Here is a 57,671-nt window from a genome sequence, read left to right as displayed (position 1 = left end):
TTTTCCTGCCTTTATAACATCAAGATTTCCTTATATTGCATTTAGCGAATGTTTTGCAATTATTGTCGAATCAGTTATAATTTATAAATTACTTAAAATAGATTTTAAAAAGGCACTTTTAGCTTCTTTAGTCTGTAATGCAATCTCATTTTCAATAGGACTGCTTATTAATTGGAATAGTGTTTATGATATTATTCTGAACTTTATATACTCCTAAATCAATCCTTAACTAAGATTTTTTTTAAGATAATGAAAATAAAACTTGTATTAAATTCCCGAATAATTCATATCATTTTTGGTGTTCTACTACTAACAATATTTAGTAATTGTAGTAAAGAAAATAATGATGATGTCATGAAACAGTTTGAAAATGACTTTAATGATTCGATAACAAAATACAAAGCCGAAAAGTTTGAATATAAATTCGAAGCACTTGTACAGCAGACCTCTTATATATTTGACTCTAAAATAAAGCTTTTAAAATATTCCCACGAACCTGAAAATGGTTTCATTCAATCATTAGTTTTCTTCGATTCTTCGACTGATTCCATTCAAAAAATTATTAGACGTGAAATAACCCCTGAATGGAAAAACAACAGCTTTAAATTAGAAGATTCGTGCGATACTACTTATGTACTTTTTTACAGTCCTAAAAGAAAAGTATTAAAATACTTTGATAATAAAGTAATCGATTCTTCATCTAATGAAGCTTTATTAAAGAAAGACATAAACTACATTAAAAAAATGAAAGTAGATACGGAGAAAAAATACAACTATAAGTAATCTATCTTATTCTAAATATTTACTCTTGTTTTCCAAAGTTGAGAATCAAAACCTTCAAATAAAAAACCTATTTTTAATATTCCAAATCAAAACCAAAAACCTATGAAAATTACGATTCCCCTATCGGCATTATTCTTATTATTTACGGCAAATGTATTCAGCCAGACTCTTACAGATTTAAAACTAAAAGCTAAAGAAATTCCAAAAGGCTACGCTCCTAACGACGGTCAGATTTGTGTTACTCCTCAAGCTTGTAATTTTTATACTGATATTGAAACCTACAGCAACATTGTTGGAACCGTAAAAAGCAAACAAATTCAGAGTTTTAAAAACAGAGCAGACAGCGGTTCTATTATGTATTTTGAATTTGATCACGTTTTTAAAGGCGACAGATTTTTACAGGGATTATTATGGGGAAAAGACGGTCAGCCAACAGATGAACATCCGGAAGAATATCTGGCAAAAGGAAAATTTCTAATCATCTGGAGTTTTCATCCTGACAGCCCAATCAAAGAAAAATCTGAGGCTAAAATAGAAGCGATTTTAAATAAATAACAATCTTTATTGATCTCCAAAAAAAGAAGTAAATGAAAAACCATAAATTTTCTAAAATTATTCTTTTCATCTTTTTACTACTCACGTTTATAAGCTGTGAGCATGCTGTAGACTGTATAAAGGAAAGAAAGCCTAATTTGATTTCTAAAGAATTAAAAACGGGATCTGTTTTTGTAATGTACAATGATAATGTAACTTACGAAATGTTAAACACACGTACAGATGAATATCGAATTGATTCTGCATCAATTGAGGGAAATCTTCCTCCCGGGCTTAATTACAGTATTAACAATCACAATGTAACTCTTAGCGGCATACCTAAAAAAAATGGTACTTATGAGTTTACTGTTTCAATAACCGTTACTCCGCTTAATGATAATGATGAAACTGATAGTTTGTGCGAAAGCAGTACTTCCAAAAAATACAAAATAACAATTCAATAAATACTAACAGCGACAATAATACAACTATGAAAAACACTGTAGAAATTGCCAATCGTTTTAGAGAAACTATTTTAAACGGAACCTGGATTGCGAATACCAATTACAAACACCAGCTCGAAAATCTAGACTGGAAAGTTGCTGTAACTCCCGTAAAAAATCTCAATACCATTTCAATTTTGGCGCAGCACATTCATTATTATATCAATGGAATAAATAATGTTTTTAAAGGCGGTCCGTTGGATATAAAAGACAAATTTAGTTTTGACTTCCCTCCTATTACTTCGCAGGAAGACTGGCAGACTTTTTTAGATAAATTCTGGAATGCTGCCGAAGAATTTGCTTCTTTTATGGAACAAATGTCCGACGAAAAATTAGATCAGGTTTTTGTAGATGAAAAATACGGAACGTACAAAAGAAATATCGAAGCCATGATTGAACATAGTTATTATCATTTAGGACAGATTGTTTTGATCAGGAAATTATTGACAAAATAAAATTAAAAAACATAAAAAATGAAAACAAAACTACTAGTCTTAATAACCATTCTTTGTTTGGTAAGTTGTAAAGAATCGAAAAAAATTGAAAGAGAAAATGAACCAACAATTTATGGTGTAGAAAGTGAAGATAAAGAAATGAATGCTGCAATTGAAAAAGCCAATCAAACCTTAAATGATTTCAATACTGGATTATCAAATCCTAAAGCAGAAAGTCTGGCTTTAAAAGTTGAGTTTGCAAATTCAAACGGAATCGAACATATGTAGGTTGGTAATATTGAGTTTAAAGACGGTAGATATTCAGGAATTTTAAACAACGATCCTGAATACGTTAAAGAATACAAAGCAGGTGATAAAATAGATATTGATCCTTCAAAAATTAGTGATTGGATGTATATCGAAAACGGAAAACTATTTGGTGGTTATACCATAAAAGTTTTACGAAATAGAATGACCGAAGAAGAACGCAAACAATTTGATGCCGAAAGTGGTATGCAAATCGATTAAATATTGAAGTGAGCCTTTGAATTATCAATTAAAATACTTTGCTTCATTTCTTATGAAAAATTAATGTTCTGGCTTAGCCCCGATAGAGCCGATATCCTCGTAATGAAATGGAGAGATAAAGGCGAAAGCGGGACTAAAAGTCCTTCTAGAAAATGAAATTCCCTGCTTCTAAAAAATTTAAAAAAGGCATAGTTGTTCAAAGTTAAAAAAGATATATTTACACCTTCAAAATGAATATCATGCAAAAAATTACTTTTTTATTTTCTATATTATTTTTAGCCTTTTCTTCATGCGGCGTTAAAACAACCCAAGCTTTAATAAGTGACGGTAATTACGACGGCGCAATTGATCGCGCTGTAGAAGCTTTGAGAACCAATAAAGATTCTAAAGGAAAACAAGATTATGTCTTTTTGCTTGAAGAAGCGTATGCAAAGGCAAAAGACAGAGATTTGCGTGATCTTGATATGATGTCAAAAGAAGCCAATCCTGCAAATGCAGAACGTATTTACAATACTTATTTGCAGCTAAATAACCGTCAGGAAAAAATTCGTCCTTTATTGCCTCTTCGTTTATTGAAACAAGGAAAAAATGCGAGTTTTCCGTTTGATAATTATTCAGATCAAATTGTGAGCAGCAGAAATGCACTTTCGAAATATTTATATGAAAATGCTTCGGCACTTTTAAAATCAAAAAACAAACTGGATTTTAGAAAAGCGTATGATGATTTTTTCTATTTGGAAAGCATAAACCCAAATTACAAAAACACCAAAAAACTGATGGACGACGCTCAGTTTAAAGGAACTGATTTTGTGGATGTTTATGCTAAAAACGAAACCAATATGGTGATTCCGAAACTGCTTCAGGACGATTTATTGGATTTTAAAACGTACGGACTGAACGATAAATGGACAGTTTATCACAATGCGAGACAAAAAAATATAAATTATGATTATAGTTTAATCATCAGTTTTAAGGAGATTTTTATTTCGCCAGAGCAGATTAAAGAGAAGGAATTCATTAAAGAAAGACAAATTAAGGATGGTGTAAAAACACTTCTTGACAGTCGCGGAAGACCTGTAAAAGACAGTTTAGGAAAAGAAATAAAAGTAGACAATTACAGAACACTTCGTGCCAATATTTACGAGTTCAGACAATTTAAATCTTGTCAGGTAACGGCAAAAGTAGATTATGTTGATTTAAGAACGAATCAGTTACTGCAGACTTTTCCTGTAAGCAGTGAGTTTATTTTTGAAAATATTTATTCGACTTATAAAGGTGATCGAAATGCCTGCGACGATAACTACGTTTCGTATTTTAATAAACGTGCCGTTCCGTTTCCGAATAACGAACAAATGGTTTATGATACTGGCGAAGATCTAAAAGCAAGACTAAAAGATATTATTGTTCGAAATAAATTTAGAGGATAATTTAACACTACACAAAAGGCGCATTTCATGCGTCTTTTTTCTTTTATAAACTTCTCACATTAAAAAAATTGCAAAAAAATAATTGCGCAACCAAAAAGTTGCTTATATTTGCAACTGATTAGTTGCGTAAATTATATTTAAAATGAAACGAGATATATTTCAGGCCATTGCCGATCCTACCCGAAGAGCAATTTTAGTTTTGGTTTCTGCCAATGCATTAACTCCAAATGCGATTGCCGATCAATTTAATACCACAAGACAAGCCGTTTCGAAACATATTAAAATTTTAAACGAATGTGAGTTACTCGACGAAAAAAAAATAGGGCGGGAAATTTATTATCAGCTAAAAATTGAAAAAATGAAAGAAGTTGACCAATGGCTCGAACAATTCAAGAAGATCTGGGAAAGCCGTTTTAGCCAGCTGGATCAAGTATTAATTAATCTAAAATCTAAAGAAAATGAAATCTAATCTATTAATGAATTTTACTGTAGACAAAGAAAATAAGACTGTAAATATAAAACGTGAGTTTGACGCATCGTTATCAAACGTTTGGTCGGCTTGGACAGAATCTGAAATTTTAGACCAATGGTGGGCACCTGCTCCGTTTAAATCTAAAACAACAGTTATGGAATTTAAAGAAGGTGGAAAAAGATTATATGCCATGGTTGGGCCGGAAGGTGATGAACGCTGGAGCGTTTTTGAATATACTTCGATTTCTCCAAAAACAAACTTTAAACATTCTACTACTTTTTGCGATGCCGAAGGAAACCCAAATTCAATTTTTGGAAGTTCGTATTGGGATTTAACCTTTTCTGAGCAAGGTGATTTGACAGTTGTTGATATTGCAATAAGACGAGACAGCTTTGAAGAATTAGAAAAAATAATCGAGATGGGTTTCAAAGAAGGAATTACAGCAACTATGCAAAGTCTGGATAAAATCTTTGAAGCACGAAAATAAAATAATAATCATTTAAAATCTTAAGAATATGAAATCAAATCTTTTAATGGATTTTACTGTAGACAAAGAAAATAGTACCGTAAATGTAAAACGTGAGTTTGACGCTTCATTAGCAAACGTTTGGTCTGCATGGACAGAACCTGAAATTTTAGATCAATGGTGGGCTCCGGCTCCGTGGAAATCCAGAACAAAAAGCATGGATTTTAAAGAAGGCGGACGCAGAATATATGCTATGGTTGGCCCTCAAGGTGAGGAACATTGGGCAATTGCCGATTTTACTTCGATTAGTCCGAAAACTAATTTTAAATATCTGGATGCTTTTAGCGACAGCGAAGGAAACTTAAATACTGATTTTCCGAGATCAAACTGGAATGTGAATTTTTCTGAGCAAGGAAATTCTACTATTGTTGATATTGCTATCAAACATGAAAATTTATCTGATTTGGAGAAAATCATTGAAATGGGTTTCAAAGAAGGGTTTACAATTGCAATGGAAGGTTTAGACGAAATTTTTGCCGGAAAAGCAAAATAAATGTGTTCAAATGATAGGAAAGACGAAAGCTGCAAAAAATAAAAATTGTAACTTTCGTCTTTTTACAAATCATTTTTACTTCTATAATGAACCAATTTTTTACCCTCACTTTTTTATTTCTTTCCGCAAATCTAATTTTCAGCCAAAACAGCAAATCTAAAACCGTTGAAACGACTAAACCTTTTGTTTTAGGTGTTATAGATGAAATTCAATCTAAGGAATTAGGCGAAAATAGAATTTTAAACATTTATCTTCCTGAAGGTTATAATCCTAAAGATCAGGAAAAATATCCCGTAATTTATTTATTAGATGGTTCTGCCGATGAAGACTTTATTCATATTTCGGGTTTAGTTCAGTTTAATAGTTTTGAATGGATCAATCAGGTTCCAAAATCGATTGTTGTAGGTATTGCAACGGTCGACAGAAGAAGAGATTTTACTTTCCCTACAACTGTTGAAAAGGATAAAAACCGATTTCCAACAACCGGACATTCAGATAAATTTATTTCTTTTATCGAAAAAGAATTACAGCCTTTTATTGATAAAAAATACAAAACCAACAATTCTAAAACGATTATCGGTCAATCTTTAGGCGGATTATTGGAAACCGAAATCTTATTCAAAAAACCGTCTCTTTTTAATAAATATGTAATTGTAAGCCCAAGTTTATGGTGGGATAATGGTTCTATTTTAAATCTGGATTCTGAAATTTTTCAGGAGAATTTCAAACAAAATGTTGAGATTTACATTGCTGTAGGCAAAGAAGGACTTGCACCAACCCAAATGCCGAGAGTTATGGAAGTCGATGCTAATTTATTGGCCGAAAAAATAAAGGCATCAAAAAGCAAAAACATCAAAAGCTATTTTGACTATTTCCCTGCAGAAAACCACGGTACTATTTTACATCCGGCGGTTTCGAATTCTTTTAAATTCTTTTATCCACAAAACAAAGAATAAAATGAAAATAACAGAAGAAAATAAATTAGATAATCCCGTTTGGAATTCACTATCTGAAAGCCACGATAAATTTGCTATTGACTATAACGGAACCAAATTTTATAATCCTGATTATTGTCCGTTTGGAGGATTTTTAGACCTTGAAAGTACTTTAGAATCAGCAGAAAAATATGCTTCATTATGTGAAAATTTCTTTATTGTTGGCGAAAAACCCAAAATCGCTGACACTTTGAAAATTGTAAAAGAACTAGTTTGTCTACAAATGATTATTCATAAAAAAATTCAAATAACATTTGATAATGAAATCATTAAACTGAATGAAGAACATGCAGCAGAATTATTCGATTTAGTAAATTTAGTTCAGCCTGGATATTTTAAAACCAAAACATCTTTGTTAGGTAATTATTACGGAATTTTCAATGATGGAAAATTAGCTGCAATTGCAGGCGAACGCATGAAAATGAACAATTTTACAGAAGTCAGCGCTATTATTACGCATCCGGATCACACCGGAAAAGGTTACGCTAAACAGCTGACTTCGCACGTTGCAAACAATATTTTTGATGAAGGTAAAATTCCGTTTTTGCATGTCGTTGAAAGTAATATAGGAGCTGTCAAACTCTATGAAAAATTAGGTTTTGTTACCCGAAGAAAGATGAGTTTCTGGAATATTTCTAAAAAAATCTAAAATTTACTTTTCATTAAAGAACTAATTCAAGGTTCAAAAAATAATAAGAAATTTCACTTGAAAAAATGCAGCAGATTATTAAAAAACTCTATATTTAACCAAAATTAAACATTACCAAAAACCACAATTTTGAAACAAATGAAACTACTTAAATTTCTATTTCTAGCATTGTTTATTACTTCTTGTTCTAATGATGATGCACCTGTAAATAATTCAGATAATGAATCTTTACTTAAAGAAATAAACCCAGATTTATTTTACTCTGACTTTGTACCTGTTAATCCGGGAGTAATGAAATTTACTTTAGAATATGATTCAAACCAAAAACTAACGAAAAAAAATGGTGGTTTTTTTGCTGTTGCAGGTTCAACTGGTTACAACAGAGTGTACACAAAAGATGTTTATACTTCTTTCGTTTATTCAAACAATACAGTAACCATTGAAGATTTTTCGACCTCTCCAGATTTTCAAGTAGGGAAAAACACCAAACTAATTACTTTAAATTCTGCAAATCAAATTATTGCAAAAGAAATCCCAAATACATCCAGTCCGTATTTGGCTAAAAAACAGATTTTTACATATAGCGAAAATAAGCTTATAAAAATAACTACAACTTATCCAAATGTTCCTTATGACGCTTCAGATCCAAATGATTATGTTAGATCTTATGCGGAGAATTTTTATTACGATGCAAATGGTAATTTGACAAAAACCGAATATCTGGAATTGCATAATGGAGTAAGTAAAGGTGAAAAAATCATCAGAACTTTTGAAGATTATGATAACTCAACAAATCCTTTCAAAAAATTACAATTATTAGAGGAATGTTTCTATCGTTCTCTTTCAAAAAATAATTACAGAAAATATACAGAAATTAAGTACTATGATGCTGCTTTGAGCTATGAAAGCAGCAGAACCTGGGTTTTTACTTATGAATCAAACGGACAAATAATTATCAAATAAAATGATTAAAAAATTGCTGCCTTTTGAAGAATTATTTTACCGTTCAAAACTAACAAAAGAAGATCTTTTATTGCATTTACAAAACGAAATTGAAGCTGAAAAATCTTTTGGTTTTGGCGCCAATAACTTTTCATATTCTAAGCCTTATGTTGGTAAAATTTTTAATAATAGTTTTGAAATCAAAAGAGCTATAAACTATAGAAATTCGTTTTTGCCTATCATAAAAGGAGAAATTAAAGAGGATATAAATGGCTCTAAAATAATTGTAAAAATGAGTTTGGTTGAACTTGTAAAAGTTTTTATGATTATTTGGCTTGGCGGTGTTTCTATCGCATGTATAGCCGTAACATACAATATTTTATTCAACAACGGACTTAATTCTGAAGCTGGATTTTTTATGTTTATTCCTTATCTAATGCTTATATTCGGAATTGCAATGGTTGGATTTGGTTTTAAAATTGAAAGTAAAAAAAGTGCTCAGGATTTAGAAACAATTCTTCAGGCAAAAATAATAGAACGATAAAACAGTAATTAACTTTATTTCTTTCTTATTATGACACCAAATAAACAAACCGTAAACGAATACATGGCCGCTTTTAGAGTAAGCGATCATGACAGAGTTCTTGCTTGTCTTACAGATGATGTAATTTGGGAAATGCCCGGAATTTATCAGCATGTGGGAAAAGAAGCATTTGATAAAGAAATTGAAAATGAGAACTTTGTAGGCAGTCCAACGATACAGATTATAAAATTAATTGAAGAGAATGATATCTTAATTGCCGAAGGCGCTGTTCAGGGAAACATGAAAAACGGAAATAAACTCGATGCCGTTTTTTGCGATGTTTTTGAAATGGAAAATGGAAAAATTAAAAAGCTTACCTCCTACTTAATGTCAAAAAATGCCAATTTAAAATTTGAATAACTTGATATTCAAATCTTAAAAAATATTTTTTTTATATCTTTGCAAAACTAAATAAACCGCACAATCTCTATGTGAATAAAAATTTCTTTCGGACAATTTTAAGGTAAGCCATAAAACGGCTTGCTCATTTGTTTATTCCTTAAAGAAAGAAATTATGGTTATTTTACAGAATATCTCATACCTACATTCAAACAAAGATTTGTTGTTTGATAAAATTACTTTTACAGTTAATCATCACGAAAAAATTGCTTTAATTGGCAATAACGGCGTTGGAAAATCAACATTATTAAAAATTATTGCAGGTGAATTACAGCCTGCTGACGGCTTATTAAAAACAGATTCGAAACCCTATTATCTGCCGCAGATATTTGGGCAGTTTAATCATCTTACAATTGCTGAGGCTTTGCATGTTGAAGACAAACTAAATGCATTGCACGAAATCCTTAACGGAAATGTTTCTGAAGAAAACCTCAACATTTTAAACGACGACTGGACAATTGAAGATCGCTGTAATGAAGCGTTACAATATTGGCAATTGAATGATTTAAGTTTAGATCAAAAATTAGAAATATTAAGCGGCGGACAAAAAACAAAAGTTTTCCTGGCCGGAATTTCAATTCACGAACCTGAACTTGTTTTACTTGATGAACCGAGTAATCATTTGGATATTTCGGGAAGGGAATTATTATATGGTTTTATAAAAAACACTTCTTCAACTTTAATTATAGTAAGCCACGATCGAAAATTACTGAATTTATTAAATTCTGTTTACGAATTATCGAAACACGGAATTACGGTTTACGGCGGTAATTATGATTTTTATACCGAACAAAAGCAAATCGAAAACAACGCCTTGAGTCAGGATATCCAGAGTAAAGAAAAGGCTTTGCGCAAAGCGAAAGAAAAAGAACGTGAAACGCTCGAACGTCAAAACAAACTGGATTCCCGCGGCGAAAAAAAGCAAAAGAAAGCAGGAGTTTCGAGAATTATGATGAATACTTTACGTAACAATGCCGAAAATAGTACAGCAAAAACAAAAGGTGTTCATGCAGAAAAAATTGGCGGAATCTCAAAAGATTTACAAGAATTGCGTTCGGCTTTACCGGATATTGATCAAATGAAATTTGGCTTTGACAAAACCAATCTTCATAAAGGCAAAATACTTTTTACAGCGACTGAAATTAATCATAGTTATGAAGATCAATTGTTATGGAAAACCCCACTTAGTTTTCAAATTCTAAGCGGACAGCGTATTTCCTTGAAAGGTTTAAATGGTTCTGGAAAAACGACTTTGATAAAAATAATCATGGGCGAATTACAATCCAAAACAGGAACTGTCTACAAAGCTGATTCTAAAATAATTTACATTGATCAGGATTATTCGCTTGTTGAAAATCAAGTTTCGGTTTATGAACAAGCTCAGAAATTTAATGTTTCGGGGTTACAGGAACATGATATAAAAATGAAACTGAATAAATTTCTGTTTTCGCAAAATGACTGGAACAAGCCTTGTTTCGCTTTAAGCGGAGGAGAAAAAATGCGTTTGATGCTTTATTGTTTAACGATTAATAATCAGGCTCCAGATATTATTATACTGGATGAGCCAACAAATAATCTTGATATTCAAAATATCGAAATCCTGACAGCTGCAATTAATGAGTACAAAGGGACTTTAATTGTGGTTTCGCATGATGTTCATTTTTTGGAAGAAATCCATATTGAGGATTTTATTGAGTTGAATTAAAGGTACAGTTTGTCATTTCTCGTTCCTTGGAATGACAAGACTGCGCAGAACTTTGTCAAAGTTTCAAACTTTGACAAAGTTTTCACCTCAAAGCCTTACAATCTAAAATCTAAAATCAGAAATCTAAAATCAGAAATCTAAAATCAATTACCCCAGCCATCCCTCACGATCCAAACTTCTATATTGAATAGCCTCCGCAATATGCTGCGAAATTACAACCGGAGCATTATCTAAATCCGCAATGGTTCTCGCAACTTTCAAAATTCTGTCATATGCTCTTGCAGAAAGATTTAAACGTTCCATGGCGTTTTTTAAAAGCTCTTTTGATTGTTCGTCTAATGCACAAAACTCACGGATTAGTTTACTGCTCATTTGAGCGTTGTAATGGATATTTTCTATGTCTGCAAAACGTTTGGTTTGAATTTCACGCGCAGCTGTAACACGTTTACGAATTTCAACACTGCTTTCGGCTTTACGGTCGTCTGCCAGTTTATCAAACGGAACCGGAGTAACTTCAATATGAATATCGATTCGGTCTAAAAGCGGACCTGAAATTTTACTCATATAACGCTGCATTTCGTGCGGCGATGAAGTATTGGGCATACTTGGATCATTAAAAAATCCACTCGGACTTGGATTCATACTCGCCACAAGCATAAACGATGACGGATAAGTTACCGTAAATTTAGCTCTCGAAATTGTAACTTCACGATCTTCAAGCGGCTGACGCATTACTTCTAAAACATCACGTTTAAATTCCGGCAATTCATCCAAAAATAAAACACCATTATGTGCCATAGAGATTTCTCCCGGCTGCGGATAACTTCCGCCGCCAACCAGCGCCACATTCGAAATTGTATGATGTGGACTTCGAAACGGACGCTGATTCATCAACCCAACTTCTTTTAATTTTCCGGCAACGCTATGAATTTTAGTCGTTTCAAGTGCTTCGCGCAAAGTCATTGGAGGCAAAATACTGGGAACACGTTTTGCCAGCATTGTTTTTCCTGCTCCGGGCGGACCAATTAAAATAATATTATGTCCGCCTGCAGCCGCAATTTCCATACAGCGTTTTATACTTTCTTGTCCACGAACGTCAGAGAAATCAAATTCTGGGAAATCTAGGGTTTTGTAAAATTCAGCTCTCGTATCAATTACAGTTGGTTGAAGAATTCCTTTTCCTGCAAAAAAATCAATTACTTCTTGCAGATTCGAAACGCCGTAAACATCTAAACCGGCAACAATTGTAGCTTCTTTTACATTTTGGATAGGCAGAAAAAAACCTTTATAACCTTCTTCTTTTGCCTTTATAGCAATAGGCAAAGCGCCACGGATAGGCTGTAAACTTCCGTCAAGAGAAAGTTCACCCATAATAATATATTGTTCAATTTCTGGTGCTTTTATCTGATCTGAGCCAACCAAAATTCCCATTGCAAGAGGCAAATCATAAGCAGAACCTTCTTTTCGAAGGTCGGCCGGTGCCATATTTATGGTAATTTTTTTCCCGGGAAAACTTAAGTTATTATTTTTGAGGGCTGCCGCGATTCGGTAACTACTTTCTTTTATGGCATTATCCGGAAGACCAACTAAATGATAACCAATCCCTTTATCCATATGAACCTCGATCGTAATCGTTGTTGCTTCAACTCCAAAAACGGCACTTCCGTAAACTTTTACTAACATAATATTCCTTTCATTAATTGTTTTTAAAACTAATGAAAAAATATTAAAATGTAAATATTTTATTACAAATAAAGAATTTTAAAAATTAAAGTCATAAATTTATATCCGAATAAGACTTTTTCAGACATATTTGATATGCTATTTTTTTCTGTCAATAGACTGGCAAGTTACCATTATTCCATCATCATAATTTCATCAACAATAGATTTTTCGATATAAAGCGCCCTTACGGGAGTAAACTTTTTGTTTATGCGCTTTTCAAATATCTCAAATTCTTCTTTTAGTGATGTTTTATTTGAAGGAAGAGGATAAGTCATATTGTACTTAATATCAATATTTTTTTTCTCAATGTTAATAATAATGAATCCCTTATCAAGTTCAACAAATGTAATGTCGATTTTATCAACAAAACCAAATATTATATAATTTTCAATTTGGTTTGATGTCGTAGAAAATTTTATAGAAGGTATTAATGATGATAATGGATTTCCGCTATTAGTTGTAACATTTTCTATCAAATCTTTGACGTTATCAAAGTCCCAAGAAAAACCTTCAAATTTATTTTTTACATCAATTTTTGGTGCAACTTTATTTTCCTTGAGAATGCCCCAACAAGTTACAATAAGTTTATCCCCATTAGGATATACCCAAGATATTAAATGTGAAGAATGATTGTGAAAGTTAGATTCAAAAAACATTAATTCTTTAAAACAATAGATAACACCCGAAATTGTAAAAAATAACCCCAAAACATTAAATGCATTAAAATTGTTATATGCTGTACAACAAAAAAATGCAAACAAAACAAAGGAAAATAACATTCCTAATTTGATTACTTTTGATTGATTTTTTATCATCTCTTCCATTATATATAGTTTAATGGTTATATGAATTTGAGGTTTCATAATATCTGACATAATTTGAGTTACCTCAAGATTATTTATTTATGATAAATTCACACAAAGCTACCAAATATTAATTAACAACATAAAATTAATTAACTGTATTTCAAATACTTAAGACTAAAATAATCAACCTCATATCATAATACTATAAAAATTTGAAATAGTGTGATGTAGACTTCTAAACCGACGCTGTCAACCCCGCTTCTTTCAATTTTCCAGCAACAATTACATATTAAAATCGCAACTCAATCTGCGTTTTAATCTCCTCAACAATCTTACTCAAATCCAAACTATTTTGATGTGACCAAAGTTCACTTTCAATTTGATTATTTTTGATACAATTGTTACACTCCATAATTTCATGAGCATAACCTTTCCCAAGAGTCGGCAAATTATAAACTGATTCTTGTTCTTCTTTAAAAACAGAATATCCATCAGCCATAAACCAAGGCGAATTTAGTTCGATTCGGCCTTTTGTTCCGCTAATTAAAGCTTTCATATCAGATTCTGAAACTATAGAAGAATGTAAAATAGATTGGGCTTTTTCATATTGTAAAATCATGGAAGTCTGTAAATCAATTCCATTTTTATGATGAACAGCTTTTGCGATTATCTCTTTCGGAATTCCGAATACTATATAGGAGAGAAATAATGGATAAACGCCAATATCAAATAATGCACCGCCTCCGCGGTTTTTATTAAAAAGTCGGCTTCCTTCAACATCATTTCCTATAAAGGCAAAATCGGCTTTTATGTAATTGGGTTCACCAATAATTCCACTTTCAACTTTTGCCAAAACATCCTGAACAGCCGGAATAAATCGTGTCCAAAATGCTTCCATAAAAAATTTATTATGTTTTTTAGAAGCCTCGATCATACGTTCGGCATCTTTATAAGAAAGTGCAATTGGTTTTTCGCATAAAACATGTTTACCGCTTTCGAGTGCTTTTATAGATAATTCAGCGTGCGAATCGTGAGGCGTTGCGATGTATACAATATCCATTTCCTTGTCTTCAAAAATTAAATCATAAGAATTATACATTCTCATAGCATTGAATTTGGCTCCAAATTCCTCTGCTTTCAAAATATCTCGTGAAGCAACAGCAAGTAATTCTGCATCTTCAACCAATAATAAATCTGTTGCAAATTGATGTGCAATGTTTCCCAATCCAATTATTCCCCACTTTATTTTCTGATTTTTCATTCTTAAATTTTAATTATAAAAAGTGTTAAAAACATTAAATATAATTCAACAATAAATCCAATTAGATGTTTTTAGATAACAAACAACAAGTTTAACTCAAAAAAGTGTATTAAAAAAATAGGAAAAATATTCGATTTGAAAATCAAGTAAAAAAAAACGCTGCTAAAATGTAAATTTTAAGTATGTTTTAACAAATACATTTAAAATTTAGGGGGTTAAATTTAAAAATTAACAAAAATTAAACATTAGACTCTATTTTATTAGGGGGTATTAAATCATTTTATACTTTTATCAAAAATTTTAAAACTAAATAACTATGCGAAAAATTATTTTAAGTGTGATTCTTATCACTATTTTGGTACTAACCTTTATATCGAATTTCATCATCGCCGATAACCCAATTCCGGCAGAAGCTGTAAAGTTTGATACGGGAGATACGGCTTGGATGATCGTTGCAACTGCTTTTGTATTGTTAATGACTCCAGGATTAGGATTTTTCTACGGAGGTATGGTAGGTAAGAAAAACGTTATCAGTACTATGCTTCAAAGTTTTATGGCAATGGTAATTGTTACAATTTTATGGGTTGTTGTTGCTTTTGGATTAGCTTTTGGTCCTACAATTGGAGGAATCATCGGAAATCCATCTTCTAATTTATTCTTTGAAGGTGTTGGAACAAACACTGCATGGAGCCTTGCACCAACGATTCCGTTTATGTTATTCGCATTATTTCAGGCCAAATTCGCCATCATTACTCCTGCGTTAATTACAGGTGCTTTTGCAGAACGTGTACGTTTCTGGGCTTATTTGTTATTCATGGTTTTATTCATAATTGTTATATATGCTCCTTTGGCTCACATGACTTGGCATCCAGATGGAGTTTTCTTTAAAATGGGAGTTCTTGACTTCGCTGGTGGAACTGTAGTACACATGAGCGCTGGTTGGGCTGCATTAGCCGGAGCTATCTTTTTAGGAAAAAGAAAAATTCAAAAAGTTAATCCTGCGAGAATTACTTATGTATTATTAGGAACAGGTTTACTATGGTTTGGATGGTTTGGTTTCAATGCAGGATCTGCATTAGGATCAAATGGTTTAGCTGTACAGGCTTTAGGAACAACTACTGTTGCTGCTGCCGCTGCTGCAATGGCTTGGGTTTTCCTTGATAAAATTTTAGGTCACAAATTATCTGCACTTGGAGCTTGTATTGGAGCTGTTGTAGGTCTTGTTGCCATTACTCCTGCTGCTGGTTTTGTTAGCATTTCTCATGCAATCTTCATTGGTTTATTTGCTGCAATTGTAAGTAACCTAGTAGTAAGCAAATTCCCTAAAGGAAAAATCGACGATGCTCTTGATGTATTTGCATGTCACGGTGTTGGTGGTATGGTAGGTATGTTATTAACTGGTGTTTTCGCTTCAAAAGCTATTAACCCAGTTGTTGGTGATAACCAAGGTTTAATCTTCGGAACTCCAACTTTATTTATCAACCAATTAACTGCTTTAGTTATCGTTTCAATCTTTGCTTTTGTAGGTTCTTATATTTTATTCTTTGTTGTAAATAAAATTACTCCTCTAAGAGTTACTGAAGAAAAAGAAGAATTAGGTTTAGATATCTCTCAACACGGAGAATTCTTATAAGAAATTAATTTTTATATACTACTTGCTGATAAAAAAAGCACTCTATATTATTTAGAGTGCTTTTTTGTTTGAATTAACTTCAACCGATTTAAATATATATTTTAGATTTTAGAGTGTGGATTTTAGATTAAAACTTCATATCGTCAAAGATCTAAAGACAAACTTCTTAAAACATAGCCCGCGGTTTCAACCGTGGGACGCATAGAATAGAGGTTTGATGTTGATTCTGCTCCCGCGATTTCAACCGTGGAAAACATCATAAAATCGAGATTTGATATTGATTGTGTTCCCGCGGTTAAAACCGCGGGCTATGTTTTTAATGCCGTTAAGATTTTAAATCTTTAGAGAGATTAAGAATTAGAAGATCTCTTAATTCATAACTCCTAACTCACAATTCATAACTTATTTAAAATTAGCAATTCCCTCTTTTAACCAATTTAAATATTCATCTGCACTTACATAACTAATTGTTGGTTTAGAAGTATGTAGATTATTTCCTTCTAAGTCTGTAATAACATATAAAGGCTGCGTATTGGTTTTATATTTTGAGATCATAAAATCTGTCCATTTATCGCCAACTGTAATGATTTTGTCTCCGGCAGCGGTTACAAATTGTTCTTCTTTTGGCAATTCACGTTTGTCATCAACATAAAGAGAAATTAAAACAACATCATTTTTTAGGATTGGTAAAATCGTTGGTTCAGACCAAACGTTGTTTTCCATTTTTCTACAATTTACGCAGGCATAACCCGTAAAATCTAACATAATTGGTTTATGGATTTCTTTTGCATAAGCTAATCCATCTTCGTAATCGTGGAAAACCATAATTCCGTGCGGGCCTAATTCTGCACCTTCAGGAAGTCCTTTTACATCGGCACTCAAACCTGAGTTACCAGATCCTCCTACTCCAAACGGACTTTCGCTATATTGCGGCGGCGGCGGAAATGCACTGATTAATTTCAACGGTGCTCCCCAAAGTCCCGGAATTAGATAAACTGTAAATATTAAAGTAAGTAATCCCATATACAATCTTCCAACTGAAATACGTTCTAACGGGCTATCATGAGGTAAGGTAATTTTTCCAAATAAATATAATGTCATTGCTGCGAAAATTGCGATCCAAATCGCTAAGAATACTTCCCTTTCTAAGAAATGCAATTGTAAAACTAAATCGGCGTTTGATAAAAATTTAAATGCAAATGCTAATTCTAAAAAGCCTAAAACTACTTTTACGGTATTTAACCAGCCTCCAGATTTTGGTAATGAATTTAACCATCCCGGGAACATAGCGAACAACATAAACGGAAGTGCTAATGCAGAAGAAAATCCTAACATTCCAACAGCTGGAGCAATACCTCCATTTGTCGCTGCTTCAACTAAAATCGTACCTACAATTGGTCCTGTACATGAAAAAGATACAATTGCTAACGCTAATGCCATAAATAATATTCCTATTATTCCTCCTCTATCGGCTTGCTGATCAGCTTTGTTTGCCCACGAATTTGGAAGCATAATTTCAAAAGCCCCTAAAAACGAAGTAGCAAAAATAACTAAGATCACAAAGAAGATAAGATTAAACCAAACGTCTGTAGACAATGCATTTAGGGCATCTGCACCAAATATTTTAGTAACAATCAATCCTAAACCAACATAAATTACAATAATAGCAATGCCATAAATAATAGCATTTCTTATTCCAGCAGCTCTCGTTTTACTTTGTTTCGTAAAAAAGCTTACTGTCATTGGAATCATTGGAAAAACACATGGCGTCAATAATGCGGTAAATCCAAACAAGAAGGCAACAAAAAATATAGACCATAAACTTCTTGTAGGTGCCGGAGCAGGAATTTCTTCTTTAGCCTGAGCTAACTTTTTATCTGTTTCTATTACTTGCTTTATCTCAGAAGCAGGAGCTTTTTCAACAGTATCTATTGCTAAACCAGTTCTTTTAGTTTCGTCTAATTGTGCTGGCGCTATAACCGGAACTTCATCCATTTTAAAGGTTGAAGGAACTGCAATAGAAAATTTCTTATTTGAATTGATACAAACTTCTTTACAAACCTGAAAATCAAAATCAACATCAACCGTTTTTAAATTCGGGTTAATGATTTTAATTTCCTGCTCGATATGTGCTTTTCCTTCAAAAAAAGTTTCATTTACACCAAAAACGTCATTAAAAGCAGTTCTGGTTTTACCTTCTTTTGCTTTTCCTACTAACTCGTAATTTCCTTTTTGGTTTTTAAAAGCGATTTCTAATGCAAGCGGTCCGCCTTCTGGAGTGAATTGCGAATACATATGCCAGTCTTTTTCAATTGTTCCGTCGAAAATTAAAACGGCATTATTTCCTTTTTTTTCAATTTTAGAAGTCCATTTTACTGGTTCCAAAATTTGAGCATTACTTGCCAAAGCAAAAAAGAAAAACAGAAAAAAGACAGTGATTTTATTCCAGATATTTTTAGAAAATATCATTTGATGGTTTTGATTAAAGTTCATTATTGCAATTCTATTTTAAGTATTTTATTTGTGGTGTTTTTTATTTTAAAACGTTCATCCTGTCGAATCCCAACAATCCAAACAATTTGATTATCAGACGCTAAAATCCATGTTTTTTCCTTTTCGATCAGCGATAATTTTTCATCTTTAAAAAGTTTACTTACTTTTTTAGACTTTCCATGCATTCCAAAAGGCTGAAAAACATCTCCCTCATTCCATCTACGTAAAATCAAAGGAAACCGGATTTTTTCGGCGTCCACAAAGATAGCTTTATTTGAATCTATTGTAATGTCGTCTACCTGACAAAGCTTCAATTTTAAGGGAAAATTAACTTCTGTATCGTTTGCAGCAATTTCAAATTCTTCTTTTTCTGATATTTCTGAAACCGGGCTTAAAATCAAAGTTTCTCTATTTTTCAATAATCGAAATTCTGAAGAAAGAACTTGTTTTCCTGATTGCCCTTCGACTAAATCGTAAATATCATTCCATGCCGAAAAGCCAAATTCATTCAGCCATTGGTACAAATACGATTTATAATTGGGTAGTTTTTTCAACTGATTCAAATCGAAATGAATATCATCGCCAGATTCTTTTGCAACTTGCTGATAAATCATAATCGACGCATCTTCGACCATAACCTGCGATTCCTGCAAATACGATTGTGTTTTTTGAAATGCGTTTAAAAAATTAGGATTGATTTCTTTAAGAATAGGAACTAAATCGTGACGAATTTTATTTCGTAAATATTTATTAGAAGCATTACTGCTGTCTTCTCTCCATTCGATATTATTTTCTTCGGCGTATTTCAGAATTTCTTCTCTTGAAAATGGCAAAAGCGGACGCATTATTTTATCGTTTTCTTCTGGGATTCCGGTTAATCCTTCTAATCCTGTTCCGCGGGTTAGATTAATAATAAAGGTTTCCAGATTATCATCGGCATGATGCGCTGTTAAGATATAATCGAAGTTTTTTTCTTCCAGAAGTTCATAAAACCAGCTGTAACGAAGTTCTCGTGCCGCAACCTGAGTCGAAAGTTTATAATCTTTTGCAAATGCTTCGGTATCAAACTGCGTTATAAAAACGGGAATGTTATTTTGATCGCAATATTCCTGAATAAAATTCTGATCGCCGAAACTTTCCAAGCCGCGAAGTTGGAAATTGCAATGCAAAACAGCAATTTCATACGGTAATTGTTTTAGTAAATGCAATAAAACCATACTGTCTAAGCCCCCGCTAACAGCGAGAAAAAGCTTTTTCTCGGCTAAAAATGGAAATCTGAATGTGATATGGTTTTGGAATTTTGAAAGCATTTGATAAAAGTAACAAATTAAATTTTATCTATTTTTAAATGAAATGTTAAGCAACCATTTTTTTATTTGCCACGACTCGAGCGATAGCGAACAGGCGAAGCAATTACACTAATTTTCACGAATTATTTTTTTTGCCACAGATTAAAAGATTTACACAGATTTTTTTAATCATTTTAATCCTTTTAATCTGTGGCAATATTTTTTACATCAAATTGAAGAAAAAATTAGTGGAAATTCGTGCAATTCGTGGCAACCCAACTTTACTGTAAAACTTCGTGCATTGCTTTAGCTTTTAGCAGACATTCTTCGTATTCTTTTTCTGGAACTGAAAGGGATGTTATGGCGCTTCCTACTGAAAATGAAGCATATTGCTTTTCCTGATTGTATAGTATACTTCGAATAACAACATTGAAATCAAAATCACCTTCGGGCGTAAAATAGCCAACGGCACCGCTGTAAAGTCCGCGTTTGGTTTCTTCCAGATTTTCTATGATTTTCATAACCGAAATCTTTGGAGCGCCCGTCATACTTCCCATCGGGAAAGTTGTTTTTAAAACATCTACCGGAGAATATTGAGGATCTAATTTTGATGTTATGGTCGAAATCATTTGATGAACCTGCAGGAAAGAATAGATTTTGCAAAGCTCTTCAACTTCAACAGAACCTTTTTGTGCGGTGTGCGATAAATCATTCCGAACCAAATCTGTAATCATGATATTTTCGGCACGTTCTTTTGCGTCAGATTCGAGGAATTCTTTTGATTTTTGATCTTCTTCCAAATCTGAAAATCGTCTTGAAGTTCCTTTTATAGGCTGAGAAATAATTTTATCTCCTATTTTTTTCAGATACCGTTCTGGTGAAGCAGAAAGTAAATATTGTTTGTGATTTTTGAAGAAAACTGAAAATGGTGCTTGTGAAATTTCATTCAGTTTCTTAAATTTCTCTAACGGATTAATTAGAGCATTTTCGGCAAAAAATTCCATACAAAAGTTTGCCTCATACATATCGCCTTTATGAATATGTTCGAGCATTTTAGTAACTTTTTCTACATATAATTCTTTTGAAATACGTTGCTCAATTTTTAAAGATGCGACACTTTCGACTTTTGTCCCGAGGCTTCGGGATTGACTTTCAACTATCTCATTAAAATCATCTTCAACCTCATCATCACAAAGTAGTAAATATTGAATTTCAAGCTGATTTTCCTTTAAAATAAATATTTTTTTTGGCTGAAAAAAGAATAAATCCGGAAATTCTAATCCGTCAAAATTATTTGATTTTAAGTCTTCAATATTATTTTTTAAATCATAAGATAAATAGCCAAACAGCCAGTCTTTAGTAGTTTGCTGGTATTGTTTTAAGTCATCAAAAGCGTTGTGAAAATCAGTTTTTAATGATGTAAAAGCATCAACAGCCAGTAAACAATCAAAACTTGAATATTGCTGCGGATAAGAATTACTGTCTAAAAAAATGACTTCACGAAATTGCTGTGCCCAGGTTAAAAGCTGTTGTTTAAACTGCTCTGGGTTTGAAATAGGCTTGGTAATAGAAACTCTCAAAAATGAATGGATTTTTAAATTTCAAAATTACAACAAAAAAAGACCTTCGATAAAAGATTCCATAAAAATTATTGGCACGCTTTTTAGTACATCGATTTTATATTAATTCACAAACGTTTTAACAAATCAACCGAATTAATATCAGCCAATTATTTTATTTGTTAATCAAATTTTTAAACCTTTATGAAAACAACTGCAAAATTAGGTTTGACTGCCTTAACTATTATTACTTTATTATTTTCCTGCAAAAAAGCAGATTACGATTCTGGGGAATTAGCCGATGCTAAAATGGCCGCAGATACTACTGCAATTTCATCTTCTGCAGCCGTCGAACAAAAAGACAGCAAACAGAAATTTATTCGAACTGCTGATATTAAATTCAAAGTTAAAAACGTCGTCAAATCTACTTATGCAATTGAAAACGCTGTTCAAAAATTTGGTGGTTTTGTTACTTATACCAATTTACAAAGCAATATTCACGATCAGATTAAAACTAAAATCAGTCAGGACAGTACACTTGAAACTACTAAATATTCTGTAGAAAATAATATTACAATTCGTGTTCCTAATACAAGACTTGATACTATTATTAAAACGATTGCCAAACAAATTGACTTTTTAGATTACAGAATTATAAAGGCCGATGATGTTTCTATAAAGTTACTTGCCAACCAGCTTTCGCAAAAAAGAGGCGCTGTAAATGAAAAAAGAGTAGAAAAAGCGATTGACTCTAAAGGCAAAAAAATAAACGATGTTATGGATGCTGAAAATACGCTGGCTAATCAAAAAGAAGAAAACGATAATCGTATTATTGAAAACTTATCTATGCAAGACCAAATCAATTTCAGCACCATTACTTTACAGCTTTATCAAAACGAAACCATCAAACAAGAAATAACTGCGGGCGAAAAAGACAGCGCAGCTTATAAGCCTAATTTAGGTATTCAAATTATTGATGCTTTAAAAAGCGGGTGGTACATTTTGCAGGCAATATTAGTTTTCTTTGTTAACCTTTGGCCAATTATATTACTGATAATCAGCGGATTCTTTCTTTACAAAAAATATTATAAAAAATAAGAAAAGTGTTAATAAAACAACAATTTCATAATAAAAAATTCGTTATATTTGATATAGCATTAAACTAATCCCAAAATAGAATATTATTGATTGTTAAATTCTCAATGAAACGAAGTTTAAAAATAGATTCCAGCGTTTTATTTGAAGAATATTGATTTGAATTATCAGCACACTAATTATATCATTTTAACCTATTAAAAATTCTAAGTATTATGAAAATTGCTACTATTATTGTCCGCGTTTTGATCGGCCTTCTTTTGCTGTTTGCTTCTATTTCGTTCTTTTTTAAACTTGCGCCGGAACCAGAAACAACAGGTAATTTTAAGGCTTTTAATATGGGTTTAGTTGCTTCAACTTATTTGCTTCCCCTTGCAAAAACAGTTGAATTGCTTTGTGGTCTTTCATTTGTAACAGGTCGTTTTGTGACTTTGGCAAATATTCTGATTTTACCAATTACGATCAACATCTTATTTATCAATTACTTTTTAGCTCCGGAAGGTCTGCCAATTGCGGCGTTGCTTTTTCTAGCTAATTTATTTTTGATTTACAGATATTGGGATAATTATAAAACTGTATTTACTCCTTGAGTTTGTAAAGTATAAAAACAATAAAACCCGACATTTAAAATGCCGGGTTTTTTATTTAATTTGCTTTATCGTGATTTACCCAAACCAAATCTGATATGTTATATCCTATTTCCTGGGCTTTGATTAAAAAATCTGCTTTAATACTTTCTGGCATTGTAGTTTCTCTGGAAAGTATCCAAATATAATTTAGGCTCTCGCCTGCGACAAGTGCATATTTGTAATCGCTGTCTACTGCAATAATATTGTATCCTGAATAAAAAGGACCAAAAAATGAGACCTTGAGCATACCAACATTGTCTTTTTTGACAAACTTGGCTTTCCCGATGCTCTGTTCCCATCTGTCTTTTTTGACATCATAGCCCTTATTATCGACTCTAATGGTACCGTCATCGTTAAGAGAATATTCGGCGGTAACATTGTCTAAGTTTCTTTCCCATTTGTAATCTAATCTTGCTATTTCAAACCATTTTCCTAAATACTTTGCTTTATCAAAATTGATAACAGCAATAGCTTTTTTAGGAATAGTTGAACCACAAGAATAAAGAACGAATGCAATTCCTGCTCCTAATAGTACCGGAGCAATATATTTGTTTTTCATGATGTAATCTTTTTATTATCATAAAGATACCATCTGAATTACACATCTAATTTACAAAATTTTTCTTCAAGTTTATATTTTTTCAGGCTAAAATTTAAACCCAAATAAAAACCCGTTAGAATTAACTTCTAACGGGTTTAAAATATAATTTACGTAAAAATTATACGTGTATAGCTCTGTTTTCAGTAGCTGCTAATGCTGCTTCTTTTACCGCTTCCGCGAAAGTTGGATGCGCATGGCTCATTCTTGAAATATCCTCAGCAGAAGCTTTAAATTCCATTGCAGTAACCGCTTCAGCAATTAAATCAGCTGTACGCGCTCCAATCATGTGAACTCCTAAAACCTCATCTGTTTTTTCATCAGCAAGGATTTTTACAAATCCATCTAAATCAGCACTTGCTCTTGCACGTCCTAACGCTTTGAAAGGGAAACTTCCAGATTTGTATGCAACTCCTTCTGCTTTTAATTGCTCTTCTGTTTTTCCAACCGCAGCAACTTCCGGCCAAGTGTAAACTACACCAGGAATTAAGTTATAATCGATATGTGGTTTTTGACCTGCTAAGATTTCAGCAACCATTGTTCCTTCTTCTTCCGCTTTGTGTGCCAACATTGCTCCACGAATAACGTCACCAATTGCGTAAATGTTTGGAACATTAGTTTGTAAATGATCATTTACTTCAACTTGTCCTCTGTCTGAAATTTTCACTCCAGCTTTGTCAGCGTTTAATCCGTCTGTGTAAGGACGACGACCAACAGAAACTAATGAATAATCTCCTTCAAGAGTGATTGTTTCTCCTTTTGCATTTTCAGCCTGAACGGTAACAGCATCGCCGTTTCTTTCAACTGATTTTACTTTGTGAGAAACGTAGAATTTCATCCCTTGTTTTTTCAATACTTTAGTTAATTCTTTAGAAAGAGAACCGTCCATTCCAGGAATGATTCTGTCCATGAATTCAACTACAGAAACCTGAGCTCCTAAACGTAAGTAAACTTGTCCAAGCTCGATTCCGATAACTCCTCCACCAATAATTACTAAGTGTTTTGGAACTTCTTTTAATTCTAAAGCTTCAGTAGAAGTGATGATTCTTTCTTTATCAATTTTGATGAATGGTAAAGAAGATGGTTTTGATCCTGTAGCAATTACAGTATATTTTGCTTCGATAGTTTCTGAAGTTCCGTCAGCTTTTGCAACTGTAATGTGCGTTGCGTCTACGAAAGAACCTAAACCATTGAAAACAGTAATTTTATTTTTTTCCATTAAGTAGTTAATTCCACCTACGGTTTGATCTACAACGGCTTGTTTGCGCGCGATCATTTTCTCTAAATTGATTTTTACATCTCCAGAAACTTCGATTCCGTGATCTGCGAAATGAGCAATTTCAGCATAATGATGAGAAGAAGATAATAATGCTTTTGAAGGAATACAACCTACGTTAAGGCAAGTTCCGCCTAATGAAGTATATTTTTCTACAATTGCAGTTTTGAAACCTAATTGTGCGCAACGAATTGCTGATACATATCCGCCAGGACCTGAACCTATAATGACTACGTCAAATGAACTCATAGTATTTTGTTTTTATTTTAGCGGTTACAAAATTAAGGAATAAAGTTCTGTTTGAAGTTTAATTTTCAATGTTTTTTGCGTGAAATTTTGGGTGTGGGTTTTCTGCCACAAAGGCTCAAAGACGCAAAGTTTTTTTGTTTTTTTAATCTCGCAAAGGCGCAGAGCGGCAAAGTTTTTTATACATAATGTTGAATAAATAGCGTCCAGCTTTAGCTGGATGAAAAATAATGCCATGATGAGCGGCTTTAGCCAAATATTTTCAGTTTGGCTAAAGCCCATTTCCTATTAAACCCAATTCCTCCAGCTGAAGCTGGAGGCAATTCAATAAAAATCCTAGAACCTTAGCATCTTAAAAAGAAATCACCGTTGAATTCTTAACTTCACTAATCATAAACATACTCTGCGTGCTTCCAATATGCTGCAAACTTGTGAGTTTGGTAACTAAAAATTCCCTGTAAGCTTCCATATCTTTTACTAAGACTTTCAGAATATAATCATAATCGCCACTAACGTGATGGCATTCTAAAACTTCGTTTAGTTTAATGACTTCGCTTTCGAATTTACTTAGAAATTCTTTAGTGTGCTGAATTAATTTTAGATGACAGAAAACCACAAAACCTTTTTCAATTTTAGTTTTATCTACTAAAGCGGCGTAGTTTTTAATTATGCCTTCGCGTTCGAGTTTTTTTATTCTTTCATAAACCGCCGTCACAGAAAGATTGAGTTTTAAAGACAATTCTTTGTTTGTTTTTTTACTGTCGGTTTGAAGTAAAACCAGGAGTTTTTTATCGATTTCGTCTAAAGTCATGTTTGTGTCATTGCGAGGAACTAAGCAATCTCATCCTCTGATTAATATTTATTGCTTGTTTTAAAAAGAAAGAAAATCTAATGGATTACGCTTTTCACATCAAATTTAGATTAAAAATCATTATAAATACATTTTAATAGTTTTAAAATCTAATTAATCATTACATGATTGATTAATTTTCTAATTACAATTTACTTTGGCTAGAATTTCTTTTAAAAACGAGAGTCCTAGCCCAGATTGAAGTGGAAAGCCCGGAGGAAAAAGGGCATAAGTTTCTTGTTTTAAAAAAGCGACCAACGGAAGCTCTTTTTAGAACATTAGAAACTTTGACTTTTTTACGAGGACTTGAAACGTAAAGCTGGAATAGCTCTTAAAAAAAATGTTTCAGGTTTCAAGTTTCAGGTTGTTGGAACTTGAAACCTGAAACTTGAAACAAAACAAACAAAAACCAACTATATGAAAAACTTTAACCCAGCAGATAAAATTCAGGATTTGCAGTACTTTGGTGAATTTGGCGGTGTGAATCCGTCGATTTCTGATTCTTCGACTTATACTTTTCTTTCGGCGAAAACTATGTTTGATACTTTCGAGGGAAATATGGAAGGCTGTTATTTGTATTCGCGTCATTCGTCGCCGAGTAATTTGTATTTAGATCAGGCTTTGGCAGCGATGGAAGGAACAGAAACAGCAAATGTTTCGGCTTCGGGAATGGGAGCGATTACGCCTACTTTATTACAGCTTTGCGGTGCGGGCGATCATATCGTTTCAAGCCGAACTATTTATGGCGGAACTTACGCTTTCCTGAAAAACTTTACACCAAGATTCGGGATTGAAACTAGCTTTGTTGATATTACCAAACTTGATGTTGTAGAAGCTGCAATTACGCCAAATACAAAAGTTTTGTATTGCGAAACGGTTAGTAATCCTTTATTGGAAGTTGCTGATATTGCTGGTTTGGCTAAAATTGCTAAAAGACATAATTTAAAATTAGTTGTCGATAATACGTTTTCGCCATTATCTGTTTCTCCTGCTAAATTGGGTGCTGATATCGTGATTCATAGTTTGACGAAATACATTAACGGAAGCAGCGATACGGTTGGCGGTGTGACTTGTGCATCGAAAGAATTTATTAATGCGTTGAAAAATGTAAACTCTGGTGCGAGTATGCTTTTGGGACCTACAATGGATAGTTTGCGTTCGGCAAGTGTGATGAAAAATCTTCGTACGCTTCATATTAGAATTAAACAGCACAGTCATAATGCCCATGTTTTGGCTGATAAATTTGAGAAAGACGGTTTAAAAACGGTTTATCCGGGATTAAAAAGTCATCCAAGTCATGAATTGTACAAAACAATGATTAATCCGGAATATGGTTTTGGGGGAATGATGACGATTGATGTTGGTACTTTGGAAAAAGCCAATGAATTAATGGAGTTAATGCAAGCCAGAAATTTAGGCTATTTAGCGGTAAGTTTAGGTTTTTACAAAACGTTATTCAGTGCGCCGGGCACCTCAACTTCAAGCGAAATTCCGTTAGAAGAACAACACGAAATGGGATTAACGGATGGTTTGATTCGTTTTTCTATTGGTTTGGATAATGATATTGATCGTACTTATGAAATGATGAAACAGTGCATGGTTGAGCTTGGGATTTTAGAATTGTCTAGCCCGCGGGTTTTACAGGTTTAACAACTCTTGTTTGTCATTTCGACGAAGGAGAAATCTCCGCGAGAAGCTCTACAAAGATTGGATTCTCATTACGGAGTTACTTGCGGAGATTTCTCCTTCGTCGAAATGACAAAACCATATAAAAAGCCGTTCTTAAGAACGGCTTTTTATTTATAATTTATATCTCTTAACTTATAACTTAGCTAAATTTAGTTTACTATTTTTTCTACTGTAAGTAAAGTAAATAAACAACCCAATTAACAACCAAATTGTAAAGTAAATCCAATTCCAAACGCTTAATTCGGCCATCATGTAAAGACAGCAAATTAATCCTAAAAGTGGAATTAAAGACAAGTTTCTTCTGAATGCCCAAACGGCTAATCCAACTAAAACGAATAAGAAAATCCACATTGGGATTTTGTGTTTGAATAAGCTAAATCCTGATTCATATTTAGCAGAATCATCAATTGGCAAACCTTTTACAACCTCAGCATACTTAGTTTCATTATCTTGATATTGTCCTAATAAATGATCTAAATCTGAAGTTTCAGCAGTTTTATTGTTTACTTCGATGCTTTTTAAATAATTGAATACTTTTTCAGATTCTGTTTTATCTAAAGAAGTTACGATTGTTGTTGCATCGTTTATTTGTGTCTCATTATTGATAAAAGCCATTGTAGCTTTATTGTTGAAAGCAAAAGCATAATACAATCCTGCGATCATTAAAACCGGTAAAATATATTTTGAATTTACGTAAGGTGTTTTGAATTTTCCCCTTGGAATATCTGGTTTATTTTGCAATACTAAAACTCCCGCACAAACTAATACAAAGGCAAATAAAGTTCCGATACTACATAAATCGGTTACCATTGTCAAATTCAAAAACAAAGCCGGAATCGCTACTACAAAACCTGTTACAATTGTAGCAAATGATGGAGTTTTGAATCTTGGGTGAACGGTAGAAAATTTCTTTGGTAATAAACCGTCACGACTCATACTCATCCAGATACGAGGCTGTCCCATTTGGAAAACTAATAAAACGCTCGCCATCGCCACTACTGCACTTACGGCAATAATTCCTGACATCCATTTTAAGTCTAATTTATCGAAAACAAATGCAAGAGGATCTCCAACATTTAATTCGTGATATTTTACCATTCCGGTTAAAACCAAGGCAATGGCAATATATAAAATTGTACAAATGATAATCGCCCACATCATTCCGCGTGGTAAATCGCGCTGTGGATTTTTACATTCTTCGGCAGTTGTTGAAATAGCATCAAAACCAATATAAGCAAAGAAAACGGCAGAAACTCCTTTTAAAACCCCTCCAACTCCATTTGGAGCAAACGGATCCCAGTTTGCTGTATCTACATAAAATACACCAACGGCAATTACTAAAAGTACTACGCAAAGTTTTACCACAACCATTAAGTTACTGGCGTTACGAGATTCTTTCATTCCTCTGTAAACCAAAGCTGTAATCAAAATAATAATGAATAATGCAGGTATATCAGTAACAAAATGAAAAGATCCTATTGTTGGCGCAGTTATCCACGCTGTGTGTGCTTGCTGTAAAGCGACACTTAAATTTTCGAATGATTTTCCACCGCGCATTAAAGCTTCGGCGTCTTTAAAACCGTTTGAAGCGGTTAAATAATCCATTTGAATCCACTGCGGTAAATGAATTCCGCCGCTCTGGAGCAGTCCCGTAAAATAATCACTCCACGATATGGCGACCGTTATATTTCCTACGGCATATTCCATAATCAAAGCCCAGCCAATAATCCATGCAATAATTTCTCCAAAAGCAACATACGAATACGTGTAAGCACTTCCTGAAACCGGAACCATCGAAGCAAATTCGGCATAAGCAAAAGCTGCAAAACTACATGCCAAAGCTGTAAACAGAAACAAGAAAATAACAGCTGGTCCGCCGTCTGCACTGGCTTTTCCGATTGTGCTAAAAATTCCCGCTCCAACAATAGCCGCTATTCCAAAAGCAGTTAAATCTTTGGTAGTCAAATGTTTTCCAAGCGCATTATGACCATCTGATTCGTTCTGAGCAACTTGCTTCAGAATATCCTGTACTGTTTTCTTTCGGAATAAACTTGAAAATGCCATATATGTTTTGTATTATAAATTAATTTAATTCAGTTGTTATGGTTTTATTTTGCAAATAATGCAAAAATTATCCTTATTTCAAATATATAAAACGATTTTGTTTTTACTGAAGTTTTTTTTTGCCACAAAGACGCCAAGTCACAAAGTTTTTTTCTGCCACAGATTAAAGGATTTTCACAGATTAGAAATCTTAAATTAAATCTGCACAATCTGCCAAATCTGCGTGAAAAAATCTTTTAAATCCGTTTAATCTGTGGCAAAACTTAAAATAAAACAAAAAATCCGTGTTAATCCGCGTTTTCACGAAGTGAATCCGTGTCATCCGCGTGCTATTTCTCAACACAAACAATTCCTTAAAATACTAACAGGATGCTGTGCCTCACGTTTTGTTCCATCATAAATTTGATGGCGGCAGCTCGTTCCTGCAGCGGCGATTTTTACGTTTTCGGCGGTGTTGCGCACTTTTGGAAAAAGCGTGTCCTCGCCCATTTGCATGCTCACTTTATAATGTTCTTTTTCATAACCAAAAGAACCCGCCATTCCGCAGCAGCCCGAATTGTAAATCGTAACTGTATTATTTTTAGGAAGATTCAGCATCGCAAAAGTAGCTTCTACAGAACTCAAGGACTTTTGGTGACAATGTCCGTGAATTTTAATTTCTTTTGTTTCTTCAGAGAAAGAATCCGGCGTTATTTTTCCGTCGATAATTTCTTTTTTGAAAAATTCTTCAATTGTAAAAGCATTTTGAGACAAACGTTCTGCGCTTTCTTTATCCGAGGCCAATCGTAAATATTCATCTCTAAAAGTCAAAATTGCCGAAGGTTCAATTCCAATTAACGGTGTGTTACTCGAAATCAAATCTTTGAATATATTGACATTAATATCCGTTATCTTTTTCGCTTCTTCCAGAAATCCTTTTGAAAGATAAGTTCTTCCGCTTTCTTCGTGATTTACGATTAAAACTTCATAACCTAATTTCGTCAATAATTCAAAAGCATCGATTCCGATATTTACGTCGTAATAATTAGTAAATTCATCTACAAATAGGTACAATTGTCCGTTTGGAAAATCTGTGCTTTTAGGTTTATTATTTTCATACCATTTTCTAAAAGTCTTTTTCGCCAAAAGCGGAACTTGTCTTTCGGGCGCAATTCCCATTGATTTTTTGACAAGCGACTGATTCGAAATAAAATTCGTAATCGACGGAAACAAACTTCCCATTTTGTTCAATTTTGCGTTGTTGGCAAAAATTTTACTTCTGGTCGAAAATCCATTTGCTTTTTGATATTGGTATAAAAATTCAGCTTTAAGAGTTGCAACGTCAACATTACTCGGACATTCGCTGGCGCAGGCTTTACAGCTTACACACAATTCAAAAACTTCGTATAATTCTTTCTGGTCAAATTTGTTTTCTTTCTCAGAATACGTCAAATATTCTCTTAAAGCGTTTGCTCTCGCACGAGTCGTTTCTTTCTCATTTCGCGTTGCACGATAACTCGGACACATTGCTCCTCCCGCCGATGGCATTTTTCTACAATCGCCAGAACCGTTACATTTTTCGGCTGCACGTAAAATTCCTAAACTATCTGAAAAATCCTGAAACGTTTTAATATCCGGTTCTACCCTTCCTGAAATGACACGATGGTTTTCATCCATTTTCAAGGCATTGACAATCTTTCCGATATTTAAAACCGAATTCGGGTCAAACGCTAATTTGATTCTTTTCAGCAATTCGTAATTTTTTTCGCCAATCATAAACGGAATAAACTCGCCGCGCACAATTCCGTCTCCGTGTTCACCGCTTAAGGAACCTCTGTATTTTTTCACCAAATGCGCTACTTCGGTCGCAATAGTTCTGAATAATTTTAAGTCAGATGTTTTCTTCAAATTCAAAACCGGACGCAAATGCAGTTCTCCCGCACCCGCATGCGCATAATAAATCGCTTCCTGTCCGTGACGCAACATCATTGCCGAAAATTCCGCAATATATGCTGGCAAATCACTTAATTCAACCGCTGTATCTTCAATCGAATCGGCTGCTTTGTTGTCGCCTACAATACTTCCTAAAAGTCCAAGTCCAGCTTTTCTCAATTCGTTGGCTTTATCAATATCAGCTCCGTAAATTTTTACGAGCGCGTAACCAAAGTTATTTTTTTCTAAATCGGCAATTAAAGCGTTGGCTTGATTTTCTGCATCTTCTAAAGTGTGAGACGCTACTTCAAAAAGCATAATTGCTTTTGGTTCTCCAACCAAAAAGAATCGGTTTTTAATGTGTTCACGATTCGTTTTGGTACAATCCAAAATCGTGTCGTCGATCATTTCGCAAGTATACAAATGATGTTTCATCGCCACGACAACAGATTCCAAAGATTCCTGAATCGTATGATAATGCCCGACAACCATAATACTGTGCGCTGGCGGTAAATCGTCAACTTTTAAAGTAATTTCGGTTGTAAAAGCCAGCGTTCCTTCACTTCCGCAAAGTAATTTTCCTAGGTTTATTGTTGGTTCTGTTCCACCAAATAATTCTGATCTTAACAAAATATCAACGGCGTAACCTGTATTTCGTCTATGAATTTCCGGTTTCGGAAACTCTTTTATAATTTCTTCCTGATTTTCTTTTACTGAAAGCTCGTCGTAAACGCTTTTGTAGATTTTATTTTCTAAAGAATCGCCTTTGGTTTTCTCAATAAATTCCGCCGAAGTCAATTCGCCAAAAGCCACTTCTGTTCCATCGCTTAAAATCGCTTTTACCTCAGCAATTTTATCACGCGTAACACCATAACGAATCGAAGTTGTTCCAGATGAATTATTTCCCACCATTCCGCCAATCATCGCTCGGTTTGAAGTTGATGTAATGGGCGCAAAGAAAACGCCGTGCGGTTTTAAATATAAATTCAGTTCATCGCGAATAACGCCGGGCTGAACCGTAACCGTTTTTTTCTCGGCATCATAACCTAATATTTTGGTAAAATGTTTCGAAACATCAACCACAAGTCCGTCTCCAACTGCTTGTCCGGCAAGTGAAGTTCCGGCCGTTCTTGGCGTAATCGAAATATTATGCTGCGCTGCAAAGCGAATTAACCTGCTGATATCTGCTGTCGATTTAGGCAAAGCCACCGCATTTGGCCGAATCCGATACACTGATGCGTCTGTCGAATAAAGTGTTTTATGAAGATCATCGTATAAAAGTGTGCCTTCGAGTTCGCCGGCTAATTGCTCTAAATGAGATTGGGTCAACATGTAAATGGTGCTTTTCTTAAAAAATAATTGCTCAAAAACTGAGACAACAAATATAAAAATATAGCTGCTTAAAATGTATAAAATGCCGATTTATCTTAACAGCCCGTCAACATTTTATAAAATTAAAGCCAAATTCTGTAAAGCACCAAAATTGGGAAATAGGTAATTTTAAGATTTTACTTTTTACGCCTTACAATTATGGAAAATTTCGTTCAGGACGTCTTCAAACATTTAGAAAACTATTATTACAGCATTGTCGATCTTACACCAAAATTTATTCTCGCCATTGTTGTCATTCTCGTTTCGTGGTTTATTGCAACCCGAATTGGTATTTTTACAGGAAACCGACTCAAAGCCAGAATGCACGACCGACTTCTCGCGACTTTTATTGCCCGTTTGATTAAATCGGTTTTGATTATTATTGGAGTTTTGTTCATGTTCAAAATTATTGGTCTTGACGGGATCGCCCAAAGTATGCTTGCCGGAGCCGGAATCTCGGCTTTTGTAATTGGTTTTGCCCTTAAAGATATTGGCGAAAATTTCCTTGCCGGAATTCTGCTCGCTTTCAAACGTCCGTTTTCTATTGGCGACATTATCGAAAGCAACGGCGTAAAAGGCGAAGTCATCAACCTCAACCTCCGCGATACCGAAGTAAAAAGCGATTCGAAAATCATTTATATTCCCAACGCACTTTTAATTAAAAATACGCTTATTAACTACAACAGCGAAGGTTACCTTTTGCAGACTTTTACCGTTGGTCTCGAATATGGTTCTGATTATGGAAAAGCCATCGAACTCGTAAAAGAAGTCCTAAAACGAAACGAAGAAGTAACCGAAAAAGATCATGAAGACGCAGCCGTAATAACTGATATTTCTGGAACGATTATTCAGCTAAACATTCGTTATTGGGTAAAAACAGGAACCAGCAGAAAAAGCGCCGAATGTCGTTCAAAAATCATTGCAGAAGTTTTGAATGTTTTGAAAGAAAATGGATTTGTTTTGAAATAGGTTTCTTTTTATGAGGGACAAAGGTTCAGAGTTACAAAGGCACAAGGGTTTTTCTCTTCAAACCTAATTGTCATCCTGAGCGTAGTCGAAGGCTTATGGAAACGTAAATCCTATTTTTTGGAATTTGGAATTTAAAAATTGGAATTTTAATAAGGAGCAATTTCCTGCTGTCCGCTATATCTTTTACGCCGAACCCCGGCGCAAAAGGATGCCGCTTCCATCAGGGCTAGGACACTCGTTTTCATAAGAAGATTTTAGTGAAATATAAATAGATAAAGTCGTTTCAAAACTTCAAATAAAAAAACAATTAATCCAAATCCTGCAATAATATAAACTCTCCAACTTCGCATTTTAGTAATTGAATTCATTTCTAAACCTTCTTCTTCTAGTTTTTTAGATTCTTTTATATCTCCTGATCTAATCCACCAAATTAAAAAACCACAAAAGATGATTCCAGCAATTATCTTTAAAATATTTTCGTCTTGTATATATTTCATTTATTTGAATATTCACTTTTGTAAAAATAACGTTTTATATTTACCATGCAGATATGATTTAGTTTCTTTCTAGTCCTTTTTTAAACAATTAACATATAATATTTTTCTTACTTTTAAAATATTTTTTTGATATCTTTACAATCCTAAACACAAAGAAACATGATATCAAAAAAGCTTTTGCCCGTGCGGTATGGTGGCGGTATTGGAAACAACTGCAACGCACTTTGTGGCGTAGGACACCTTAGCTGTGCGGGTTCTTTTCCTAAACACAAAGATTATGAATGTAAACACAATTTCAAAAGAAACTCAAATCAGGCTTTTGAATTTTTTCAACGACAGAATTGAACCTGAAGAAATGGCTAAAACACTAAGGCAAGTAAATTTTACACTTGCATTAGGCGTTATGAGCGAACACGAAGAACTTCAAAACGAAATCACCAAACTAAGAGATAGTTTTTACTGGCTCAATGAATTAGCTGAAACTTTAAATCCTTATTTGGATTTGGAGTAGGATTTAAAAAGCAAAACCTCGATTTAAAATCGAGGTTTTCTCTTTTAGTAATTGATAAACTTTGTGGGCACGAGCGGGACGCTCGCGCTAGCAGAGAGATTCTTGATTCTTGAAAACTAATTTAAGACGCTAGCGCGAGCGTCCCGCTCGTGCCCGCAAAGTATTTCCAGCATTAGATAAAAAACAAATGAGCAGAAAATATAAATTTGGAGAAAAAACTGGAGCATATTTTATCAGTTTCGCTACAGTTTATTGGATAGATGTATTTACAAGAGAAGAATATTTTGGAGCAATCATTGAATCTCTAGATTATTGTCGCAAACATAAATCAATGGAAATTTATGGATATTGTATAATGCCAAGTCATATTCATTTAATTTTTAGATCAGGAAGTGAAGATCCTTCGGGATTGATAAGAGACTTTAAAGGATTTACTTCTAAAAAACTGCTTAAAACAATCGAAGAAAATCCTCAAGAAAGTAGAAAAGAATGGATATTATGGATGTTTGAAAAAGCTAGAAAGAAAAATAGTAATGTAAAATTCAGGCAGTTTTGGCAGCAAAATAATCAACCTATAGAAATTTGGTCTCTAAAAGTTTTTGAGCAAAAGCTAAACTATATTCATAACAATCCTCTTGAAACTGGTTTTGTTACTAATCCGATAGATTGGAAATACAGTTCTGCAAGAAACTATGGAAATAATGATCAGACTGTTTTAGAAATTGATATTAATTGATGTTCTGTGCGGGCACGAGCGGGACGCTCGCGCTAGCGGAGTAGAAATTAAAATAGTATAAAAACAGAAAATCTTGATTTTTAAAATCAAGATTTTCTGTTTTTATCTTTTCAGAGGCTAGCGCGAGCATCTTGCTCGTGAACACAAAGTTGAAATTAAGTTTTCTTTTATTTAAAATACAAAATCTTTAAATCAGACAAAACATTGTTTACCCACGCTCTTTTAAAAAGCTTTCAAAATTTAATTCTTTATAAGGAATTTCAATTTTAAGCCAATGCAATTTTTCTTCATTTTTTATCCATTCATTAAAAATTGTATTTGCATTATTATCCTTATACCAATAAACTCCTTTATTCAGAATCAAATCTTCTAAAAGTATTTCATCAATACGATAAATATCTGCATCAGAACTAATTAACTCAAGCATGCTTCTTTCAAAATTCAGAACTCTTTCATAATACAATTTATGATTTAAAAATTGACTATATTTAATAGATAGCCAAATGAAGTTAACTTTTCCTTCAAAATAAATGGTAATCTCTTCGTTTGCTATATTCCCTTCAAAAACGTTAAATTCAAATCCTTCATCTGAATCCATTTTATAAAAGAAAGTGTTTCCAAATTTTTCAATATTATACTTAATAATATCATATAATTCAGAATCATTTTTATTTATTTTATACAATATTAAATGCATAATTTAGATTTAAAAAGTTCAATAATTCTCTTCACGATATAATAGCACCGCTAATTTTATGGCTAAAAGCAAAACTCTTAATTAAATTTAAAGATTCATTTATAAACTCTTTCTCTTTTTCAAGAACTTCTTCGTTATTGTTTTGGAAATCAAGAAGAATTAAATTTTCTTTGAAATCAGAAACATAAATATTTACATTTCGTTTAAAAATACTTACAATTTCATTTTCCTCTTCAAGAGTAAATTTCTCTTTTACTTCAAATTTGATGCTCAGATCAGGGAAATTATTGAAATTTAAATCCAATTCAAATGGGTCATTTGAACTTGTATGCTTTTTCGGCTTTTTATATTTTATATATTTCTTTAATTCTTCTGTTGGAAAATCTGAACAAAAGAAAAAATCAATTTTCCCTTCAACATCCTGCTTATGGATTTCGAGCTTTTCCTCAAAAAAATCAGATTTCCAGCAAATGGTTAAACTTCTGGTACGAGAATCTGGGCTGATAATTTCTGCATTACCAAAAACATAATTATCCTTTTCCCTTATCTCTATTTCTTCCATTCCTAAAAATAAATTATAGAAATATTTCTCAAAAAGATTTTCATAATCGAGGTTCTTGATAAATCGTTCGCCCAACTGCTTTGATAATTCCTTTTTAAAACTTTCTGAAAACCCGTATTGTTCTTGATTATAATAAGAAACCCAATTTTCCATTTGATCTTATTTTGATGAATTCCTGTTGCTCTAATCCTTCCCCCAAATCCTAGTATTCAAATCCAGTTCATGAACAATATCATGCATGAATCTCACAATCGAAAGATCGCCGGAAAGTAAATCTGGATCTAAAAGCGAAGAATGAATAGGCGCTTCAAAATAATTTTCGGACAACGGAAAAGCAATATACATTTTAGAATGAATAAACGAAACCGAAATCGTTTCGTCGCATTTGCCGTTTAAATCCAGAATTCTTTCCATCATGGCAGGCGTTAAAATATATCGTGCTTCAATTTGGTTACTCGAATAGGTTACAAATTTATTGCTGAAATCGATGTTTTCTAATTCGATAACATCGGTGTTTCCAAAACTAAAAACATTTTTAGAAAACCAGGAACCAAAAGCTTCTCCAAAACCTTTTGGACGAACAACAGTCGAAACATTGAAATTTTTATTGAAATCGGCTACAAAAACAATTCCTTTAAAAATGGTATGCCATTGTGTACGGGTTCCGTTTTTTGTGCTTGTTTCGGTTTTGTATTCGGCGTGAACTTCGGCAAACCAAAAAGAAGTTTTATCGTTTGTTCCGCTTATTAAATCCTGTGTTTTATAACGATCAGATTCGGTTGTAAAAAGCTCAGAACTTCTAAACTCATATTCCGGAAGTCCGCTTCGAGGCGTTATCGTTAAACTTTCATTGATATTCTTCAATGCAGATCCTACAACATTGGTTTTATAAGCCATTTTGTATTTCTTAACATCGTCACCAATTCTAAAATGCATTACGATGCCAGTAATGGCAGAAACGGCAAATCCCAGAAAACCTAAAGTCGGAAACCTGATCAATAAACCAATTACCATAAATACAATGGCAAGACCAAATAAAATGTAGGTGGTTTTATAGGTTTCGGCAATTTTTTTTCTCTCAACTTCTAATGCATTCAAAACCTCCTGCAAGGCTGAATTGTTACTAATTCCTGAATCCATTAATTATTGAAAAGTTCTTTTGCACTAATATTTTTACGTTCTTCTTCTGGCGTTGCTAAAACATCAATTTTAGTATAATTCAGCATTCCAGCAAACAAATTTCCCGGGAACATCATAATAGCGTTATTGTAACTTGTAACCGAAGCATTATAAGTTCTTCTCGCAGCCGCGATTTGTTCTTCACTTTCTGTCCAAGTGTTTTGTAAGTTTAAGAAATTTGTGTTGGCTTTTAAGTCCGGATAATTTTCAACCGTTACCATTAAACCTTTTACAGCTGTGCTAAGTTCAGTATCTAAACTTGCTTTTTCGGCTTCGGTTAAAGAACCTGAAGTTGCTCTTGAACGAAGTTCTACGATTTTAGTTAAAGTACTTTGTTCGTAATTGGTATATTGTTTTACAATCTCAACTAAATTCGGAATCAAATCAAAACGTTTTTTCAGCATTACATCAATAGAAGAAAAAGCATTCGTAACCTGGTTTCTTTTTTCGATAAGGGAATTGTAAATGAACACTCCAATTATGATGAAAACAAAAAGAATAACAACAACAATCATGGTTTATTTTTTTAATTGGTTTGAAGCAAATATATAAAAACGGGAATAAGTTTTTCTTTTATTTTTCAATTACAGTCAGGCTTCATAATTAATTCTCGTATAAACGCAAAAAAAGCCCAACCGAATAGTTGAGCTTTTTATACATAAATTCTATAATTTTATTTCTTCTCTTTCAACAGCTTTTCCAATTTCTCTTTTGTTTCTGGAATTTCTTTTAGAATTAAAGCTTTTTTAAAAGTTTCTATCGCTTTTGCTTTATCACCTTTTTCAAGATATAAATCGCCAAGAGAATCATAACAATTGGCACTTTCAGGATAGTTGGTCGTATTAAGTTTAAACAAGGTCTCAGCTTTTGCTAATTGTTTAGCTCCCATCATTTGGTAACCCAAATTATTAATTTGGTTTTCGCCCGGCTTTACAACATAGCCCATGTTTTCAGAGACATTTTTGTAGTGCGCTACCAAAAGTGAATCTAATTTAAAATCAGGATTTTTTAATTCGCTGTCGTAAATTTTAAGTTTATAGAACTCAAAAATAAATCGAAGTGCATCATATTCACCAATCAAACGTACTGAAGGATGATTGTCATCTTCATAAAATTTATATTTAAAACGCAATTGGTTCTTTTTATTTTTAGACAAATCTTTAATAAATTCTAAATTGCTTCGAAGAAGCGCTGTCGTTTGGGTTGTATCTTTTTGAACACTTAATGTATCAACACCTTTTTCTAAACGATTTGCCATTGCCATATACAATGTTTTTCCTTTGTAATTTTGAGTCGGTAAAATCGTTTTGGCGTCTTTTACCACTTTTTGGTGATCCCACCACAACGAAGCGTCAAGAGAAACATACGAATTAAATAAATTCGGATTATGCAAAAAAGTATTCATAACTGTTAAGCCTCCAAGCGAGTGACCAATAAACGTTTTATAAGATGCAGTTGGATAATTGGAATCAATATACGGAATCAATTCTTTCTCGACATATGACATAAATTTTTCGCCGCCGCCCACAATTTCAGGTAATTCTTTATCTGTACCTATTGTTAAATCAACCAATCTGTTTTTGTGCAGAATACCAACCACAATCATTGGCGGACAAAGATTCGATTCCGCCATATGTTCTGTAATGCTCACAACGGTGTTGAAATTTTCACTTCCGTCTAATAAATAAATTACAGGATAATTTCCTCTGTCTTTGATTTTATTTCCACCGTTACTACTCGGAATATGAATCCAAACTTTACGCTCTTTTCCTAATATTTTGGAAGATATCGTTTCTTCAAATCCATTTACAAAAGGGCTGTTTTCCTGAGCTGTGACAAAAAAAGAGAGTAGTAGAAAAGTAATGTAGTAAAAAAATGATTTCATAATTTAAGTTTGATTGTTTTGAATTGATGACTAAAATTCAACAAAGTGTTTTTGAGGAATTTCGAAGGCAAACTTAACCAATTAATTGTACAATTTTTTCTGCATTTTTAATCATTATTCATTTAGCTGTCCTTTTTCGGAATAGTGAATTTTACAAATAAAAAAACCCTTTTTCACTATATTTATATCTAAAATAATCTGATTTTAGCGTTACCAAATAAAAAACTTCCTTAAAACTTCATTTTAATGAATAAAAATATAAGCGCTCTTTATGAAATTGCTCAAAAAGAAACCCGAAAAATAATCGGTTTAATGTCAGGAACTTCGCTCGACGGACTCGATTTGGCTCTTTGTGCAATTTCTGGCGAAGGCGAAAACACGGTTGTGAAAATCGAACAATTTGAAACTATTGATTACAGCGAAGACATTAAAACCGAAATCAGAAAAGTGTTTGCTAAAAAAACAATTGATTTTCAGCATTTGGTTTTACTTAATGAATGGATTGCAGATTTGCACGCAGGAATGATAAACGATTGTCTTTCAAAATGGAATATTTCCGCAAATGAAGTCGATCTAATCGCGTCACACGGACAAACAGTTCTACATGCGCCAAAGTTTTTACATCAACAGGAAAAATTTCCAAATGCAACTTTACAAATTGGCGACGGCGATCATATTGCGGTAAAAACCGGAATTATCACTTTATCTGATTTCAGACAAAAACACGTCGCAGCAGGCGGCGAAGGTGCACCTCTTGCGGTTTATGGCGATTATTTGTTATTCAGCAAAAAAGGCGAAAACCGAATTATGCTCAACATGGGCGGAATCGCAAATTTCACTTATTTACCGGCTTCTCAAAACACCGAAGAGGTTTTTGTAACCGATACCGGAACTGCAAATACTTTAATTGATATTTTCACCAAACAGTTTTTCCCTGAAAAAAGTTACGACAAAGATGCCGAAATCGCTAAAAGCGGAACTATAAACCAAAAACTTTTAAGCGAATTAAAAAGCAATGCTTTCTTTCAAAAAAGTTTCCCTAAAACGATTGGTCAGGAATTATTTAACCACGAATTTGTGAACTCAGCTTTGGTGAAATTAGGTTTAGAAAACATTTCGGCACCAGATTTGCTTGCGACTTTAACACGCCTTAGCGCCGAGACAATTGCCGAAGCGGTTTTGTTTGTTGTACAAAATACTAAAACCCCAATCGAAGAGTTTACAGTTTATATGTCTGGCGGAGGCGCACGAAATCCGTTATTGGTGAGCTGGTTACAGGAATTATTGCCTTGTAAATTTGAGAAAAGCGATATTCTCGGAATTTCAGGCGATGCCAAAGAAGCCGTTTTGTTTGCTGTTTTAGCTAATGAAACCGTGGCGGGAGGAAATTATAATTTTGGATCTAAAAAAGGAATTCCATCCGTAACAATGGGAAAAATTTCCTTTCCAGATTAAATAAATAAGTTTGCCACAGATTAGAAGGATTAAAAAGATTAATCCAAATAATCCTTTTTAATCTGTGGCTATAAAAAAAGATTACCACGAATTACACGAATTATCACGAATTATTTTTTAATACTTTGAGAATAAAAAATTGGTGGAAATTTGTGTAATTCGTGGCAAAAAAACATTTAAAATAAAATTTAGCAGAATTCATTGAATTCCTAGCAAAACAAACTATTTTTGGTTCTTGTTAAAATTAAAGATTAAAATGCATAAAAATCAGCACTTACTATACTCAATCATACTTTTATTTTTCTTTGGATTAAAATCTAACTCACAAGAAAAAATAATGCATCCTAAAAATGAATTTAGAGGTGTGTGGATTGCGACTGTAGTAAATATTGACTGGCCAAAAACAGCCACAGATAATGTTGAAAAAGAAAAAGCTGATTATTTAGAAATTTTAGACACCTATAAAGAATTAAACTACAATGCTGTTATCGTTCAGATAAGAAGCGTTGGTGATGCTTTTTATCCTTCAGAATTTGCGCCTTGGTCTAGATTCCTGACAGGAAAAGAAGGCGTAGCTCCAAATCCGTATTATGATACTTTGGCGTGGATGATTGAAGAAGCGCATAACAGAGGTTTTGAATTTCACGCTTGGCTGAATCCGTATCGTGCGACTTTCGATTTAAATAAAAACCTTTTAAGTCCAAATCACGACGTTTTTAAACATCCGGAATGGATGATTGAATACGGCGGAAAATATTATTACGATCCTGCATTGCCAGAAGTTCAGTCACATTTAACAAAAGTCGTGAAAGAAGTCGTTGATAAATACGATATCGATGCGATTCATTTTGATGATTATTTTTATCCATATGCCGTTCCCGGAAAAGTTTTTAACGACTCCGCTTCGTACAAAAAATACGGCGCAGGATTAAGCCTTCCTGATTGGCGTCGTGCGAACGTGAGCAACTTTGTGCATACAATTTCTACAACTATAAAAGAAAGTAAACCGTGGGTTCAATTCGGAATCAGTCCGTTTGGAGTTTGGCGAAATAAATCGGTTGATCCAAAAGGTTCAGAAACACAGTCAACCGCAAATTACGACGATTTATATGCCGATCCTGTTTTATGGATGGATCAAAAATGGATCGATTATATCTTGCCTCAATTGTATTGGAGCATGTATAATCCAAGAGCTTCTTATTCAAAATTAGTAAAATGGTGGGCAGAAAATTCTAATAATACGGCTGTTTACATTGGTCACGCTTCTTATAAAATTAGAGCCGACGGTGATAAAAGCTGGAATTATGTAAGCGAAATCCCAACCCAGATTGATTTTGCCAGAAGCACTAAAAATGTTTCCGGAAGTGCATATTTCAGCGCAAAATGGTTCATGAACAAAAACTTAGATCTTGTTCGTCTTCTGGAAGACAACCAATATCGATATCCTGCGCTTCCTGCCGCGGTTCCAAATTTGAAACGTATTATTATTGATACACCAGTCATTACAGATTTTGCAAAAGACACTGTAAATTATTCTTTCAGTATCAAAAATCCGTTGAATACGAAAGTGCGTTATATTGTAATTTATGGCGGAGAACATGTTTCGAAAGTAAATACAGCTGATGCCTCAAAAATAATTGACAAAGTAAGAGCTGTTGAAAAAGACGGCTTTATATCATTTTCTATTCCTGCAGAAAAAATCGATATGTATAAAGCTTGTGCTGTAACATTTATTGATTATTTTGCGAACGAAAGCACCCCAACTGCTGCCGACTTAAAAAAGAATTTTAAAATCTATTCACCTGCTCAGCCTAATGAAAACAGATAATAAACCCTGGTTCTGGATTCCACTTCTTAATTTTGCGTCTGGATTGCCTTACGCCGTAATTATCTCGGTTTCGGTAATTATGTACAAAAATTTAGGTATTTCAAATGAAGATATTGGCGTTTACACCAGTTTATTATACTTACCGTGGGTTATAAAACCTCTTTGGAGTCCTTTTATTGAATTAAACGGAACCAAAAGAAAATGGTTTTTATCGATGCAGTTATTGATTTCAATTGCCTTTTTATTAGTCGGATTTACGATTCCAACCAATGGATTTTTCATGATGACATTAGCAATTTTCTGGGTTGCCGCTTTTGCTTCTGCTTCAAATGATATTGCGAGCGATGGCTTTTATTTATTGGTTTTACCAGAAAATCAGCAGTCTTTTTTCCTTGGAATCAGAAGTACTTTCTATAGACTTTCAATGCTTGCAGGAAACGGATTAATTGTGCTTTTAGCAGGATATTTAGAACAAAAATATGGTGATAATACCAAAGCTTGGTCCTATACAATGATTGGCGTTGGTTTATTAATGACTTTTATAACGATTTATAATTTTGTTTTTACTCCAAGAAATGAAATAAATGTTGTAGCTCATAATAAAGACCATCATCAAAATTTCGGTTCTATATTTGCCAGTTTCTTCAAGAAAAAACAAATCGGTTTAGTTTTAGCTTTTATTCTGGTTTTCAGATTAGGAGAATCGCAATTGCTTAAAATGTTAAGTCCATTTTTATTAGACGGAAAAGAAGTTGGCGGGATGAGCCTAACTACTGAATCTGTTGGGATTATTTATGGAACTTTAGGAATTTTTGCTTTAACAATTGGCGGAATTTTGGGCGGAATTGCCATTTCTAAACATGGTCTTACCAAATGGATGCTTCCTATGTTTTTGGCTATGCATCTGCCAATTCTTGGTTTTATTGGACTTGCTCATTTTCAGCCCGAAGCAATTTTTCATCTTCACATAAATCTTTACTTTTTCGAAATAAATTCTCCATTAAATCTGTATACTTGTATTACCGTAATTTTGGAACAATTTGGATATGGTTTTGGATTTACAGGTTTTATGATGTTTTTAATTCATGTTGCCGAAGGAGAATCAAAAACAGCACATTATGCACTTGCAACCGGATTTATGGCATTAGGAATGATGCTTCCGGGAATGTTGAGCGGTTTTATACAACAATTTTTAGGCTATCAAAACTTTTTTATATGGGTTTTTATAGCGACAATTCCAGGTCTTATTTTATCACGTTTTTTAATTTTCCCGAAAGATTTTGGGAAAAAATCTGAAGAAGTTTAACCCCAAATCAAACTCTTACTTATGGAAATCAATGAAAATTTGCAGGCCGAACGCAACTTAAAAGGAGCTGAGTTCGAAAAAACCGGAAATCTTGAAAAAGCAATTGAATTATATGAGGAAAATGTCGCAGAAAGCTTTAAAGGAAATCATCCTTACGATAGATTAGCAACAATCTACAAAAACCAAAACGATCTTGACAATGAAATCAGGGTTTTAGAAAAAGCTATTGTGGTTTATGAAGAAATCACAATCGAAGACCGACTGGAAGGTTTGCCAAAACTTTTCCGTTTTAAAAACCGATTGGATAAAGCAATTGAAACTAAAAAGCAATTAGCTAAACAAAAAAAGGCAAAATTGAAATAAAATACCGATCTCTAAACCTGCAGTGAAAAGATGAAAACAAAGATTTGCATAATAACATTGTTTATGGTGCTGCTATTATCTTGTGGACATAATAATGAAAAGAAAAATAAACTGCCGGAAAAGAAACAACCTGTTACAAAAACATTTGAGCAAAAAGAAAAAGAACGTTTAGAGAAAAAAGCCGAAATTGAAAAACAGGAAAAGATAGATAGTTTAAAATTAGATAAAATTCTATTTAATGCTTTGAAAATTGCCACTCAGGAAATTAACCAAAAGAAATTCCAAAAGAAATACAAAGTTAGACCTGATAATGAATATGACGTTGAAGTTGAAATAAATATAGATTGCTATTTTGCAAAAAACAATCCTCATCTCATTATCCGAAGGTTAGAGCCAAATAATGTATATATCGATATTTATTCGAAAAATGGAAACAAATTCGTAAAAGTTCTTTCTCATAAAGAGTGGGCTATGACTTATGAAAATGACACAATAAAAGACATTAATGGTGACGGCTTAAAAGATTTTGTTGTTAATTGGTATGGCGCAACTGGATGCTGCCTAAAAGCCTTCAGTAATATTTATTTGTTTAGAAAGGATAAAAAAACATTTTCGAAAGATTTTGAATTCATAAATCCTACTTTTTCTCCTAAAGAAAAAATAATACGAGGAGTTGAATATGGTCATCCTGGACATACAGCAATTTATAAATATAAATGGAACGGTGAAGCAGTCGATACTTTAGAATATGTTTACTATGAAACTGACAAAGAAGACAGAAAAACCGGGAAAATAATTATTTCAAAAAAAGAAGCTTACAGTAAAAATAAAAAAGACATAAGAATATTAAATTCAATACCTGTTGAATACAAAAACATTGAAGGTTTCGATTGGTTTACAGGAAAAGGTTATGAATAAAGAAAATTATAAAACAAGAAGATGATTAACTTAAAGCGAACTAATTCAGATGATCCCGATTTTATAAAGCTGGTGGCTTTATTAGATCAGGATTTAGCGATTAGAGACGGAGAAGATCATGCGTTTTACAATCAGTTTAATAAAACTGACAAAATAAAACATACGATTGTTTATTATGAGAATGATGTTCCTGTTGGCTGCGGCGCTTTTCGCGAAAAAGAAAGCGACAAGACCGAAATCAAACGAATGTATGTTCATCCTGATTTTCGCAAAAAAGGGATCGCTTCAAAAGTTTTAGCCGAATTAGAAATTTGGGCTAAAGAAGCTGGCTATACTTATACTATTCTCGAAACTGGGAAAAATCAGCCCGAAGCCATAAATTTGTACCAAAAATTAGGTTACACAATCATTCCAAATTATCCGCCTTACGAAAAGATGGATAACAGCGTCTGCATGAAAAAGACTTTATAATAATGAAAATTACAGCCGAAGCATTACGACAAAGAATAGGACAATTCTTTTTTCCTGCCGTTTTTATAAACGATACCGAAGAAAATATTCAGGAAACCGAACGTTTAATAAAAGAGCACAATATTGGCGGACTGACCTTTTTTCACAGTCGTGCGAGCGCTGCAACCAATTATGAAAGCAAGAAAAAAGTTGTTTTTAATGATGACAGTTATCAAAAAATAAAAGAACTTATTGTTCGTTATCAAAAAGTCGCTTCTACTCCACTTTTAATCAGTATTGATGCCGAATGGGGATTGGCAATGCGTATCGAAAAAACACCGCAATATCCGTATGCAATTACACTTGGCGCTTTGCCGGAAAACAAATCTGATTTAGTTTTTGAAGTTGGAAAACAAATAGGTTTAGATTTAAAAGCTGCCGGAATTCAGTATAATTTATCGCCTTTGGCAGACATCAACAATAATCCAAATAATCCTGTTATTGGATATCGTTCCTTTGGTGAAAACAAAGAAAAAGTAGCCAATTTTTCGGTTGAATATTTAAACGGAATGTCTGAAGTTGGCGTTTTAGGCTGTCTGAAACACTTTCCCGGACACGGAAATACCAATGTCGATTCGCATTTAGGATTACCCGTTTTAAAGGAAACTCTGGAAGAATTATTAGAAAACGAATTATATCCGTTCATTAAAGGAATCGAAAATAATGTCGATTCGATTATGATTGGACATTTGGCAGTTCCGAGTTTAAATGATGGAAAAGATACATCGGCAACATTATCAAAAGCTGTGATTCAGGATCTTTTACGAGACAAATTAGGTTATGATGGTTTGGTAATTTCTGATGCTTTAAATATGCACAGCGTTTCAAAATTATACGAAACCAAAGGTCAGCTGGAATGGGAAGCTTTTAATGCCGGAAATGATATTTTATGCTTCGCCGAAAATGTTCCCGAAGGAATTGAAGCTATCTTTAGAAATGCATCTCCAGATCGTATTTTCAAAAGCCATAGCCGAATCATGAAAGCTAAAGAAAAAGCAGGAATTCTTTCTGGAAATACCGCTGCTTCGGGCGAATTAAATTTCAAAAAAGCATCCGAATTAAATCTGAAAATTGCTCAAAATGCTATTACAACTATTGTTGATAATTCAAATTTAGAATTAGCATTTGAATCTCAGAAAAAAAATAAATTAGCTAAACTGAGTTTATATAAAAATACCGAAAATACATTCTTTAAAACTTTAAATTCAGAATTAAAATCTCCGGAATTTTCTTTTGAAAATTTAGAAGTTTCGGATATTTCTGCAATCAAAAAACAATTAGAAAATTTCGAAACTATTTTGATTTCATTGTTTGTTCCAAAGGCAAAACCTGCGAATAATTTCGAAATTAACGATGAAGTTTTAGAACTGCTTTCTGATTTACTTCAAACCAAAAAATGCATTGTTTACGTTTTCGGAAATCCGTATGCTTTACCAATAATTCCGAATCTAAAAAAGGCTTTAGGATTAGTTGAGGCATATCAGGATTTTGAAGAGTTTCAAAAAACAGCAGCAATTCAATTTTTAGATAAAATTTCTTCAAAAGGAATTCTTCCAGTAAATATTGATATCCAATAAGTTAAAAAGTTAAATAGTCAAAATTTATCAACTTATAAATTTTTATAATCACATCTTATTGTAAGAATCTGTACTTATCGCCTACTTTTGCACCAGAAATAAATTTTTAACGTTAAAACGAAAAATATGTCTTTAGTAGGAAAAAAATTCCCAAGTATTGCAGTAGATGCTATCTCAGAAATGGGTGATAATTTAAAAATCAACATTTTTGAAGAAGCAGTAAACAACAACAAAAAAGTATTATTGTTTTGGTACCCAAAAGATTTCACTTTTGTTTGCCCAACTGAATTACACGCCTTTCAAGCTGCATTACCAGAATTTGAGCAAAGAAATACTATCGTAATTGGTGCTTCTTGTGATACAAACGAAGTTCACTTTGCTTGGTTAAATACTCCAAAAAACAATGGTGGAATCGAAGGTGTTACTTACCCAATCTTAGCTGATACAAACCGTAACTTAGCTAACATTTTAGGTATTCTTGATATCGAATCTACAAGCTACAGCGAAGATACTGATTCAGTTATCATCGAAGGTTCAAACGTAACTTACAGAGCTACTTACCTTATTGACGAAACTGGAAAAATCTTCCACGAAAGTGTAAACGATATGCCATTAGGACGTAACGTAAACGAATACTTAAGAATGGTTGACGCTTACACTCACATCCAGACTAAAGGTGAAGTTTGTCCTGCAAACTGGGAAGCTGGTAAAGAAGCTATGTCTGCAGACAGAGTTAGTACTGCTGAATACTTAAGCGCTAATTAAGCTGCTAAGATACTAAGGTTCTAAGATGCTAAGTTTTTTAACTTAACTTTTGAATCTTATATATAATTCTACAATAAAAGTCAAGAGATTCTAAGATTAAACTTAGATCTTAGAATCTCAACGACTTAAAAAAACATCAAATAAATCCACACAAAGTTATTCGGTTCGAGAGCAAACTTAGCATCTTAGAACCTTAGCAACTTAGTGTCTTAAAAATAAAAACTATGTTAATCGACTTAAACGAAGATACGTTAGCAGATTTAGTTGCTAAAAACGAAAAAGTAGTAGTACAATATTCAGCATCATGGTGTGGAAACTGCCGTATTATGAAACCAAAATTCAAAAAATTAGCAACAGAAAATGAAGCTATCACTTTTGTTTTGGTTGATGCAGAAAATTCTCCTGAATCAAGAAAATTAGCTAATGTGAGCAACCTGCCTACATTTGCAACTTTCGTAAACGGACAATTAGTTGGAGAAACTCAAACTAATAAACAAGAAGTTTTAATCGACCTTGTAAACGCAATTGCTTAAATTTAGATTAGTTAGACTTACTTAGATTTTTAGACTTCTTAGATGTTGTCTAAATTTTAAAAAAGTCTAAGAAATCTAGAAATGTCTAAAAATCTAAGAAATCTAAACATGAAATTACCAGTAATAAAGCAATTAACGCAGTTCATCGAAGAAAACGATCAGGATTATATCATTGAAACGATTGAAGTTCTTGAAGCTATGACCGAAATTCCTTCTCTTAAAGACGAAGAATTAGATGTAATTGGCGAATTGATTTCGAATATGTACGGTGCTCTTGAAGTACACAAAATGGTTTCTCAGGGAACTGATAAAAAAGAAGCTTTAAACGCGTTCATGAAACGTGTTTTAGGTTCGATCGATAAATAATATCGGCCTCTTTTTCAAATAAAAAACAAAAAAACATGACTGAGAAAGCGTTTCTGAAAAGAGACGCTTTTTTTTGTTGTGGCAAATGGCACACGGATGATACGGATTCACTTCGTGAAGTCGCGGATCTAAACGGATTTTTTTTGTTTCATACTGAATGATAATGATAAAGAGAAATAAATCCGTTTAGATCTGCGTTTTTGCGTAAGCAAATCCGTATCATCTGCGTTCAATCTATACAGAAACCGAGATAAAAATTCACCTCCTTAATCTCACCTTAAACCCTTAACAAATACTTTTAGATTCAAATATTAATCCTTACTTTTGAACCTCATTAAAAAAAATTATCATGGCTTCAATAACATTAGGAGGAAATCCAGTTCATACATCAGGCGAATTACCAGCAGTTGGTTCTAAACTTGCTGATTTTAAATTAGTACAAAATGATTTATCAGTTGCTTCTTTAAGCAATTTCGCTGGTAAAAAATTAGTTTTAAATATTTTCCCAAGTGTTGATACAGGAACTTGCGCGGCATCTGTTAGAAAATTCAACCAAAGTGCTAGCGGATTAGAAAATACTACTGTTTTATGTATTTCAAGAGATTTACCTTTCGCTCAAAAACGTTTTTGTGGTGCCGAAGGTTTAGAAAATGTAGTAAACTTATCTGATTTTCAAACAGGATCTTTTGGTAAAGCAAACGGTTTAGAAATCACTGACGGACCTTTAGCAGGTTTACACTCAAGAGTTATTATTGTTGTTGATGCAAATGGAACAATTACTCATACAGAACAAGTTGCTGAAATTGCAAACGAACCAAATTACGAAGCAGCTTTAGCAGCACTATAATATTTTCCACTAAATGGAGTTTCAAAAAGATAATACCTTTGTTACAGGTCGCTTAAAAAGTGTAACTTATGCTTTTAAAGGGGCTGTAAAACTGATAAAAACAGAACACAGCGTTATGGTACAATTCTCACTGGGAATTGTGATGACTATTGCCGGGTTCTATTTTCATATATCACAAACTGAATGGCTATGTCAAACCTTAGCCATTGGTTTGGTTTTAAGCATTGAAGGATTAAATACGGCTGTTGAAAAAATCGCCGATTTTATCCACCCCGATTACAGCAGACGAATTGGGTTTATTAAAGATATTGCTGCAGGAGCGGTATTTTTTGCCGCGATGACAGCAATAGCGATTGGTTTGATAATTTATATTCCAAAATTTATATAGGCGGAACGCAAGAATGGCAAAAACAAAAAAAGAAACTGTAGACAAAAAAACCGAATCAAAAGTCGCCAGCATTAGATCCTGGTCATTATCCAAACAACAAAAATTTGTTTTGGGATGCCTTTTGGTACTCTTTTCTATTGCATTATTAGTTGCATTTATTTCGTTTTATGTCAACGGACAATGGCAGACAGACCAAAGTGCTGTTAGTCAGCTTGGAGACCGTGAAGAAGTGGTGCAAAACTGGCTCGGAAAATTCGGGGCTTTTCTTGCAGACTTAATTGTATACCGAGGTTTCGGTCTTGCCTCTTTTATAATTGTTCGTTTATTCTTTTTAACCGGATTATTTCTGGCATTAGAACTTTCGACCAAAAAATTAAAAAACACTTGGTTTTGGGATTTATTCGCCATTATCGTTGTTTCTATTTTATTTGGTTTTTTTGCTACTTCGGCACCAGAACTTGGTGGAACAATTGGTTATGAATTAAATCTTTTCCTTCAGGATTACATCGGGAAAACCGGAACTCTATTAACCTTACTTTTTGGATTAATCGTTTATTTGATTTTCAAAATAAAAGTATCTCCGGAAAAAATTCAGTCTTATTTTGATTCCACTAAAAATGAATTAAAATCAGAATTAAATTCTATCAAAAAACCTCAACAAGATTTAGAACCTGAAAGTGCCTATAATTTAGAAGAATTTGCGATTGAAGAAGATCCGGAACTGGATAATATTCATTTAAAGACAGATGATTCTAAATTCGAAATCAACAAAGAAGCTTTAAAACCAACTATTAATCATTCATCAGAAATTGAATTAAATCCGATTTTAAAACCAATTCAGCCAAAACAAGAACTTCCATTAGTTTCTCCTGATGAAGCGTTTGTAATTGAAAAGGCCGAAGAAGAAGATATTATCGAAGAAAATCTTGCTTCTCGCCTTGTTGCAGATTTCGGATTATTTGATCCAACTTTGGATTTATCCAATTATAAATTCCCAACTATCGATTTATTAAAAGAATATTCGACTGGCGGAATTACTATTAATCAGGAAGAATTAGAAGAAAACAAAAATAAAATTGTAGATACACTTCGTAACTACAAAATTGAAATTGCACAAATTAAAGCAACCGTTGGTCCATCGGTAACTTTATATGAAATTGTACCGGAAGCCGGAATCAGAATTTCTAAAATTAAGAGTTTAGAAGATGATATTGCTTTGTCATTATCAGCTTTAGGAATACGTATTATTGCACCAATTCCTGGAAAAGGAACAATTGGTATTGAGGTTCCTAATAAGAACCCTACTATGGTTTCGATGAAAAGTGTGATTGGATCGGCTAAATTTCAAGAAGCTGAAATGGAACTTCCAATCGCTTTAGGAAAAACTATTTCGAATGAAACTTTTGTTGTCGATCTTGCCAAAATGCCTCACTTATTAATGGCGGGTGCAACAGGACAAGGAAAATCGGTTGGATTAAATGCGGTTTTAACTTCGCTTTTATACAAAAAACATCCGGCAGAAGTAAAATTCGTTTTGGTCGATCCGAAAAAAGTAGAACTTACGCTTTTCAATAAAATAGAAAGACATTATTTAGCGAAACTTCCAGATACAGAAGATGCTATTATTACTGATAATGCAAAAGTGGTCAATACTTTGAACTCACTTTGTACCGAAATGGACAATCGTTATTCTTTATTAAAAGATGCAATGGTTCGTAATATTAAAGAGTACAACGAGAAATTCAAAGCAAGAAAATTAAATCCAGAGGCCGGACACCGATTTTTACCTTATATCGTTTTGGTTGTCGATGAGTTCGCCGATTTGATTATGACCGCTGGAAAAGAAGTCGAAGTTCCGATTGCTCGTTTGGCTCAGCTGGCCCGTGCTATTGGGATTCACTTAATTATTGCAACACAAAGACCTTCTGTAAACGTTATTACAGGTTTAATTAAAGCCAATTTCCCTGCGAGAATTGCATTTAGGGTAACTTCAAAAATTGACTCGAGAACAATTTTAGATACTCAGGGAGCTGACCAGTTAATTGGACGTGGAGATTTGCTATACACAAATGGAAATGACGTAACGCGTGTGCAATGTGCTTTTATAGACACGCCAGAGGTTGAAAAAATTACAGATTTTATTGGTTCGCAAAAGGCGTATGCCACAGCATATTTGCTTCCAGAGTTTGTTGGAGAAGAAACTGGCATTAATCTTGATATGGATATTTCCGAAAGAGATACCTTATTTAGAGAAGCTGCAGAGATTATTGTTAATGCACAGCAAGGTTCTGCTTCTTTACTGCAAAGAAAATTAAAATTAGGTTACAACAGAGCCGGTCGTTTGATCGATCAGCTGGAAGCAGCGGGAATTGTTGGCCCATTTGAAGGCAGTAAAGCAAGAAGCGTGAACATTTTAGACTTAAGTGCTCTTGATCAATTCTTTAATAATGAACAAAATTAATCCAATCATGAGAACAAACATTCAGGAAATCAAAAACAATTCTATCACTAACATGACTAAAAAGTGTTTTCAAATGGCAGTTATCTTGCTTTTGAGCTTCACTTCTATTCAAGCTCAGGATAAAAAAGCCAAAGATTTATTGAACGAAGTGACTGCTAAAATAAAAAGCTACGATAATATTGTTATTGATTTTAAATATTCTCTAAACAATGCAAAAGAGAATATAAATCAGGACAGTAAAGGAAATGTAACCATGAAAGGAAATCAATATGTATTGAATTTTATGGGCGTTACTAAAATTTTTGACGGACAAAAAACATACACAATTGTTCCTGAAGACGAAGAAGTTACAGTTTCTAAAGTAAATGAAAAGGATGATAATGCCATCACGCCTTCAAAAATGCTTACTTTCTTTAATTCTGGTTATAAATACAATATGGATATTGTACAAAATGTAAAAGGAAGAAAGATTCAATACATTAAATTAGTACCAACTACTGGAAAAGATCAAAGAAAAGAAATTCTTTTAGGTATTGACGTTCAGACAAAACACATCTATAATTTGATTGAAACTGGAAAAAACGGAACAAAAACAACTTTAACCGTTAATTCTTTTAAAACCAATCAGCCATTATCAAAAAATCAATTTACCTTTGTAGCGAGTAAATACCCGAAATACTACATCAATAAATTAGATTAATCAGAAGGTTGAAAATACTAGACAAATACTTATTAAAAACATTCTTAGTTACATTTACTACTGTATTTGTAATCCTTTTTTTCATATTCATACTTCAAACAGTATGGCTATTTATATCAGAACTAGCAGGTAAAGATCTCGACTTAATATTGGTCGTGAAATTCCTGCTTTTTTCTATGCCCCGTATTATCCCGCTGGTTTTACCACTTTCGGTTCTTTTGGCTTCCATCATGACTTTCGGAAATTTAGCCGAGAATTATGAATTTGCTGCCATGAAATCTTCTGGAATCTCGCTTCAAAGAGCAATGCGGGTTTTAATTATTTTTATTTTCGTTTTGAGTATTGTAGCGTTTTGGTTTGCCAATAATGTTATTCCTTTTGCCGAATATAAGTTTGTGAACTTCCGTAAAAACATTGCACAGGCAAAACCGGCCATGGCTATTGCCGAAGGTCAGTTTAATGATGTTGGGACGTACAACATTAAAGTCAACAAAAAATCTGGCGAGAACGGAAATATTCTTACTGGTGTTACTATTCACGAAAAGGCTAACAATTTTGGAGAAAACAAAACGGTTATTAAAGCTAAAGACGGAGAATTAATCAGTAATGAAAAATCAAGTATTTTAAAACTGGTTTTAAATGATGGTTATTACTATCAGGATGTTACTCCAAAAAAATACGAAGAGCGCTCTAAACTTCCCTTTATAAAAGGAGCTTTTAAAAAGCATATCATCAACATCGATTTATCTGAATTAAATAAAGTTGACGACAGTAAAGAAAGTATTGCCGGTACAAATGCAATGCTTAATGTTAATGAATTACGTTATACTTTAGATTCATTAAACAAAAATCTGGATAATGAAATTATCTCATTTTCTGAGAATATAAATCAACGTGTTGGATTTAGAAGATCAGGTACTATGGTTACTGATAAAGCGAAAAAGAAAAAGACTTTACCAAGTGATCTTTTGTCTTTGTATAACAATAAAGAAAAAGTTGATGTTTTAAAAATGGCGAGCAGCAATGTTACCAGCAACGTTTTCTCTATCGAATCTACCCAAAAAGATTTAAAAGACAAACAGCGAGAAATAAACAAACACTTAACGGCTTTGTATGAAAAGTTTGTTATTGCTTTTGCGTGCTTTTTAATGTTCTTTATTGGCGCACCTCTAGGAGCTATTATTAGAAAAGGCGGACTTGGTTTACCAATTGTTTTTGCGGTATTAATTTTTATTACCTTCCATTTCATCAATACTTTTGGAAAAAGATTATCGCAGGAAGGCGGAATGACTCCTTTTATGGGTTCATGGATGTCGTCGTTCATTCTTTCTCCATTAGCAATATTATTAACCTATCGTGCTACAAATGATAACGGATTAATTAATTTTGATGCAATAACGCCCCCAATATCACAATTATTTCAAAAAATTTCCGAGCGGTTTTCACCAGCTCAAAACAAACAATAATTATGTCAACAAAAATTCAACTTAATACCATTGAAGAAGCTATAGAAGATATTCGTCAAGGTAAAGTAATCATTGTAGTTGATGATGAAGATCGTGAAAATGAAGGTGACTTTTTAGCTGCTGCCGAAAAAGTTACTCCTGATATGATCAATTTCATGGCTACTCACGGACGTGGATTAATCTGTACACCACTTACAGAAAGCCGTTGCAAGGAACTTGATTTACGTGCCATGGTTACTAATAATACAGATCATATGGAAACTGCTTTTACGGTTTCTGTTGATTTAAAAGGAAATGGCGTTACAACTGGAATTTCTGCCGCTGACAGATCTAAGACAGTACAAGCATTAGTTGACCCAAATACAAAACCGCATGATTTAGCACGCCCAGGACATATTTTTCCTTTGATCGCTAAACAAGGAGGTGTTTTAAGAAGAACAGGACATACTGAAGCTGCAATTGATTTTGCAAGATTAGCAGGATTTAAACCTGCAGGTGTTATCTGCGAAATTTTGAATGAAGACGGAACAATGTCTCGTTTGCCTGAACTTATAAAAGTGGCTAAGAAATTTGATTTGAAATTAGTTTCGATTGAAGATTTAGTTGCTTACAGAATGCAACATGATAGTCTTATTATTAAAAAAGAAGATTTTGATATTGAAACCCGTTTTGGAACTTTTAGATTAAGAGCTTACGAGCAGACTACAAATAAACAAATTCATATTGCTTTAACTAAAGGAACATGGAATTCCGGAGAACCTATTTTGACCAGAATTCACTCTTCTCAGGTTAATAATGACTTATTAGGAACATTAACTAATAATGCAGAACAGCAATTAGACGATATGTTTAAGGTTATTAATGAAAACGGAAAAGGTGCTGTTATCTTTATTAATCAGGATATGACAGCTGTGAATTTATTAAACAGAATTTCTGAACTTAAAACATTACAAGCTACAGGAACCTTAAAAGCTCCAAAAGTTATCATAGACAGTAAAGATTACGGAATTGGGGCTCAAATCCTTCACGATATTGATATTTCTAAGATTAGACTGGTTTCGAACACTGAACAAACAAAACGTGTCGGAATGATTGGATATGGCCTTGAAATCACTGAATACGTAACTTATTAATCTTTATGGGCACATTAGAAGAAAGAATTTTAAAATCTGAAACACATATTTTCAAAGCAGTTTTCCCGAGTACAACAAATCATTATGATACTTTATTTGGAGGAACTGCGCTTCATTTAATGGACGAAGTGGCTTTTATTTGTGCTACTCGTTTCAGCCGTAAAAAAGTAGTTACAATTTCTACAGGTCAAATTGATTTCAAAAAGGCGATTCCGGCAGGAACTTTAATTGAATTGGTTGCAAAAGTTGTAAGCGTGGGAAGAACAAGCTGTAAAATTCACGTCGATATTTTTATGGAACAAATGTATTCTGAGCTTCGCGAAACGGTAGTTTCAGGAACTTTTTCGTTTGTTGCTGTTGATGAAAATAAGAAACCAACGCCAATTTTAGACAATTTGGATTAATTTTTTCAAAAATCCATTTTTCGTAAATACTGATAACTAGACACTTGTAAATTATTTAAAAAAAGTTTAAAAAAAAGTTTTCAGAACCGAAAAACCGTCTTATATTTGCACCCGCAATCAGGCAATGATAGCGACATACTGGAGAAA

At 33.3% G+C, this 57,671-nt stretch carries 59 protein-coding genes (1 of these 59 running past the window's edge); 41 read left to right on the top strand and 18 right to left on the bottom strand.

The window, feature by feature from the left end; genetic code table 11:
* From B3C18_RS25390 to B3C18_RS25310, 17 genes are all read left to right on the top strand, one after another.
* Window positions 1–217, top strand: partial view of a hypothetical protein gene (locus B3C18_RS25390; RefSeq protein WP_291153546.1) — the 3' end only. It extends 737 nt beyond the left edge of the window; the window shows 217 of its 954 coding nt (coding positions 738–954); its start codon lies beyond the left edge, outside the window; the stop codon is at window positions 215–217.
* A gap of 32 nt (window positions 218–249) precedes the next feature.
* Window positions 250–783, top strand: a complete 534-nt coding sequence (locus tag B3C18_RS25385; protein ID WP_291153544.1) for a hypothetical protein — start codon at window positions 250–252, stop codon at window positions 781–783.
* A gap of 102 nt (window positions 784–885) precedes the next feature.
* Window positions 886–1,338, top strand: a complete 453-nt coding sequence (locus tag B3C18_RS25380; RefSeq protein WP_291153542.1) for a hypothetical protein — start codon at window positions 886–888, stop codon at window positions 1,336–1,338.
* 32 nt (window positions 1,339–1,370) lie between these two features.
* On the top strand, window positions 1,371–1,781 hold the full coding sequence (locus B3C18_RS25375; protein WP_291153540.1) for a putative Ig domain-containing protein: 411 nt from the start codon (window positions 1,371–1,373) through the stop codon (window positions 1,779–1,781).
* A gap of 26 nt (window positions 1,782–1,807) precedes the next feature.
* On the top strand, window positions 1,808–2,275 hold the full coding sequence (locus B3C18_RS25370) for a DUF1572 family protein (protein ID WP_291153538.1): 468 nt from the start codon (window positions 1,808–1,810) through the stop codon (window positions 2,273–2,275).
* 18 nt (window positions 2,276–2,293) lie between these two features.
* Complete coding sequence (locus B3C18_RS25365) at window positions 2,294–2,542, top strand: hypothetical protein (RefSeq protein ID WP_291153535.1); 249 nt, start codon at window positions 2,294–2,296, stop codon at window positions 2,540–2,542.
* A gap of 9 nt (window positions 2,543–2,551) precedes the next feature.
* Entirely contained in the window at window positions 2,552–2,782 is a 231-nt protein-coding gene (locus tag B3C18_RS25360) for a DUF2314 domain-containing protein (RefSeq protein WP_291153560.1), read from the top strand.
* Window positions 2,783–3,021: 239 nt separating this feature from the next.
* Window positions 3,022–4,209, top strand: a complete 1,188-nt coding sequence (locus tag B3C18_RS25355; RefSeq protein WP_291153532.1) for a hypothetical protein — start codon at window positions 3,022–3,024, stop codon at window positions 4,207–4,209.
* Between the two features lie 142 nt (window positions 4,210–4,351).
* Window positions 4,352–4,678, top strand: coding sequence for an ArsR/SmtB family transcription factor (locus B3C18_RS25350; protein WP_291153529.1), 327 nt, complete (start codon window positions 4,352–4,354; stop codon window positions 4,676–4,678).
* Entirely contained in the window at window positions 4,668–5,168 is a 501-nt protein-coding gene (locus B3C18_RS25345) for an SRPBCC family protein (RefSeq protein WP_291153526.1), read from the top strand. The genes B3C18_RS25350 and B3C18_RS25345 overlap by 11 nt, the downstream gene beginning before the upstream one ends.
* A 28-nt stretch (window positions 5,169–5,196) precedes the next feature.
* On the top strand, window positions 5,197–5,700 hold the full coding sequence (locus B3C18_RS25340; RefSeq protein ID WP_291153522.1) for an SRPBCC family protein: 504 nt from the start codon (window positions 5,197–5,199) through the stop codon (window positions 5,698–5,700).
* A gap of 86 nt (window positions 5,701–5,786) precedes the next feature.
* Window positions 5,787–6,656: an alpha/beta hydrolase gene (locus B3C18_RS25335; protein ID WP_291153519.1), complete on the top strand. Its 870-nt coding sequence runs from the start codon at window positions 5,787–5,789 to the stop codon at window positions 6,654–6,656.
* Between the two features lies 1 nt (window position 6,657).
* Window positions 6,658–7,344: a GNAT family N-acetyltransferase gene (locus tag B3C18_RS25330; protein WP_291153516.1), complete on the top strand. Its 687-nt coding sequence runs from the start codon at window positions 6,658–6,660 to the stop codon at window positions 7,342–7,344.
* Window positions 7,345–7,482: 138 nt separating this feature from the next.
* On the top strand, window positions 7,483–8,307 hold the full coding sequence (locus B3C18_RS25325) for a hypothetical protein (RefSeq protein ID WP_291153511.1): 825 nt from the start codon (window positions 7,483–7,485) through the stop codon (window positions 8,305–8,307).
* Between the two features lies 1 nt (window position 8,308).
* Window positions 8,309–8,830 (top strand): hypothetical protein, encoded by a 522-nt coding sequence (locus B3C18_RS25320; RefSeq protein ID WP_291153508.1) that lies wholly within the window; start codon window positions 8,309–8,311, stop codon window positions 8,828–8,830.
* A 30-nt stretch (window positions 8,831–8,860) separates the two neighbouring features.
* Window positions 8,861–9,229: a nuclear transport factor 2 family protein gene (locus B3C18_RS25315; protein ID WP_291153505.1), complete on the top strand. Its 369-nt coding sequence runs from the start codon at window positions 8,861–8,863 to the stop codon at window positions 9,227–9,229.
* 154 nt (window positions 9,230–9,383) lie between these two features.
* Entirely contained in the window at window positions 9,384–10,973 is a 1,590-nt protein-coding gene (locus tag B3C18_RS25310) for an ABC-F family ATP-binding cassette domain-containing protein (protein ID WP_291153502.1), read from the top strand.
* Between the two features lie 147 nt (window positions 10,974–11,120).
* On the opposite strand, the gene B3C18_RS25305 is transcribed toward B3C18_RS25310, so the two are convergent.
* The 3 genes from B3C18_RS25305 to B3C18_RS25295 all read right to left on the bottom strand — a co-directional run bounded on the left by B3C18_RS25305 (window position 11,121) and on the right by B3C18_RS25295 (window position 14,765).
* Window positions 11,121–12,656, bottom strand: coding sequence for a YifB family Mg chelatase-like AAA ATPase (locus tag B3C18_RS25305; protein WP_291153499.1), 1,536 nt, complete (start codon window positions 12,654–12,656; stop codon window positions 11,121–11,123).
* Window positions 12,657–12,829: 173 nt separating this feature from the next.
* Window positions 12,830–13,522: a hypothetical protein gene (locus B3C18_RS25300; RefSeq protein WP_291153496.1), complete on the bottom strand. Its 693-nt coding sequence runs from the start codon at window positions 13,520–13,522 to the stop codon at window positions 12,830–12,832.
* Window positions 13,523–13,793: 271 nt separating this feature from the next.
* The gene (locus tag B3C18_RS25295) at window positions 13,794–14,765 is read right to left on the bottom strand and encodes a Gfo/Idh/MocA family protein (RefSeq protein WP_291153493.1); all 972 of its coding nucleotides are present in this window, start codon (window positions 14,763–14,765) and stop codon (window positions 13,794–13,796) included.
* A gap of 316 nt (window positions 14,766–15,081) precedes the next feature.
* Between B3C18_RS25295 and B3C18_RS25290 the strand changes: the two genes are divergently transcribed.
* Entirely contained in the window at window positions 15,082–16,398 is a 1,317-nt protein-coding gene (locus B3C18_RS25290) for an ammonium transporter (protein WP_291153490.1), read from the top strand.
* 402 nt (window positions 16,399–16,800) lie between these two features.
* On the opposite strand, the gene B3C18_RS25285 is transcribed toward B3C18_RS25290, so the two are convergent.
* The 3 genes from B3C18_RS25285 to B3C18_RS25275 form a co-directional block, all read right to left on the bottom strand.
* Window positions 16,801–18,891: a protein-disulfide reductase DsbD family protein gene (locus tag B3C18_RS25285; protein WP_291153488.1), complete on the bottom strand. Its 2,091-nt coding sequence runs from the start codon at window positions 18,889–18,891 to the stop codon at window positions 16,801–16,803.
* Window positions 18,891–20,201: a tRNA lysidine(34) synthetase TilS gene (gene tilS, locus B3C18_RS25280; RefSeq protein ID WP_291153485.1), complete on the bottom strand. Its 1,311-nt coding sequence runs from the start codon at window positions 20,199–20,201 to the stop codon at window positions 18,891–18,893. The genes B3C18_RS25285 and tilS overlap by 1 nt, the downstream gene beginning before the upstream one ends.
* Before the next feature lie 260 nt (window positions 20,202–20,461).
* Complete coding sequence (locus tag B3C18_RS25275; protein ID WP_291153482.1) at window positions 20,462–21,760, bottom strand: anthranilate synthase component I family protein; 1,299 nt, start codon at window positions 21,758–21,760, stop codon at window positions 20,462–20,464.
* Between the two features lie 183 nt (window positions 21,761–21,943).
* Between B3C18_RS25275 and B3C18_RS25270 the strand changes: the two genes are divergently transcribed.
* A complete protein-coding gene (locus tag B3C18_RS25270) occupies window positions 21,944–22,837 on the top strand; it encodes a DUF4349 domain-containing protein (protein WP_291153479.1) in 894 nt (297 codons plus the stop codon).
* 212 nt (window positions 22,838–23,049) lie between these two features.
* Window positions 23,050–23,424, top strand: coding sequence for a DoxX family membrane protein (locus B3C18_RS25265; protein ID WP_053471099.1), 375 nt, complete (start codon window positions 23,050–23,052; stop codon window positions 23,422–23,424).
* 55 nt (window positions 23,425–23,479) lie between these two features.
* On the opposite strand, the gene B3C18_RS25260 is transcribed toward B3C18_RS25265, so the two are convergent.
* The 4 genes from B3C18_RS25260 to B3C18_RS25245 form a co-directional block, all read right to left on the bottom strand.
* Complete coding sequence (locus tag B3C18_RS25260) at window positions 23,480–24,022, bottom strand: lipocalin family protein (protein ID WP_291153476.1); 543 nt, start codon at window positions 24,020–24,022, stop codon at window positions 23,480–23,482.
* 160 nt (window positions 24,023–24,182) lie between these two features.
* Complete coding sequence (gene lpdA, locus B3C18_RS25255; RefSeq protein ID WP_291153473.1) at window positions 24,183–25,586, bottom strand: dihydrolipoyl dehydrogenase; 1,404 nt, start codon at window positions 25,584–25,586, stop codon at window positions 24,183–24,185.
* A gap of 24 nt (window positions 25,587–25,610) precedes the next feature.
* A complete protein-coding gene (locus B3C18_RS25250; protein ID WP_291153471.1) occupies window positions 25,611–25,865 on the bottom strand; it encodes a hypothetical protein in 255 nt (84 codons plus the stop codon).
* A gap of 70 nt (window positions 25,866–25,935) precedes the next feature.
* A complete protein-coding gene (locus tag B3C18_RS25245) occupies window positions 25,936–26,394 on the bottom strand; it encodes an Lrp/AsnC family transcriptional regulator (protein ID WP_291153468.1) in 459 nt (152 codons plus the stop codon).
* A gap of 456 nt (window positions 26,395–26,850) precedes the next feature.
* On the opposite strand from B3C18_RS25245, the gene B3C18_RS25240 reads away from it, so the two are divergent.
* Entirely contained in the window at window positions 26,851–28,083 is a 1,233-nt protein-coding gene (locus B3C18_RS25240; RefSeq protein WP_291153465.1) for an aminotransferase class I/II-fold pyridoxal phosphate-dependent enzyme, read from the top strand.
* A gap of 171 nt (window positions 28,084–28,254) precedes the next feature.
* Here the strand turns inward: B3C18_RS25240 and B3C18_RS25235 are convergent, their stop codons facing one another.
* Window positions 28,255–30,186: an amino acid permease gene (locus B3C18_RS25235; RefSeq protein WP_291153461.1), complete on the bottom strand. Its 1,932-nt coding sequence runs from the start codon at window positions 30,184–30,186 to the stop codon at window positions 28,255–28,257.
* Window positions 30,187–30,522: 336 nt separating this feature from the next.
* On the bottom strand, window positions 30,523–33,429 hold the full coding sequence (locus B3C18_RS25230) for an FAD-binding and (Fe-S)-binding domain-containing protein (RefSeq protein ID WP_291153458.1): 2,907 nt from the start codon (window positions 33,427–33,429) through the stop codon (window positions 30,523–30,525).
* A gap of 198 nt (window positions 33,430–33,627) precedes the next feature.
* Between B3C18_RS25230 and B3C18_RS25225 the strand changes: the two genes are divergently transcribed.
* Window positions 33,628–34,437, top strand: coding sequence for a mechanosensitive ion channel family protein (locus B3C18_RS25225; protein WP_291153455.1), 810 nt, complete (start codon window positions 33,628–33,630; stop codon window positions 34,435–34,437).
* 254 nt (window positions 34,438–34,691) lie between these two features.
* Here B3C18_RS25225 and B3C18_RS25220 read toward each other — a convergent pair whose 3' ends face one another.
* Window positions 34,692–34,934, bottom strand: coding sequence for a hypothetical protein (locus B3C18_RS25220; RefSeq protein WP_291153452.1), 243 nt, complete (start codon window positions 34,932–34,934; stop codon window positions 34,692–34,694).
* Window positions 34,935–35,211: 277 nt separating this feature from the next.
* On the opposite strand from B3C18_RS25220, the gene B3C18_RS25215 reads away from it, so the two are divergent.
* The gene (locus tag B3C18_RS25215; RefSeq protein ID WP_291153449.1) at window positions 35,212–35,445 is read left to right on the top strand and encodes a hypothetical protein; all 234 of its coding nucleotides are present in this window, start codon (window positions 35,212–35,214) and stop codon (window positions 35,443–35,445) included.
* Window positions 35,446–35,632: 187 nt separating this feature from the next.
* Window positions 35,633–36,181, top strand: coding sequence for an REP-associated tyrosine transposase (locus B3C18_RS25210; RefSeq protein ID WP_291153447.1), 549 nt, complete (start codon window positions 35,633–35,635; stop codon window positions 36,179–36,181).
* A 208-nt stretch (window positions 36,182–36,389) separates the two neighbouring features.
* Here B3C18_RS25210 and B3C18_RS25205 read toward each other — a convergent pair whose 3' ends face one another.
* The 5 genes from B3C18_RS25205 to B3C18_RS25185 all read right to left on the bottom strand — a co-directional run bounded on the left by B3C18_RS25205 (window position 36,390) and on the right by B3C18_RS25185 (window position 40,504).
* Window positions 36,390–36,878: a hypothetical protein gene (locus B3C18_RS25205; protein WP_291153444.1), complete on the bottom strand. Its 489-nt coding sequence runs from the start codon at window positions 36,876–36,878 to the stop codon at window positions 36,390–36,392.
* Between the two features lie 31 nt (window positions 36,879–36,909).
* Entirely contained in the window at window positions 36,910–37,593 is a 684-nt protein-coding gene (locus B3C18_RS25200; protein ID WP_291153441.1) for a hypothetical protein, read from the bottom strand.
* 30 nt (window positions 37,594–37,623) lie between these two features.
* Window positions 37,624–38,580, bottom strand: coding sequence for a DUF3137 domain-containing protein (locus B3C18_RS25195; protein WP_291153438.1), 957 nt, complete (start codon window positions 38,578–38,580; stop codon window positions 37,624–37,626).
* The gene (locus B3C18_RS25190) at window positions 38,580–39,134 is read right to left on the bottom strand and encodes a LemA family protein (RefSeq protein ID WP_291153436.1); all 555 of its coding nucleotides are present in this window, start codon (window positions 39,132–39,134) and stop codon (window positions 38,580–38,582) included. Before B3C18_RS25190 ends, B3C18_RS25195 begins: the two co-directional genes overlap by 1 nt.
* Window positions 39,135–39,292: 158 nt before the next feature.
* Window positions 39,293–40,504, bottom strand: coding sequence for an alpha/beta hydrolase-fold protein (locus B3C18_RS25185; RefSeq protein WP_291153434.1), 1,212 nt, complete (start codon window positions 40,502–40,504; stop codon window positions 39,293–39,295).
* Window positions 40,505–40,750: 246 nt separating this feature from the next.
* Here B3C18_RS25185 and B3C18_RS25180 point away from each other — a divergent pair, with 246 nt between their 5' ends.
* From B3C18_RS25180 to B3C18_RS25100, 17 genes are all read left to right on the top strand, one after another.
* Window positions 40,751–41,959 carry an anhydro-N-acetylmuramic acid kinase gene (locus tag B3C18_RS25180; RefSeq protein WP_291153432.1) on the top strand — a complete coding sequence of 403 codons (1,209 nt, stop codon included), beginning with the start codon at window positions 40,751–40,753 and terminating at the stop codon, window positions 41,957–41,959.
* 256 nt (window positions 41,960–42,215) lie between these two features.
* The gene (locus B3C18_RS25175) at window positions 42,216–43,787 is read left to right on the top strand and encodes a glycoside hydrolase family 10 protein (RefSeq protein WP_291153429.1); all 1,572 of its coding nucleotides are present in this window, start codon (window positions 42,216–42,218) and stop codon (window positions 43,785–43,787) included.
* Window positions 43,774–45,093, top strand: a complete 1,320-nt coding sequence (locus tag B3C18_RS25170) for an MFS transporter (RefSeq protein WP_291153426.1) — start codon at window positions 43,774–43,776, stop codon at window positions 45,091–45,093. The genes B3C18_RS25175 and B3C18_RS25170 overlap by 14 nt, the downstream gene beginning before the upstream one ends.
* 21 nt (window positions 45,094–45,114) lie before the next feature.
* Window positions 45,115–45,456 carry a hypothetical protein gene (locus tag B3C18_RS25165; RefSeq protein WP_053471121.1) on the top strand — a complete coding sequence of 114 codons (342 nt, stop codon included), beginning with the start codon at window positions 45,115–45,117 and terminating at the stop codon, window positions 45,454–45,456.
* 30 nt (window positions 45,457–45,486) lie between these two features.
* Window positions 45,487–46,374, top strand: coding sequence for an XAC2610-related protein (locus B3C18_RS25160; protein WP_291153423.1), 888 nt, complete (start codon window positions 45,487–45,489; stop codon window positions 46,372–46,374).
* Between the two features lie 21 nt (window positions 46,375–46,395).
* Entirely contained in the window at window positions 46,396–46,845 is a 450-nt protein-coding gene (locus tag B3C18_RS25155) for a GNAT family N-acetyltransferase (protein ID WP_291153421.1), read from the top strand.
* Window positions 46,846–46,847: 2 nt separating this feature from the next.
* Complete coding sequence (locus B3C18_RS25150; RefSeq protein WP_291153419.1) at window positions 46,848–48,461, top strand: glycoside hydrolase family 3 protein; 1,614 nt, start codon at window positions 46,848–46,850, stop codon at window positions 48,459–48,461.
* A 126-nt stretch (window positions 48,462–48,587) separates the two neighbouring features.
* The gene (locus tag B3C18_RS25145; RefSeq protein ID WP_057119327.1) at window positions 48,588–49,226 is read left to right on the top strand and encodes a peroxiredoxin; all 639 of its coding nucleotides are present in this window, start codon (window positions 48,588–48,590) and stop codon (window positions 49,224–49,226) included.
* Between the two features lie 224 nt (window positions 49,227–49,450).
* Window positions 49,451–49,759, top strand: coding sequence for a thioredoxin family protein (locus B3C18_RS25140; RefSeq protein WP_007805605.1), 309 nt, complete (start codon window positions 49,451–49,453; stop codon window positions 49,757–49,759).
* Window positions 49,760–49,867: 108 nt separating this feature from the next.
* A complete protein-coding gene (locus B3C18_RS25135; protein ID WP_042566605.1) occupies window positions 49,868–50,125 on the top strand; it encodes a DUF6952 family protein in 258 nt (85 codons plus the stop codon).
* Window positions 50,126–50,474: 349 nt separating this feature from the next.
* Window positions 50,475–50,972: a thiol peroxidase gene (tpx, locus tag B3C18_RS25130; RefSeq protein WP_056203700.1), complete on the top strand. Its 498-nt coding sequence runs from the start codon at window positions 50,475–50,477 to the stop codon at window positions 50,970–50,972.
* A gap of 13 nt (window positions 50,973–50,985) precedes the next feature.
* Window positions 50,986–51,360, top strand: a complete 375-nt coding sequence (locus B3C18_RS25125; RefSeq protein ID WP_073487197.1) for a diacylglycerol kinase — start codon at window positions 50,986–50,988, stop codon at window positions 51,358–51,360.
* A 13-nt stretch (window positions 51,361–51,373) separates the two neighbouring features.
* Window positions 51,374–53,821, top strand: coding sequence for a DNA translocase FtsK (locus B3C18_RS25120; RefSeq protein WP_053471128.1), 2,448 nt, complete (start codon window positions 51,374–51,376; stop codon window positions 53,819–53,821).
* 7 nt (window positions 53,822–53,828) lie between these two features.
* The gene (locus B3C18_RS25115) at window positions 53,829–54,521 is read left to right on the top strand and encodes a LolA family protein (protein WP_082356391.1); all 693 of its coding nucleotides are present in this window, start codon (window positions 53,829–53,831) and stop codon (window positions 54,519–54,521) included.
* An 8-nt stretch (window positions 54,522–54,529) separates the two neighbouring features.
* A complete protein-coding gene (locus tag B3C18_RS25110) occupies window positions 54,530–55,987 on the top strand; it encodes an LptF/LptG family permease (RefSeq protein ID WP_291153401.1) in 1,458 nt (485 codons plus the stop codon).
* Between the two features lie 2 nt (window positions 55,988–55,989).
* Window positions 55,990–57,120: a 3,4-dihydroxy-2-butanone-4-phosphate synthase gene (ribB, locus tag B3C18_RS25105; RefSeq protein WP_291153398.1), complete on the top strand. Its 1,131-nt coding sequence runs from the start codon at window positions 55,990–55,992 to the stop codon at window positions 57,118–57,120.
* Between the two features lie 5 nt (window positions 57,121–57,125).
* A complete protein-coding gene (locus B3C18_RS25100) occupies window positions 57,126–57,524 on the top strand; it encodes an acyl-CoA thioesterase (RefSeq protein WP_291153395.1) in 399 nt (132 codons plus the stop codon).
* Window positions 57,525–57,671: the final 147 nt, after the last annotated feature.

Origin of the sequence: Flavobacterium sp. UBA7680 (assembly GCF_002482975.1) — a bacterium.
Taxonomy (GTDB): Bacteria; Bacteroidota; Bacteroidia; order Flavobacteriales; family Flavobacteriaceae; genus Flavobacterium.
This window is presented reverse-complemented; position numbering and strand designations above follow the sequence as displayed.

Excerpts from the sequence above, each read along its gene's own strand:
- B3C18_RS25230 (WP_291153458.1), bottom strand. The coding sequence starts at position 33,429 with ATGTTGACCCAATCTCATTTAGAGCAATTAGCCGGCGAACTCGAAGGC.
- B3C18_RS25200 (WP_291153441.1), bottom strand. The coding sequence starts at position 37,593 with ATGGAAAATTGGGTTTCTTATTATAATCAAGAACAATACGGGTTTTCA.
- B3C18_RS25295 (WP_291153493.1), bottom strand. The coding sequence starts at position 14,765 with ATGAAAAATCAGAAAATAAAGTGGGGAATAATTGGATTGGGAAACATT.
- B3C18_RS25190 (WP_291153436.1), bottom strand. The coding sequence starts at position 39,134 with ATGATTGTTGTTGTTATTCTTTTTGTTTTCATCATAATTGGAGTGTTC.
- B3C18_RS25335 (WP_291153519.1), top strand. The coding sequence starts at position 5,787 with ATGAACCAATTTTTTACCCTCACTTTTTTATTTCTTTCCGCAAATCTA.
- B3C18_RS25170 (WP_291153426.1), top strand. The coding sequence starts at position 43,774 with ATGAAAACAGATAATAAACCCTGGTTCTGGATTCCACTTCTTAATTTT.
- B3C18_RS25265 (WP_053471099.1), top strand. The coding sequence starts at position 23,050 with ATGAAAATTGCTACTATTATTGTCCGCGTTTTGATCGGCCTTCTTTTG.
- B3C18_RS25160 (WP_291153423.1), top strand. The coding sequence starts at position 45,487 with ATGAAAACAAAGATTTGCATAATAACATTGTTTATGGTGCTGCTATTA.
- B3C18_RS25155 (WP_291153421.1), top strand. The coding sequence starts at position 46,396 with ATGATTAACTTAAAGCGAACTAATTCAGATGATCCCGATTTTATAAAG.
- B3C18_RS25380 (WP_291153542.1), top strand. The coding sequence starts at position 886 with ATGAAAATTACGATTCCCCTATCGGCATTATTCTTATTATTTACGGCA.
- B3C18_RS25225 (WP_291153455.1), top strand. The coding sequence starts at position 33,628 with ATGGAAAATTTCGTTCAGGACGTCTTCAAACATTTAGAAAACTATTAT.
- B3C18_RS25115 (WP_082356391.1), top strand. The coding sequence starts at position 53,829 with ATGAGAACAAACATTCAGGAAATCAAAAACAATTCTATCACTAACATG.
- B3C18_RS25125 (WP_073487197.1), top strand. The coding sequence starts at position 50,986 with ATGGAGTTTCAAAAAGATAATACCTTTGTTACAGGTCGCTTAAAAAGT.
- B3C18_RS25235 (WP_291153461.1), bottom strand. The coding sequence starts at position 30,186 with ATGGCATTTTCAAGTTTATTCCGAAAGAAAACAGTACAGGATATTCTG.
- B3C18_RS25135 (WP_042566605.1), top strand. The coding sequence starts at position 49,868 with ATGAAATTACCAGTAATAAAGCAATTAACGCAGTTCATCGAAGAAAAC.
- B3C18_RS25365 (WP_291153535.1), top strand. The coding sequence starts at position 2,294 with ATGAAAACAAAACTACTAGTCTTAATAACCATTCTTTGTTTGGTAAGT.
- B3C18_RS25215 (WP_291153449.1), top strand. The coding sequence starts at position 35,212 with ATGAATGTAAACACAATTTCAAAAGAAACTCAAATCAGGCTTTTGAAT.
- lpdA (WP_291153473.1), bottom strand. The coding sequence starts at position 25,586 with ATGAGTTCATTTGACGTAGTCATTATAGGTTCAGGTCCTGGCGGATAT.
- B3C18_RS25350 (WP_291153529.1), top strand. The coding sequence starts at position 4,352 with ATGAAACGAGATATATTTCAGGCCATTGCCGATCCTACCCGAAGAGCA.
- B3C18_RS25120 (WP_053471128.1), top strand. The coding sequence starts at position 51,374 with ATGGCAAAAACAAAAAAAGAAACTGTAGACAAAAAAACCGAATCAAAA.
- B3C18_RS25150 (WP_291153419.1), top strand. The coding sequence starts at position 46,848 with ATGAAAATTACAGCCGAAGCATTACGACAAAGAATAGGACAATTCTTT.
- B3C18_RS25220 (WP_291153452.1), bottom strand. The coding sequence starts at position 34,934 with ATGAAATATATACAAGACGAAAATATTTTAAAGATAATTGCTGGAATC.
- B3C18_RS25180 (WP_291153432.1), top strand. The coding sequence starts at position 40,751 with ATGAATAAAAATATAAGCGCTCTTTATGAAATTGCTCAAAAAGAAACC.
- B3C18_RS25310 (WP_291153502.1), top strand. The coding sequence starts at position 9,384 with ATGGTTATTTTACAGAATATCTCATACCTACATTCAAACAAAGATTTG.
- B3C18_RS25240 (WP_291153465.1), top strand. The coding sequence starts at position 26,851 with ATGAAAAACTTTAACCCAGCAGATAAAATTCAGGATTTGCAGTACTTT.
- B3C18_RS25270 (WP_291153479.1), top strand. The coding sequence starts at position 21,944 with ATGAAAACAACTGCAAAATTAGGTTTGACTGCCTTAACTATTATTACT.
- B3C18_RS25290 (WP_291153490.1), top strand. The coding sequence starts at position 15,082 with ATGCGAAAAATTATTTTAAGTGTGATTCTTATCACTATTTTGGTACTA.
- B3C18_RS25340 (WP_291153522.1), top strand. The coding sequence starts at position 5,197 with ATGAAATCAAATCTTTTAATGGATTTTACTGTAGACAAAGAAAATAGT.
- B3C18_RS25315 (WP_291153505.1), top strand. The coding sequence starts at position 8,861 with ATGACACCAAATAAACAAACCGTAAACGAATACATGGCCGCTTTTAGA.
- B3C18_RS25245 (WP_291153468.1), bottom strand. The coding sequence starts at position 26,394 with ATGACTTTAGACGAAATCGATAAAAAACTCCTGGTTTTACTTCAAACC.
- B3C18_RS25375 (WP_291153540.1), top strand. The coding sequence starts at position 1,371 with ATGAAAAACCATAAATTTTCTAAAATTATTCTTTTCATCTTTTTACTA.
- B3C18_RS25370 (WP_291153538.1), top strand. The coding sequence starts at position 1,808 with ATGAAAAACACTGTAGAAATTGCCAATCGTTTTAGAGAAACTATTTTA.
- B3C18_RS25300 (WP_291153496.1), bottom strand. The coding sequence starts at position 13,522 with ATGGAAGAGATGATAAAAAATCAATCAAAAGTAATCAAATTAGGAATG.
- B3C18_RS25285 (WP_291153488.1), bottom strand. The coding sequence starts at position 18,891 with ATGAACTTTAATCAAAACCATCAAATGATATTTTCTAAAAATATCTGG.
- B3C18_RS25210 (WP_291153447.1), top strand. The coding sequence starts at position 35,633 with ATGAGCAGAAAATATAAATTTGGAGAAAAAACTGGAGCATATTTTATC.
- tpx (WP_056203700.1), top strand. The coding sequence starts at position 50,475 with ATGGCTTCAATAACATTAGGAGGAAATCCAGTTCATACATCAGGCGAA.
- B3C18_RS25145 (WP_057119327.1), top strand. The coding sequence starts at position 48,588 with ATGTCTTTAGTAGGAAAAAAATTCCCAAGTATTGCAGTAGATGCTATC.
- B3C18_RS25205 (WP_291153444.1), bottom strand. The coding sequence starts at position 36,878 with ATGCATTTAATATTGTATAAAATAAATAAAAATGATTCTGAATTATAT.
- ribB (WP_291153398.1), top strand. The coding sequence starts at position 55,990 with ATGTCAACAAAAATTCAACTTAATACCATTGAAGAAGCTATAGAAGAT.
- B3C18_RS25330 (WP_291153516.1), top strand. The coding sequence starts at position 6,658 with ATGAAAATAACAGAAGAAAATAAATTAGATAATCCCGTTTGGAATTCA.
- B3C18_RS25140 (WP_007805605.1), top strand. The coding sequence starts at position 49,451 with ATGTTAATCGACTTAAACGAAGATACGTTAGCAGATTTAGTTGCTAAA.
- B3C18_RS25250 (WP_291153471.1), bottom strand. The coding sequence starts at position 25,865 with ATGGGCTTTAGCCAAACTGAAAATATTTGGCTAAAGCCGCTCATCATG.
- B3C18_RS25325 (WP_291153511.1), top strand. The coding sequence starts at position 7,483 with ATGAAACTACTTAAATTTCTATTTCTAGCATTGTTTATTACTTCTTGT.
- B3C18_RS25185 (WP_291153434.1), bottom strand. The coding sequence starts at position 40,504 with ATGAAATCATTTTTTTACTACATTACTTTTCTACTACTCTCTTTTTTT.
- B3C18_RS25260 (WP_291153476.1), bottom strand. The coding sequence starts at position 24,022 with ATGAAAAACAAATATATTGCTCCGGTACTATTAGGAGCAGGAATTGCA.
- B3C18_RS25385 (WP_291153544.1), top strand. The coding sequence starts at position 250 with ATGAAAATAAAACTTGTATTAAATTCCCGAATAATTCATATCATTTTT.
- B3C18_RS25320 (WP_291153508.1), top strand. The coding sequence starts at position 8,309 with ATGATTAAAAAATTGCTGCCTTTTGAAGAATTATTTTACCGTTCAAAA.
- B3C18_RS25175 (WP_291153429.1), top strand. The coding sequence starts at position 42,216 with ATGCATAAAAATCAGCACTTACTATACTCAATCATACTTTTATTTTTC.
- B3C18_RS25345 (WP_291153526.1), top strand. The coding sequence starts at position 4,668 with ATGAAATCTAATCTATTAATGAATTTTACTGTAGACAAAGAAAATAAG.
- B3C18_RS25195 (WP_291153438.1), bottom strand. The coding sequence starts at position 38,580 with ATGGATTCAGGAATTAGTAACAATTCAGCCTTGCAGGAGGTTTTGAAT.
- tilS (WP_291153485.1), bottom strand. The coding sequence starts at position 20,201 with ATGCTTTCAAAATTCCAAAACCATATCACATTCAGATTTCCATTTTTA.
- B3C18_RS25355 (WP_291153532.1), top strand. The coding sequence starts at position 3,022 with ATGCAAAAAATTACTTTTTTATTTTCTATATTATTTTTAGCCTTTTCT.
- B3C18_RS25305 (WP_291153499.1), bottom strand. The coding sequence starts at position 12,656 with ATGTTAGTAAAAGTTTACGGAAGTGCCGTTTTTGGAGTTGAAGCAACA.
- B3C18_RS25100 (WP_291153395.1), top strand. The coding sequence starts at position 57,126 with ATGGGCACATTAGAAGAAAGAATTTTAAAATCTGAAACACATATTTTC.
- B3C18_RS25165 (WP_053471121.1), top strand. The coding sequence starts at position 45,115 with ATGGAAATCAATGAAAATTTGCAGGCCGAACGCAACTTAAAAGGAGCT.